The 57,671-nt window shown below is 37.1% G+C and carries 51 protein-coding genes (1 of these 51 running past the window's edge); 13 read left to right on the top strand and 38 right to left on the bottom strand.

The window, feature by feature from the left end:
* The 13 genes from IC610_RS16035 to IC610_RS15975 all read right to left on the bottom strand — a co-directional run.
* Nucleotides 1-1,425 carry the 5' portion of a M48 family metalloprotease gene (locus IC610_RS16035; protein ID WP_191737750.1) on the bottom strand. The gene continues 612 nt to the left of window position 1, outside the view, so the window shows 1,425 of its 2,037 coding nt (coding positions 1-1,425); it begins with the start codon at nt 1,423-1,425; its stop codon lies off the left edge, out of view.
* 166 nt (nt 1,426-1,591) lie between these two features.
* Nucleotides 1,592-2,068, bottom strand: coding sequence for a hypothetical protein (locus IC610_RS16030; protein WP_191737749.1), 477 nt, complete (start codon nt 2,066-2,068; stop codon nt 1,592-1,594).
* 148 nt (nt 2,069-2,216) lie between these two features.
* Nucleotides 2,217-2,483, bottom strand: coding sequence for a hypothetical protein (locus tag IC610_RS16025; protein WP_191737748.1), 267 nt, complete (start codon nt 2,481-2,483; stop codon nt 2,217-2,219).
* Between the two features lie 34 nt (nt 2,484-2,517).
* A complete protein-coding gene (locus tag IC610_RS16020; protein ID WP_191737747.1) occupies nt 2,518-3,120 on the bottom strand; it encodes a Pr6Pr family membrane protein in 603 nt (200 codons plus the stop codon).
* Between the two features lie 182 nt (nt 3,121-3,302).
* Nucleotides 3,303-3,758 carry a hypothetical protein gene (locus IC610_RS16015; protein ID WP_191737746.1) on the bottom strand — a complete coding sequence of 152 codons (456 nt, stop codon included), beginning with the start codon at nt 3,756-3,758 and terminating at the stop codon, nt 3,303-3,305.
* A gap of 173 nt (nt 3,759-3,931) precedes the next feature.
* On the bottom strand, nt 3,932-4,300 hold the full coding sequence (locus tag IC610_RS16010; protein ID WP_191737745.1) for a contact-dependent growth inhibition system immunity protein: 369 nt from the start codon (nt 4,298-4,300) through the stop codon (nt 3,932-3,934).
* 150 nt (nt 4,301-4,450) lie between these two features.
* A complete protein-coding gene (locus tag IC610_RS16005; RefSeq protein ID WP_191737744.1) occupies nt 4,451-5,380 on the bottom strand; it encodes a Kelch repeat-containing protein in 930 nt (309 codons plus the stop codon).
* A 610-nt stretch (nt 5,381-5,990) separates the two neighbouring features.
* The gene (locus IC610_RS16000) at nt 5,991-7,424 is read right to left on the bottom strand and encodes a DUF6794 domain-containing protein (protein ID WP_191737743.1); all 1,434 of its coding nucleotides are present in this window, start codon (nt 7,422-7,424) and stop codon (nt 5,991-5,993) included.
* Nucleotides 7,425-7,509: 85 nt separating this feature from the next.
* Nucleotides 7,510-9,135, bottom strand: coding sequence for a chaperonin GroEL (gene groL / locus IC610_RS15995; RefSeq protein ID WP_056084108.1), 1,626 nt, complete (start codon nt 9,133-9,135; stop codon nt 7,510-7,512).
* 73 nt (nt 9,136-9,208) lie between these two features.
* Entirely contained in the window at nt 9,209-9,565 is a 357-nt protein-coding gene (locus IC610_RS15990) for a four helix bundle protein (protein WP_191737742.1), read from the bottom strand.
* Nucleotides 9,566-9,617: 52 nt separating this feature from the next.
* Nucleotides 9,618-9,896 (bottom strand): co-chaperone GroES, encoded by a 279-nt coding sequence (locus IC610_RS15985; RefSeq protein WP_056034561.1) that lies wholly within the window; start codon nt 9,894-9,896, stop codon nt 9,618-9,620.
* 148 nt (nt 9,897-10,044) lie between these two features.
* Entirely contained in the window at nt 10,045-10,914 is an 870-nt protein-coding gene (locus IC610_RS15980) for a hypothetical protein (RefSeq protein ID WP_191737741.1), read from the bottom strand.
* Nucleotides 10,915-11,044: 130 nt separating this feature from the next.
* Nucleotides 11,045-12,100, bottom strand: coding sequence for an NAD(P)-dependent alcohol dehydrogenase (locus IC610_RS15975; RefSeq protein WP_191737740.1), 1,056 nt, complete (start codon nt 12,098-12,100; stop codon nt 11,045-11,047).
* 138 nt (nt 12,101-12,238) lie between these two features.
* On the opposite strand from IC610_RS15975, the gene IC610_RS15970 reads away from it, so the two are divergent.
* On the top strand, nt 12,239-13,561 hold the full coding sequence (locus IC610_RS15970; protein ID WP_191737739.1) for a carboxylesterase family protein: 1,323 nt from the start codon (nt 12,239-12,241) through the stop codon (nt 13,559-13,561).
* Between the two features lie 62 nt (nt 13,562-13,623).
* Here the strand turns inward: IC610_RS15970 and IC610_RS15965 are convergent, their stop codons facing one another.
* The 12 genes from IC610_RS15965 to lpxK form a co-directional block, all read right to left on the bottom strand.
* Nucleotides 13,624-15,060 (bottom strand): hypothetical protein, encoded by a 1,437-nt coding sequence (locus tag IC610_RS15965; RefSeq protein ID WP_191737738.1) that lies wholly within the window; start codon nt 15,058-15,060, stop codon nt 13,624-13,626.
* 4 nt (nt 15,061-15,064) lie between these two features.
* On the bottom strand, nt 15,065-16,249 hold the full coding sequence (locus IC610_RS15960; protein WP_191737737.1) for a hypothetical protein: 1,185 nt from the start codon (nt 16,247-16,249) through the stop codon (nt 15,065-15,067).
* A 144-nt stretch (nt 16,250-16,393) separates the two neighbouring features.
* Nucleotides 16,394-17,878, bottom strand: a complete 1,485-nt coding sequence (locus IC610_RS15955; protein WP_194698932.1) for an alpha-amylase — start codon at nt 17,876-17,878, stop codon at nt 16,394-16,396.
* A gap of 39 nt (nt 17,879-17,917) precedes the next feature.
* Nucleotides 17,918-19,012 (bottom strand): DNA polymerase IV, encoded by a 1,095-nt coding sequence (gene dinB / locus IC610_RS15950; protein WP_191737736.1) that lies wholly within the window; start codon nt 19,010-19,012, stop codon nt 17,918-17,920.
* Between the two features lie 215 nt (nt 19,013-19,227).
* Nucleotides 19,228-20,502 carry a hypothetical protein gene (locus tag IC610_RS15945; RefSeq protein WP_191737735.1) on the bottom strand — a complete coding sequence of 425 codons (1,275 nt, stop codon included), beginning with the start codon at nt 20,500-20,502 and terminating at the stop codon, nt 19,228-19,230.
* Nucleotides 20,503-20,571: 69 nt separating this feature from the next.
* Nucleotides 20,572-22,383: an OmpA family protein gene (locus tag IC610_RS15940; protein WP_191737734.1), complete on the bottom strand. Its 1,812-nt coding sequence runs from the start codon at nt 22,381-22,383 to the stop codon at nt 20,572-20,574.
* 6 nt (nt 22,384-22,389) lie between these two features.
* A complete protein-coding gene (locus IC610_RS15935; RefSeq protein ID WP_191737733.1) occupies nt 22,390-23,316 on the bottom strand; it encodes a hypothetical protein in 927 nt (308 codons plus the stop codon).
* A 365-nt stretch (nt 23,317-23,681) separates the two neighbouring features.
* Nucleotides 23,682-25,445, bottom strand: a complete 1,764-nt coding sequence (locus IC610_RS15930) for a hypothetical protein (protein ID WP_191737732.1) — start codon at nt 25,443-25,445, stop codon at nt 23,682-23,684.
* 103 nt (nt 25,446-25,548) lie between these two features.
* Nucleotides 25,549-26,169: a response regulator gene (locus IC610_RS15925; RefSeq protein WP_191737731.1), complete on the bottom strand. Its 621-nt coding sequence runs from the start codon at nt 26,167-26,169 to the stop codon at nt 25,549-25,551.
* 97 nt (nt 26,170-26,266) lie between these two features.
* Nucleotides 26,267-29,065 carry a sensor histidine kinase gene (locus IC610_RS15920; RefSeq protein ID WP_191737730.1) on the bottom strand — a complete coding sequence of 933 codons (2,799 nt, stop codon included), beginning with the start codon at nt 29,063-29,065 and terminating at the stop codon, nt 26,267-26,269.
* 103 nt (nt 29,066-29,168) lie between these two features.
* Nucleotides 29,169-29,684 (bottom strand): TlpA family protein disulfide reductase, encoded by a 516-nt coding sequence (locus IC610_RS15915; protein ID WP_191737729.1) that lies wholly within the window; start codon nt 29,682-29,684, stop codon nt 29,169-29,171.
* Nucleotides 29,685-29,817: 133 nt separating this feature from the next.
* Nucleotides 29,818-30,843, bottom strand: a complete 1,026-nt coding sequence (lpxK, locus tag IC610_RS15910) for a tetraacyldisaccharide 4'-kinase (RefSeq protein ID WP_191737728.1) — start codon at nt 30,841-30,843, stop codon at nt 29,818-29,820.
* Between the two features lie 193 nt (nt 30,844-31,036).
* Between lpxK and truA the strand changes: the two genes are divergently transcribed.
* Together truA and IC610_RS15900 are read left to right on the top strand one after the other, a co-directional pair.
* Nucleotides 31,037-31,771, top strand: coding sequence for a tRNA pseudouridine(38-40) synthase TruA (truA, locus tag IC610_RS15905; protein WP_191737727.1), 735 nt, complete (start codon nt 31,037-31,039; stop codon nt 31,769-31,771).
* 221 nt (nt 31,772-31,992) lie between these two features.
* Complete coding sequence (locus IC610_RS15900; protein WP_191737726.1) at nt 31,993-33,744, top strand: ABC transporter ATP-binding protein; 1,752 nt, start codon at nt 31,993-31,995, stop codon at nt 33,742-33,744.
* Here IC610_RS15900 and IC610_RS15895 read toward each other — a convergent pair.
* Nucleotides 33,739-34,089 carry an FEKKY domain-containing protein gene (locus IC610_RS15895; RefSeq protein ID WP_191737725.1) on the bottom strand — a complete coding sequence of 117 codons (351 nt, stop codon included), beginning with the start codon at nt 34,087-34,089 and terminating at the stop codon, nt 33,739-33,741. The two genes, IC610_RS15900 and IC610_RS15895, sit on opposite strands and share 6 nt — an antisense overlap.
* Nucleotides 34,090-34,455: 366 nt before the next feature.
* On the opposite strand from IC610_RS15895, the gene IC610_RS15890 reads away from it, so the two are divergent.
* Nucleotides 34,456-34,668: a hypothetical protein gene (locus IC610_RS15890; RefSeq protein ID WP_056084070.1), complete on the top strand. Its 213-nt coding sequence runs from the start codon at nt 34,456-34,458 to the stop codon at nt 34,666-34,668.
* Between the two features lie 55 nt (nt 34,669-34,723).
* Here IC610_RS15890 and IC610_RS15885 read toward each other — a convergent pair whose 3' ends face one another.
* Complete coding sequence (locus tag IC610_RS15885; protein WP_228462951.1) at nt 34,724-35,230, bottom strand: DUF6702 family protein; 507 nt, start codon at nt 35,228-35,230, stop codon at nt 34,724-34,726.
* Nucleotides 35,231-35,349: 119 nt separating this feature from the next.
* Here IC610_RS15885 and IC610_RS15880 point away from each other — a divergent pair, with 119 nt between their 5' ends.
* Together IC610_RS15880 and IC610_RS15875 are read left to right on the top strand one after the other, a co-directional pair.
* Entirely contained in the window at nt 35,350-35,928 is a 579-nt protein-coding gene (locus IC610_RS15880) for a HupE/UreJ family protein (RefSeq protein ID WP_191737724.1), read from the top strand.
* A gap of 61 nt (nt 35,929-35,989) precedes the next feature.
* Entirely contained in the window at nt 35,990-38,371 is a 2,382-nt protein-coding gene (locus IC610_RS15875; RefSeq protein WP_191737723.1) for a M1 family metallopeptidase, read from the top strand.
* Nucleotides 38,372-38,450: 79 nt separating this feature from the next.
* Here IC610_RS15875 and IC610_RS15870 read toward each other — a convergent pair whose 3' ends face one another.
* A complete protein-coding gene (locus tag IC610_RS15870) occupies nt 38,451-38,816 on the bottom strand; it encodes a winged helix-turn-helix transcriptional regulator (protein WP_191737722.1) in 366 nt (121 codons plus the stop codon).
* Between the two features lie 93 nt (nt 38,817-38,909).
* Between IC610_RS15870 and IC610_RS15865 the strand changes: the two genes are divergently transcribed.
* On the top strand, nt 38,910-39,794 hold the full coding sequence (locus IC610_RS15865; protein ID WP_191737721.1) for an NmrA family NAD(P)-binding protein: 885 nt from the start codon (nt 38,910-38,912) through the stop codon (nt 39,792-39,794).
* 158 nt (nt 39,795-39,952) lie between these two features.
* On the opposite strand, the gene IC610_RS15860 is transcribed toward IC610_RS15865, so the two are convergent.
* Nucleotides 39,953-41,227, bottom strand: coding sequence for an alkaline phosphatase family protein (locus IC610_RS15860; RefSeq protein ID WP_191737720.1), 1,275 nt, complete (start codon nt 41,225-41,227; stop codon nt 39,953-39,955).
* Nucleotides 41,228-41,646: 419 nt separating this feature from the next.
* On the opposite strand from IC610_RS15860, the gene IC610_RS15855 reads away from it, so the two are divergent.
* The 6 genes from IC610_RS15855 (at nt 41,647) to IC610_RS15830 (ending at nt 47,434) form a co-directional block, all read left to right on the top strand.
* Nucleotides 41,647-42,198, top strand: coding sequence for a hypothetical protein (locus tag IC610_RS15855; protein WP_191737719.1), 552 nt, complete (start codon nt 41,647-41,649; stop codon nt 42,196-42,198).
* Between the two features lie 379 nt (nt 42,199-42,577).
* The gene (locus tag IC610_RS15850; protein ID WP_191737718.1) at nt 42,578-43,702 is read left to right on the top strand and encodes a hypothetical protein; all 1,125 of its coding nucleotides are present in this window, start codon (nt 42,578-42,580) and stop codon (nt 43,700-43,702) included.
* 11 nt (nt 43,703-43,713) lie between these two features.
* Nucleotides 43,714-44,277, top strand: coding sequence for a hypothetical protein (locus IC610_RS15845; protein WP_191737717.1), 564 nt, complete (start codon nt 43,714-43,716; stop codon nt 44,275-44,277).
* A 275-nt stretch (nt 44,278-44,552) separates the two neighbouring features.
* Complete coding sequence (locus IC610_RS15840; RefSeq protein ID WP_191737716.1) at nt 44,553-45,350, top strand: hypothetical protein; 798 nt, start codon at nt 44,553-44,555, stop codon at nt 45,348-45,350.
* Nucleotides 45,351-45,634: 284 nt separating this feature from the next.
* Nucleotides 45,635-46,696, top strand: coding sequence for an EcsC family protein (locus IC610_RS15835; RefSeq protein WP_191737715.1), 1,062 nt, complete (start codon nt 45,635-45,637; stop codon nt 46,694-46,696).
* Nucleotides 46,697-46,732: 36 nt separating this feature from the next.
* A complete protein-coding gene (locus IC610_RS15830) occupies nt 46,733-47,434 on the top strand; it encodes a hypothetical protein (protein ID WP_191737714.1) in 702 nt (233 codons plus the stop codon).
* 140 nt (nt 47,435-47,574) lie between these two features.
* Here the strand turns inward: IC610_RS15830 and IC610_RS15825 are convergent, their stop codons facing one another.
* The 9 genes from IC610_RS15825 to IC610_RS15785 form a co-directional block, all read right to left on the bottom strand.
* Entirely contained in the window at nt 47,575-48,318 is a 744-nt protein-coding gene (locus tag IC610_RS15825; RefSeq protein ID WP_191737713.1) for a T9SS type A sorting domain-containing protein, read from the bottom strand.
* Nucleotides 48,319-48,322: 4 nt separating this feature from the next.
* Entirely contained in the window at nt 48,323-48,850 is a 528-nt protein-coding gene (locus tag IC610_RS15820; protein ID WP_191737712.1) for an ankyrin repeat domain-containing protein, read from the bottom strand.
* Complete coding sequence (locus IC610_RS15815; protein ID WP_191737711.1) at nt 48,847-49,392, bottom strand: YceI family protein; 546 nt, start codon at nt 49,390-49,392, stop codon at nt 48,847-48,849. The genes IC610_RS15820 and IC610_RS15815 overlap by 4 nt, the downstream gene beginning before the upstream one ends.
* 14 nt (nt 49,393-49,406) lie before the next feature.
* Nucleotides 49,407-49,748, bottom strand: a complete 342-nt coding sequence (locus IC610_RS15810; protein ID WP_228462950.1) for a hypothetical protein — start codon at nt 49,746-49,748, stop codon at nt 49,407-49,409.
* Nucleotide 49,749: 1 nt separating this feature from the next.
* Nucleotides 49,750-50,592, bottom strand: a complete 843-nt coding sequence (locus IC610_RS15805; RefSeq protein ID WP_191737710.1) for a DUF5777 family beta-barrel protein — start codon at nt 50,590-50,592, stop codon at nt 49,750-49,752.
* Between the two features lie 124 nt (nt 50,593-50,716).
* Nucleotides 50,717-51,367, bottom strand: coding sequence for a Crp/Fnr family transcriptional regulator (locus tag IC610_RS15800; RefSeq protein ID WP_191737709.1), 651 nt, complete (start codon nt 51,365-51,367; stop codon nt 50,717-50,719).
* Between the two features lie 1,082 nt (nt 51,368-52,449).
* Nucleotides 52,450-52,755: a DUF3467 domain-containing protein gene (locus IC610_RS15795; protein WP_056084768.1), complete on the bottom strand. Its 306-nt coding sequence runs from the start codon at nt 52,753-52,755 to the stop codon at nt 52,450-52,452.
* 86 nt (nt 52,756-52,841) lie between these two features.
* The gene (rpoC, locus tag IC610_RS15790) at nt 52,842-57,107 is read right to left on the bottom strand and encodes a DNA-directed RNA polymerase subunit beta' (protein ID WP_191737708.1); all 4,266 of its coding nucleotides are present in this window, start codon (nt 57,105-57,107) and stop codon (nt 52,842-52,844) included.
* Between the two features lie 126 nt (nt 57,108-57,233).
* Nucleotides 57,234-57,671 (bottom strand): DNA-directed RNA polymerase subunit beta (locus IC610_RS15785; RefSeq protein WP_449506094.1); only part of this gene is annotated, 438 nt, incomplete at its 5' end.

Below are 57,671 nucleotides of genomic sequence, written 5' to 3'. Positions count from 1 at the left end.
AGTTTTAAAATCATTTTCAAGAGTAATCAGACTGTACACCCACTCAACTTTTTCCTTGCTGAACAGCTCATCGAAAGAAATATATTGATCCACAGACGTTTCCTTAACTGTAATATCCGGGTTTTTATGATCATAGTATGAATTAAACATTCTGTCGAAAGAATCCTGCCGGTATTTTTCTTCAAATTCTGAACGGAAAATTTCAATATCCAAATTTGTCGTCTGATCCTTATAATTCACTTTAGAAAACAGTTCCAAAGTCATCTTCTCTTCGGTTTCAGTAAAATCGGTGAAAAGATCTTTTGCAGATTCTGTAAAATTTTCTTTTACAATATTAAGTTTTCTCAGCCTTTCAATACGGTCTTCATGGGATGGATGAGAAGCCCACTGATTTTCAATATTCAGTTTTGATTTACTGAATAATCCTGATTCTGAAAGTTTAATATCAGGAAGTCCATTTTTAAAAAGCACTTCGTTTTGTTCTGCAAGAAAAGCCATTACAAGAGATTGCTCCTGATAGATGTTTTTGCTGGCAACGTTTGTAGAAAATTTAGAATCATAAAAATGTAAGACGTTCTGGTAAGAGTTTTCCGCCAGTTCCAGTCTCAGAAGAGATTCTTCCAAGGGAAGTGATCCGGCAATATGAGCCGCAACCTCATCCGCATGAAATTCCATTTCTCTGGACAGCGCCATGTGACGAAGATTTACAAACGAGTACATCTTCACCAAAACCCACTGAATTTGTCCGGTAATAAATAATGCCAATGCTCCAAAAACTGAAAAATAACCACTCACATCAGAAAAACTCCTGATGGAATCACGGTAAGATTCGTCGTCGTTGACTAAATTAAAAATAATCTGATTGACGTTATAAACATAAGAGCCCACCTTCATCGAGCGTTGCGAAAAATGACCGAACTCATGGGCAAGAATAGCCTTGAGCTCCTGCTTTGTGGTGGTATTGACCAGCCCCATCCCAATGGTAAGATTCTTTTGAATCGGCAGAAACATGCTCCAAAAACTTGAATCATAAAAAACGCTGGCGTTCACCTCGTGGGAAAGATATACTTTTTTGGGTGAATTGGTTCCCGCTTCCTTTACGATTTCATCAATCATTTTGAAAAGTTCAGGTTCGCTTTCTCTTTTAATTTCTTTAAGATCACTACGGTCGTTGATGTGTCTTTTGAAAAGAAATTTAATTACAAAATAAAAAACAAAAAGCCCCAGACCAGCCATTCCGGCACCCAACATAATGGTAACCAACATTGGTTTTGCCACGATCAGCCAAATTCCTGCGGCAATACACGCCAGGGCTAATGCAATTGCTAAAACAAAAATAAAAAGGTAAACAATTACAAAAATTACAATAGCCCAAACTGCGGCGGCACTTTTCTTTTTAAAATCATCAGAAACCTCAATGTACATAGAAATAGTTTTTTTACAATAATACACACATCTGTTAAATATTGCAAGTGAAATACCTGTCTTATCTGATGAATTACGTGAAACAATGTTGCAAACTTAAACCTCATGTACTTTATCAAAGGTCTAATGTGTTGATCAGGATTTGGACATGAAGTTAGCCGTTGAATTAATCATCATTTCTAAGGACCATCTCAATCGGAGGGAAGATATCGTACGTTAAACCGATAAAAATTTGAGAACCACTGTCTACGAAACGGTAATTATAGTTGTCGTGACCAAATATTCCGCTTATGAAAACTCCTAAGTTGTTCTTAAAATAAGCGGTTGCATTGAGCTCTAATCTTGAGGGATCCACAGATTTGTGGGGTTTATCAATCAACTCGTAATGAGCTCCGACGGACCAGTGATTCAACGCTAACTTTTCGTTCAGTACTCCTTCCTCTGGAAAACGTCTCATGTAAGTCAAACCTAAATTATAACGGTTTTTACCATAGATTTTAATATCTTCCGGAGTGTAGCCGCCAAGATCGGGAATTACCCAAAGAAGATTATTATGAAATCTGTTGTATTTAAAAAGAACAGACAATCCCTGTGTAGGTTTGTAATCATCACCTAAATCGACAATCCGGTAGTTGAGTGCCAACTCTGAACGCTGAAAAAGGACTTGTCCTTTTTTGCATCGGTTGAAGGTAGTTTTAAAATACCGTAAAACTTAATATTTAAAAAAATATATTGCAAAACAGCAAAGATTTTCACGTTGACGCAAAGGACACTTTACGAAATATGTTATTTCATAGAATTCTAGCCAATCTCACAATCTGATAAACTGCATGATTTTTCGAAGAAAGTGATCTCGTAATTTCCGGAATTGCCTGAAGATGAGCTTCACACAAATACCCAAATTCAAGTTCTTTAATAACTTTACAGTGTTCTGAAATGATTTTCTTTAATTTTTTATCCCTCTTATACAATTCCACATAAACCAGATATTTGCTTTCGGAATAATCTTTCGGAGTTGTGGTGTCTCTGATGTATTTTTCTAAATCTTTTTTGGGCATTCTGATTATTTTTAATTTAAACCTATTTTTCAGTCTACTTTTTTTCAAACTTATTATTAACTGCAATCAATACAGATCCGCTTGCTAAAAAGACCAAAAGCATTATTAAACTATTCACCATCACTTTACCCAAACCGAGTTCTGTAACATTGAGGAATGGATATGGATACCAATTGGTTACTGAGCCCCGAACCAATGAATAAATCAGATATGACAAAGGAAAGATCAACCAGTACAATCCGTTTTTCCAGCTCAGCTTAGTTTTTGTAACCAGAAACAGCCAGTACAGAATATACAGAAACGGAATCGCAGCATGAAGCATATTATCTAAAAACAACTGCCATCCTGTAGGTTTCCAGACCCCTCTCAAAACCGTGTTGTAAACAATAAACACAATGAAAATATACAAAGCAACCGCAGTTTTGACAGACAGCCTTGAAAAAAATTGACCTAACTGAGTTTTCGGGAAGAAAGCAGAAAACGTAAGGCTTACTGCTATTAAAGAATTACACAAAATCGTAAAATAACTGATGACATTGCCGAAAGTATCTGTCAAAATATAAAACTGAAGAATGACGCAGAACCACATCACCAAAGCAAGCAATGCAGCGAAAATTGTATGGGTTTTTGCTTTCATATTTGATGATTATTAACTTAGTGCATTTCAAATTTAATCATTATTGGAATGGGATTTTGTCTTTTTTCCGTTTACAATTTGAATAGTATGAAATTGTTATGAATTTGAATATTAAAAGCGTAACAACGATAAAAAGTCACGGATTGCAAATCCGCGACATCGTAGTTTTTAAGATTGATAATTTATTCCACAACACCATTTCCCGTAATAATTGCTTCCTCCATACTATCTACAATTTCAGCAACTGTGATTGAAAATACACCCGCAACTCCCTGATCAAATTCTTTTTTCCAGTAATCATAGCCGTCAATTTTATTGGGAAGTTTAACTTTACTGTTTTTTAAAACAGTAACACTTTTATCTAATGCTTCCTCACTAATCGGAATGTGCGACAAATCATTTGCAAAACCATTCCCGGCATCAGGTTTTCCCACCTTTAAATTACCAATGGAGATGTGAATCACCTTCCCATATTTCGGATATTCTTCTATTTTTAAAATTTTCAGGGTAGATTTTTCTTCACCTTTGCGGGTTTTGTAATTCCACTCCTGACCGACGGTGTATTTTGTAGTTTCAGGGTTTTTGCAGTTGGTGAGGAAAAAAGATAAAATTAAGATTGAAAGAATCTGATTAGTCATAGTATATAATTTCTTTTGACAATGCTGTAAAGTCGGGGTCACGGATTGCAAATCCGCAACATCGTGGTTTTTATAACTTTATGTTCAAAATTGAGAACATTTACTTAGCTCAAATTTTGAATTAATTTAAAATCTTTAAACGAGTCGAACCACTTTTTTTTAATTTCCCAAGCTCAATCATCATCTTTCAGCAGTGCTTCATTTCTATGAAAAATCTCCAAAACAGACTTGTAATAGTCTTTAGAAACCCTCCAAAAATCAGGATTGCTGGTTAATACAGATGTTAATAAATCTCCGGAATAAAAATCACCATCTGCAAGAATATTATCAGTCAGCTTTTCCAAGGCAATCGGAATCAAATATTTTAAACCAATATTTTGTCCTATCAAAATTCTCAAATCTTCAACTGAAAAATCAATTAAAGGTTTTTTTCTCAAACTGTAACAGGTGGACATCAAATAGGATTCGTGATTATTTTTCGGCGTATTCCAACTATCTTTTTCAAGATTATCTAACGTTTGTAATTTCCAGTTTTCCTTCATGTGAAATTGATTGACTTGGTGAGCAGATATAGTTTTAGCGAATTATAATTTATAAAAAAATCGCAAAATGTAGAACGGTTTGTTATTTAAGATAAGATTGCTTCGTACCTCGCAATGACGTTACTTAATCATTCCTTCTGTTATTAATAGTTATTTAGCAGAAAGTAGTTCTTCGCTAATATCCGCAACCTGAATGCTTTTAATAGCTGATTTGGTTGAGGAGGCTGTACTTCCGCCGATGATGTATAATTTATCATTATATATTTCAGCAGCAGCATGTCGTCTGGAAATCATATTATTGGATGATAACCTTTGTAGCTTATTGGTTTCTGTATCAAAATAAGCCAAGAAATTCTGATTATTATAACCGCCGGCAATAAAAATCTTAGTACCGGATACCGCTAATGAATGACCCGATATCGCAGCAGGCATCGTATATTGATCAGTCCAAAGATTTTTTTTGAGGTCATACACATTGACCAGACGGGATGACGTGCCGTTAAAACCACCGATAACATAAAGCTTATCATTCACAATTTTGCCCCTGGCTTCTCTGGCAGTCGGCATATCCGGTAATGGATGCCAGGTATCGGAAGCGATGTCATAATATTGGAACCTGTCAGAAAATACTGTGGTGGCGGCATTGTTTAGTCCACTTCCGCCGAACGTGTATATTTTTCCGTTATAGATGGCAGAACCTGCATTTCCTGTGTAGGCACGGTTAACAGCTCCTTTCGTTTTTTGATGAGTTTCAAGGTCTATAATTTCAAGATGACTGTTTCCCCAACCGTTAAAAATATAAATTTTATTACCGTAAGTCTCCGAATTGGCGAATCTTTTAGGAACCAGACTGGAGTTGATGATACTCCAGCGGTTATCTTTTATACTGTATTTCTCAATAATGGTAGCATTGCCATCCGAATCTTTATATCCATTGCTCACATAGATATTGTCTCCTGCTATGGCACTGCATATTGCTCCTCTGCGAACAGACATATCTGAAAGATGTTTGAAAACCAGGGTTTGTGCATTGGCTAGACATAAACCGAAAAGTGAAAAGAGGAATAATCTTGTTTTCAATCGGGGATGGGATTTGGTTTTAAAGATAAGAAAAAGTTACGGATTGGAAACTTTCGAAATCATTTTTCAGATTATTAATTCGTTTTTAAAACAAAAGCCACACGAAAGGATTCGTGCGGCAGCGAGGGGGTTGAGGTTTGGTTTTAAAGATAGGGAAAAGTCACGGATTACAAATCCGCAACATCGGGTTACATTCTTGAAGATGGGTTTGTTCTAATTTGTATTTCTTTCCTACTCATAGTTTGGTAATTTATTAATAACAAAGCAAACAAATTGATAAATTGGAGATGTTTTATTTTGCTCTATATGATTAAAGATATTAAAATTAAGTCAGTGAAAATAATTTTTGCTTTAAATACAAAAACCGCCTAGAAAAAATCTGAACGGTTTAAATTTATAGAGGCTCAACTAGACTTAGCGAAGCAGGAGGTTTTGCAGTTTTTTAGAAAAATGAATAAAGGTAGGGTTGCTATAATTTGCAATTTGCTCATGTTTTGGAATTTGTTTAATTGCCTCAAATTCGTTAGACTTTTCGGAGCGGGGGGAGCGGTTTTGTTTTATCATTATTGCACAAAGTCATGAGACTTTGCGCAGCGGGGGAGATAATGTTTTACTTTTTAGGATTTTCTTTTTCCCATTCTATTGCAACTTTCTTATTTCCATTTACCCATTTTATATAATTGTTAATAATTGTTCCAGATATAAAATCATTTTGTCCTCTCTTTGTACCAATATTTCTTTCTTTAAAATATTGTAATAATCTCGAACCTCCATTAATCCCCCAATTATTTCTTATCCACATTCCTAAACCTCCCATATGTCCATTAAAGTCACTGAATTTTGATGGTTTTTTTAATTCAGATTTACTTTCATAATTTAAAATCTTGTCTAATTCAGACATACACTCTTGCATACTTCTGGGAATGTAAATACCATCAATTTCCGAAAGTGTTAATCTTTTTTTTAAGTCTTCTTCTCGTTTTTGTTTCTGTTGTAGAGTGATTCTTTCTGCTATCTTATCATCAGAATTTCTGTAACCACCAAAGAAATACTTAAAATGAAATTTATCAACTTCTTTTGGCAGAAAATCTGATTTAAACTTAGTGTTCTGAATATAATTTAGAATTTTGTCTTTACTTAAGTTTTCATCGATATCAAATTTTTCAACTTCGAAACTACCGTCTTTTTTTAAATAACCTGAAATTTGCAATCTGTAAAGATGATACTTGTGAAACTCTTGTGAATCAATAGAGACAAACTTTAAATTATGCATTTTCTCAATTGTTTCTGACAAAATTTGACCTGTAATGATGCTTTCGAAATTGTTTATATACTTGTTAGGCGATTGTATACTGGTTATAAAGCTACTTTCTCTTTTTCGAATAAATTTTAAATCTTTATAAACTTCCTTGAAATCCTGATGAACAGGATTCAGACTTAAATTATTAAAATCATAAATGCTTACTTTTTTCCTTGCGTCAATTACATAGATAGAATCATTTTTATTAAATATAAAATTATCTAATAAATACGCTTCACTATCATCAATGTCAGATTTTAAAGTAATAATATTATTGTTACTTTTTTTATTATCAATCAATTGAGATGAGGGAAAAAATAAACCACATTTTTCATTTTTAGGATCACAATTTGTAAACTCTTCGAACCCATATTTTTTGTATAGTTTCCCACTTTCATAGATCATAACAGATTTTTGATCATCTTTATCCTCATAATATTTGGAGGAGGAGAAGTATGCAACCTTTTTCCCATCATTACTGATGAATAGGAAGAAATTTTTGGAAGCATCTTCTAAGTCAAAAGATCTAGGTATTGTGTAAATAAGACTGTCGTTAAATGTAATATCATATACTTCAGAGAAACCTCTTTCAGTAGGAAATTCATCATCAAAAGAATAAGATACAATTTTACAATGTTGATTTGCTGAAAATGTTTTAGAGTTTGTAAAAGCACTAGAAGAATATTGAGCTTTTACGGAAAAATTTAGTAGGAAGATGATAAGAAGATAATAATTTAATTTCATTGAGTGGTTTTTTTCAAAAATACAAAAAACCGCTCAGAAAAATCTGAACGGTTAAATATATTTGCTTCGGTCGCTGACCGCGCTATTACATCATTCCTGGCATTCCACCTCCCATTGGCATAGCAGGTTCTGCGCTCTTGATTTCAGTGATAACACACTCTGTTGTTAACAGCATTCCTGAAACTGAGGCTGCGTTTTCAAGGGCAACTCTTGTTACTTTCGTAGGGTCGATGATTCCTGCTTCAAGCATGTTGACATACTCGTCAGTTTTTGCGTTGTAACCGAAATCTGCAGTTCCTTCTGCAACTTTAGCTACGATTACAGAACCTTCACCTCCTGCGTTGGCAACGATTTGTCTCAATGGCTCCTCGATTGCTCTTTTTACGATTTTAATACCTGTAGTTTCGTCAGCATTGATTCCTGAAAGATTAGCCAAAGCTTCAATAGCTCTTACCAAAGCAACACCACCACCTGCAACGATACCTTCTTCAACAGCTGCTCTTGTAGCGTTCAATGCATCGTCAACTCTGTCTTTTTTCTCTTTCATTTCAACTTCAGAAGCTGCACCTACGTAAAGTACGGCCACACCACCAGCTAATTTAGCCAGTCTTTCCTGCAGCTTTTCTCTGTCGTAGTCTGAAGTAGTTGTTTCCATCTGAGCTTTGATCTGGTTTACTCTTCCTTTGATCTTGCTTTCTTCACCACCACCGTTTACAACTGTTGTGTTGTCTTTATCAATAGATACTTTCTCAGCAGTTCCCAACATATCCAAAGAGATATTTTCCATTGTGAAACCTTGCTCTTCAGAAATCACCTGTCCACCAGTTAAGATAGCGATATCTTCCAACATTGCTTTTCTTCTGTCACCGAATCCCGGAGCTTTAACTGCAGCAATTTTAAGAGAACCTCTTAATTTGTTTACCACTAAAGTTGCCAAAGCTTCACCTTCAACTTCTTCAGAGATGATCAATAGAGATTTTCCGCTTTGTGCAATTGGCTCAAGAACCGGAAGCAATTCTTTCATTGAAGAGATCTTTTTCTCTACTAAAAGAATGTAAGGATTTTCAAGCTCAGTTAACATTTTCTCAGGATTTGTCACGAAATAAGGCGACTGGTATCCTCTATCGAACTGCATACCTTCTACAACATCAACTGTTGTATCAATACCTTTAGCTTCTTCTACAGTAATTACACCTTCTTTCCCAACTTTTCCGAACGCTTCAGCGATTAATGAACCGATAGTTTCGTCATTGTTTGCAGAAACTGAAGCTACCTGCTTCACCATTTCTGTAGAATCACCAACTTCTTTAGACTGCTCTTTAAGGTTCGCAACAACAGCCGTTACAGCTTTGTCGATTCCTCTTTTCAAGTCCATTGGGTTAGCTCCTGCAGCTACGTTTTTAAGACCTTCTCTTACGATAGCCTGTGCTAAAACAGTAGCGGTAGTAGTACCGTCTCCTGCGATATCATTGGTTTTGGAAGCCACTTCTTTTACCATTTGCGCTCCCATGTTTTCTACTCTGTCTTCAAGTTCGATTTCTTTTGCTACAGAAACACCATCTTTAGTAACGTGAGGTGCACCGAAAGATTTTTCGATTACAACGTTTCTACCTTTTGGTCCTAAAGTTACTTTTACTGCATTAGCCAATGCATCAACTCCTCTTTTCAGAGCGTCTCTTGACTCGATATCGAATTTTATTTCTTTTGCCATGTTATTTTGCTTTTGGCGAATGGCTGTTGGCTTTTGGCTTTAGCGATTCGCTGTATTAATTTATAATTTGATTTTAATTTCCGTTGAGCCTGTTCCAAAGGGCGACAAGCTTCTTTTTAAGTATTGTTAATTCTTCCGAAAGGTTTTGGAAATCTTTTTCTGCAAGAAATTCCAGATCTTTAGATAGTATTAGTTGGTTTTCGGCTTCGTTGGATGATCCTAGTGCGATGTTAATGAAATTTGCAAATTCTTTATCTGAATTCCTGCCACTTCCTTCAGAAATGTTGTATCCTATGGAAGCAAAAGATCTTCTGATTTGAGAAGTTACACCAAAAATTTCTTCTTTAGGAAAGCCTTGGCTTGACTTATAAACTTTTAAAGTTAATTTATGGCTCAGTTGCCAAACTTCAAATTTTTTAAAATCTCTCATTGTCTATTTTCAACGCTGGAAAGCCATCTGCCATAAGCCAATAGCTATTAGCTTAACCTATTACTCCTAATAAATCAGACTCCTTAGCGATGATGAAATCTTTTCCGTCTAATTTTAATTCAGAACCTGAGTATTTTCCATAAAGAACTTTGTCTCCTACTTTTACAGTCGTAGGCTCGTCTACTTTACCTGGACCCACTGCTACTACTGTACCTTCCTGTGGTTTTTCTTTAGCCGTATCCGGGATAATAATACCTGAAGCTGTTTTGGTTTCTGCAGCGATAGGCTCGATAAGCACTCTGTCTGCTAAGGGTTTAAAGTTTACTGACATAATATATTTGATTTTTTAATTATTTCTGTGTTGAAATTGTCTAATTGTATGCCAAGAGACAGATTTAAATATTTTGGCAGATTTTTAAGTGAGAGTGGAAATTTTGGCAGAAAAAAACCTCTGAAATTTTCAAAGGCTGTACCGCAGTTTATTTACTGCATTTCTTATTGTAATCGTCTACAAGCTGCAGGTAAGGTTTCATTCCGTATTCTGCATCAATTTTCATTTGCAGAAAATTTTCTTCTGCTTTATTTTTTACGTCTTTTCGGATCTGCTTCTTCTTTGCTTCTTTGTCATAATACATCTGCTTCAGATCTTTTTTCTGACTTTTTTCAAAAACCTTCATTGTTTCGTTGATATTCTCCTGAAACTCCGGACACTCTTTCGTTGCTTCTTCTAAAGCTTTTTTAAATTTACCTTCCAGCTTTCCTAAATTAAAAATATTCATTCTGTTGATATCGAAAGGCAAATAAGCATATTCACTGTTGGAACTTTTAAGATAAGGAATAAATAACGTTGTCAGATATTGGTTCGCCGGACCTCTGGAATAAGGACTTGCCTGACCGTAAGCTACAACTGTAATTCCGTAAAGATTTAGTTTTCCCTCCTGTTCCAGCGGGAGAATGACTGTTTTTTTGAGGTCAACAACTTCATTGTTGGAGTTGATGGTTTTCAGTTTCATTTTGTCATAAACCAGTCTTTCGGAACCGTCATTATTCAGAAGTACAATTCTTTTGACATCAGAAATATTAATCAGCTGAATTGCAGAACCTGATTCTTCTTTGAATTTAAATTCTTTTACCTCAAATTTAAAATTTTTCTCAATTCCGCTGAAGGATCCCACATCCCCATTATAGAAACGGTTGCTTTGGAAATCCTGAAGATATCCGGTTTTAATATCTCCATTTTCTAGAATGACTTCTGCAGCTACCAGTTTCTTTTTTCCAAAGTAAACGTCCTCCTGAGAGAAAACAGAGACAGAAAATAGTACAAATAATAATACAATCAGTTTTTTCATGAATGATTTAATTTTTTTACGAAAATAATGAAAAGTCGTAAGAATAAAGATATTTTTTGACATAGCCACTAAAAACAAGTTCGGCGAACCTTTTGGTCCGCCGAAATTTTTATTGTATTCAAAGTGAGTTCTAACTCAGAGACTGCATATCAATCACAAAACGGTATCTCACGTCGCTTTTCAGCATTCTTTCGTATGCTTCGTTGATGTCCTGCATTTTGATCATTTCAATTTCAGAAACGATATTGTGTTCGCCACAGAAGTCAAGCATTTCCTGAGTTTCGGCAATTCCACCGATTACTGAGCCTGCAACTGCTCTTCTTCCCATAATCATTGGCGGTGTAGCTAATGCCTCTTCCATTTTTCCGATAAATCCTACCAAAACCAAAGTTCCGTTGATATTCAAAGTCGTGATATATGGATTGACATCATGATCGTAAGGAACTGTGTCAATAATCAAATCAAATTTTCTCTGTACAGTTGCCATTTGTGAATCATCAGTAGAAATAACCACGTGGTCTGCACCTAATTTTTTCGCATCTTCCGTTTTACCCGGCGTTCTTGAGAATAAAGTCACCTTAGCACCCAAACCTTTTGCAAGTTTAATTGCCATGTGGCCTAATCCTCCCAAACCGATTACGGCAACTTTAGATCCTGCGCTAACATTCCAGTGCTTAAGTGGCGACCATGTTGTGATCCCTGCGCAAAGAAGCGGTGCAACTGCAGCCAGATCAAGATTGGCAGGTACTTTCAAAACGTGACCAGCATCTACAACTACTTTTTGTGAATAGCCACCAAAAGTGTGACCTCCCAAATGCGTATCTTTTCCGTTGTAGGTTCCGGTAAATCCGTTTTCACAATATTGCTCAAGATCCTGTTTGCAGCTGTCGCAATGTCCGCATGAATCTACGATACATCCAACTCCGGCAAGATCACCTACCTGAAATTTAGTAATGTCAGACCCTACTTTTGTAATTTTTCCTACAATCTCGTGCCCCGGAACAGACGGATATTTTGTTCCGCCCCAGTCGTTTCTTGCAGTGTGTAAATCAGAGTGGCAAACTCCGCAGTAAAGAATTTCAATTTCCACATCATTGGCGGTAATTTCTCTTCTTTCGATATTCATTTCTTTAAGATCAGCTTCTTTGGATTCTGCTCCAAAAGCTTTTACAGAAAATGTGTTCATAATGTATTGATAATTTTAAATGTAATCTTTTACCTTACAAATTTCCGACCTTTTTTCGGAAAAGCCCTTACCTTTTTTACAGATTTATTTACCCTGATTACTGTTTTATTTCTTAATTTTCAGTTTTGAAACAGGAAGATGAGCACAAACCATCCATTGCACAACCACACTTTTGAAACTTCGTTTGGGAAAATTTTAGCTTTTAAAGAAAATGGAGTCATTAAGGCTAAAAGCATTCGCTATGCTCAATCTGAAAGATTCAAAAAACCAATTCCCTTAGAATCTGCAGAAAATTTCATTTCAGATAAAACGCCGGTCTGTCCGCAAAAGATCAGTCCGCTTCTTGAAAGACTTATTGGTAAAACTGACATCGAAAAATTTCAACCGGAAGAATCAACTCAATTCTTAACCATCACAAGACCTGAAAATTTAGTTGAAGAAAACCTGCCTGTCATTGTCTGGATTCATGGCGGTTCTTATGAAATCGGCTGTGGAGATTTGCCTACTTCCGATCCATCAGTTTGGGTAAAGGAACAGAATATTATTGTTGTTTCTGTTTCTTACCGTTTAGGACTGTTTGGATTTTTGGGAGGCAATGACGAAAGACCTGCCAATCTTGGTTTGTTTGATATTATCGAAGCTTTGAAATGGATTAAAAAATACATTAATGATTTTGGAGGAAATCCTGAGAACATTACCCTTTTTGGGCAATCTTCTGGTGGCGATGCCATTGCACATCTCTTAATTTCTGAAGGTGTTGATAATTTATTCAAAAGAGTAATTATTCAAAGCGCACCGCTGGGTTTCAGACTGAAAAGAGAAAAAATGTATACCGAACTTTTTAGTCAGACCGATTTTCTTAAAGATGATACTGATGTTTTGAAAATGGTGGACTCGTATCAGAACTTTCTTCCATCCAGTTTTAAATACGGTTTAAAAGCGGCCATGCCTTTTTGTCTTAAATACGGTCACGAACCACTTCCACAGGAAAATGAGACTCTAAAAAAATGGAAAGATAACGCTTCAAAAATTGATGTACTGATTGGTTTTAATGAAGATGAAACTTCTTTTTATGTAAAAACCGCTCAGGAAGGCCTGTACACTTACCTTCACAATTCTGTTTTAAACCGGATTGTAAAGATTACCACAAAATCAATCTACGGTAAACCTGCCGAAATTTTCGCTGAAAATTATGCTTCCGGCGGAGGAAATATCCATTTATATAAAATCAAATTGACTTTAAAAAAACACTTCATCGGTGCTTCACACTGTTTTGATCTTCCTTTAATTTTTGCCAATAAAGATGCATGGAAAGATGCCAAACTTCTGAAAGACGTTCCGTGGGAATATATTTTTGAAAACGGAAAAAAACTTCGTGCTGTCTGGGCAGAATTTGCCAGAAACGGAAAAATTCTGCAGGCTGATGAAAGACCAGATATTCTTGAAATACGAAAAATTTAGTTTAAAAAAACGGCTCTGCTTTCACAGAACCGTTTTTTTTTATTTATTTAAATTTTAAAAATCTACTTACCGTCGAAATTTTCTATCGCAACAATTGCCGCGCTTTTGCTACCGTCATAAGTTCTTGGATAATAAATTCCTTTCACATCGGGTCTGTACAGCAATGCCTGACTGTAAGCATCGCCTGATCCCTGAAACTGAGCGGCCTGAGTTTCTTTGTAAGGAGGCATATTTTTAAGTTCGACCACCGATTTGCTGTCCAGATTAACTGCCGATAAATCGTAGTTTTCACCTTTCTTCATGATGTAATTCCCTTTTACATTGACGATTCCCAAAGCGTGCAGATCAAGTTCTGCATTTTTTCTTCCTTTTCCATTCAGGGCAACCACATTGTCTATTTTCCCTGTAGTAGAATTGATGATTACCATTCTCGGATCTGCTGTTACGTAATAAGTTTCATTGATCATCATTGTTCTCATCGGTGATTTTGCCTGTCTTGTTCCTGCATTGATTCTGCTTTCTGTAAAAAGGTAAATATTATTACCGCTCACAGTGGAATAAGGAGTATAAATTTCAACAATCTTGCTTCCGTCATTGTATTGCGAAACCACTTCGTTGGAAACAATTTTTCCTTCTTCAATATCGTACAACATCAGATTTTCGAAGTTGGCGGCATTCATTTTTATCGTTTTGGGCGTACTGTTGAACGCGAGAAGATATTCTTTAGATCCTATGGAAACTGCATGTTCACTTACAATTTTCATTTTTTCTGTGAAGAATTTCTCTTCCTGACCAGAAGGTGTAACATACAAAAGTGATGCATTCTGCTGTGCAGATCTCAAAAGTCCTACATTACCCGAGTTGGCAACAAAAAAATGTGTATCTGAACTTCCTGCTTCACCAGTAATCTGTTTTTCCCAAACCGTCTTCAGACTGGATGTTTCAAAAACATTAATGTTGATTTTTACAGGTTCTTTTCTTGGCGAATGCTCATAGAAAACGACCGCACCATATCTTCCGTTTTCAGATTTCTCAAAATAGGAAGTTCCGGATTTCATGACAGATTCGATAGGAAAAGTCGCCATCAGATCTTCTCTGAAAGTTCCTGCAGTTTTATCAAAAATAATTTTGTAAATATTTTTTTTCTTCAGTTTCCCGGCGTAGGTTTCTGTAATAAAAACAATGTTGTTTCCGGCATCAAAGCTTCCAAGATAATTGATGTAGGCGAACTTTTCCATCTGAGGAATGTTGTGTGTAAAAGTCTGCTTCAGATTATTGGTATTGTCAAACTTCCTTACGAAAATCTGGCTTTTGCTTTCAAACGTATTTTCGTTGGTGATGCTGCTCATGTAGAAACTGTTGGCATCTCCGGCAACCATTTTCACATCCTTTTCGATGGTTTTATCAAAATCAAATTTGTTTCCATGGTTGTATTTTGACTGCGACAAAGCGTTGATGGCAAGGCACAACGTAAGTGCTGTAAATATTTTGAATTTCATGCTTTTAAGATTTGTAGATTTGATTTTCCAAAGTTTTCAACTCTGCTTTTTCGTTGTATGATAAATCTAATTCTACCATTTTTTCCTGCATTTGGTTCAGGTATTTTTCAGCTGCTTTTTTGTTTTCCAACGCCACATTCAGTCTGATTAAATTTAAAAATAAATATTTCCCGATTTTAGCATTGTACACTGCTTTTTTATCGGTATAATTTACTTTAGCCAAAACCTGCTCCCAAATGTCAGTTCCTTTTTTCATATTTTCAAAAGCCACATTATTTGTGGTAGGATCTGAGTTTGCCTGAAGTTTTCTGAGGTTTGTAGTCACATAAATCTGGGCTTTTTCAAGATCGTTGTATTCACCTTTATTTTTCACAAATTCCAGTTTGACCTGCTTGTTTAATGTTTTGTAACCGTAAGTTTCATTCAGGAAAGTGTTGATCGATTTAATGGTATTTCCCAGATACTTTTTCTCTTCAGCCGGCTTATTGATATTGTTGGAAGGCTGTGAAGAAACAAAAACAAAATCCTGTCCGATACTTGTATTGATTTTCTCGGTTCCGTTTTCTTTTACCGTGATTTTTGTCGGCTGATTTGCAAATGTCTGCCCGGCGTTATCCTGAAAATTGACGGTTGACATATCTATATAAACATCAACATTCGGATTGCCTTTTTTGTATCCGTCGATAGAAATCTGGGATGCCAGAACATTGTTGTCTACAATAAAATAATCGTTAAGATCCGGATCTCTGTAAATTGGCGGCGAAGGTTTTACATAAACAGGTTTAGAAGGAAGTCTGAGTGTAGGTTTCATTCCTTTTTCCTGCATATTCAAACGTTCCAGAAGACTCATTTTTTTAAATTCTGCAGATTCCAGTGCGAAAGTTTCCTTTGCTTTGATCACCTCATCATTATAATCTCTTAGTGACTGCTGATAATTATCCTGACTTTCCTTAATCGTGTTGCTGAAATTGGCAACAGCATCCTGGTGATCTTTTTTTGCCTGTTTCAAAACATCTTCTTTGCTCAGATTGTAAGGCGAATTCACCTTTATGCTGTAGGTTCTTTCAGTTTCCTTAATGGAAGTCTGTGGCGCTTTTAATACACGGAAATCAACATTTTCTGAATTGATGCTCTGCGCCTGCATACCCATTGCTGAAACAATTGCTATAGACAGTAAAATTTTTCTCATAAAATTGATAAATTATAGGCCGTAAAGATAATTATTTAAATGAATTGTAAATATATTTTTGTAAAAGTAAAAAAAAACCAATCCCCGTCTCGGTTGAGACAGGGATGAGTATAACATTTCTGTAATAATTTTTTTCTGATAACCTTACTGGCCATCTTCCACGAGCCAGACGCTGACGTTACCGGCCGGCGCAGGAAAATTCCCCCATCCGTTGTCGTCGATCGTCACTTTATCTTCAAATCTTCCCAAGACATCATAGAATGTTTTGCCAATGTATTTTTCGCCCATTTCCATAGGTTTTTCATACTGATCTTTGTTGCTTAAAACTACAGCGCAGCCATCGTGATCATCGTCACCAGCGCGCACCCAGCCGACACAGTTTGCATCTTCAAAATAATCTCTCTGCTCACCGAACGCATGATTTTTTCTGGCCTTTAAAAGTTCTTCAATTCCATCTACTTTATTCAGGAAAATCTCATATTCATTTCCGTCATTACCCATGTCCTTATAGCTCGCTCCAAACAGATCCGGATAAAAAATACACGGATAACCATCAACACGGAGCAGAATCAATGCATAAGCCAAAGGTTTGAACCACTCTTCAACCGGTGCTTCCAGATCCTGAAGCGGCTGTGTATCGTGATTATCAACCAGACTCACTGAGTGTAAAGGATCAGCCTGCGTAAGTGTATGCTCAAAAATCTGCCTCAAATCATAGGAATCACCTTCCTGAGAAGCTGTATGAAAATTGTTGTGAAGCGAACTGTCGAAAAGACTCATGCAGCCTTCAGTAGCATCAATGTATTTTTGTAAAAGATTGAGTTGCCCCGGTGCCCAATATTCACCGACAGCAAAGATATTTTTTCCGGAATTGGAGCGGAGCATTGTCAGCCATTCTTTATAAAAGTCAAAAGAAATATGCTTTAAGGCATCCAGTCTTACGCCGTCAAAATCGGTCTGTTCAAAATACCAGTTTGCCCACTTGTTGAGTTCCTCACGTACGTGAGGATTTCGGTGTTCCACGTCGTTGTACATCAGATAATCGTAATTTCCTTTCTCATCGTCGATCATCTCTTCCCAGTCGTCGCCGTATTCTGATTTGATTTTGTAGATATGAGAATCCTTACCTTCTGCATAATCTACACCGCTGAAACAGGTGAAGTTCCATTCAAAATCTGAGTATTTTTTTCCACGTCCGGGAAAGGTAAATTTGGTGTAGGATTCAATATCGATTTCAGACGAAATTACTTTTTCGCGGTTATTTTCATCCACTTTTACCACTTTGAATTTTTCCAGCTCATCACCGCCGGCTTTATGTCCCAAAACAATATCAACAATTACCTCAATGTTTTTTTTCTTCAAAGCTTTAATGGCTTTAATATATTCATCTTTGGTTCCGTATTTTGTAGGGATGGAATTTTTCTGGTCAAATTCTCCTAAATCAAAAAGATCGTAAGCGTCGTAACCGACGGAATTTCCACCGTTAGTACTTTTATAGGCCGGAGGAAACCAGACTGAAGTAATTCCTAATTCTGAAAGATATTCTGCGTTTTTATGGGCTTCATTCCACAGCGTTCCGTTACCTTCGGAATACCAATGGAAATACTGAATCATTGTTGGGTTTATCATCTAAAGTAGTATTTGATCAATATAATAGTTTGTAAGTGATTACAACTCTCCGCGAAATTCCTCAAACGGGATTTTAAGCTGAACAGAAATCTGCTTTTTTTCTTCAGTGTTAAGTTGTGACACAGACAAACCCAATAATCGTACCGCTTTATCGTACGGACGCAGTTCCCAAAGCTTTTTTCCGGTGCTGAAATATTCTTCAGGAGATGAATAATATTCTTCCTTCGTAAAACTTCTTGTAAATAATGAGAAATCTTTGTACTTGATTTTTAAAGTCAGAGATCTTCCCATTATATTGTTTTTCTGCAGTCTGCTGTGCAGTTCTTCGCTCAGATTCTGCAGTTTTTCGTCAATCTGCTGCTGATCGAAAAGATCTTCAAGGAATGTGCGCTCAACTGCAACACTCTTCTGAATTCTGTGCGGCTTCACTTCGGAATGATGAATTCCCCGAACGACGTCATAATAGTACTTTCCGGATTTACCGAAAAGTCTCGTTAGATCTTCAAGCGATCTTTTCTTCAAATCTTTCCCTTTATAAATCGCCAGACTGTACATTTTGTTGGCAGTAACTTTTCCTACGCCGTAAAATTTTTCTACAGGCAATTCTTCCAGAAATTTTTCTACTTTATCGGGATGTATGGTTTTTTGCCCGTTGGGTTTATTGATATCTGAAGCGACTTTGGCTAAAAATTTATTGATAGAAATTCCTGCGGAAGCAGTTAAACCTGTCTGTTCAAATATTTTCTGACGGATCTCTTTTGCAATCTGATTGGCAGATTCTATTTCTTTTTTGTTTTCGGTTACATCCAGATAGGCTTCATCCAGAGAAAGCGGTTCTACCAAATCGGTGTACTCATAAAAGATCTCGCGGATTTTTTTCGAAATTTCTTTGTAGCGTGCAAATCGTGGCGGTACAAAGATTAAATGCGGACATTTTTCTTTCGCAGTTTTGCTTGGCATGGCAGAACGAACGCCATATTTTCTGGCTTCATAACTCGCTGCTGAAACTACACCGCGATGACCGCCTCCCACAGCAACAGGCTGACCTCTCAGTGCAGGATTGTCATGCTGCTCCACGGAAGCATAAAATGCATCCATATCTACATGAATAATTTTGCGGTTGGGAAAGCTCATCACTGCAAAATTACTGACAATTATTTGAATTCTGATTTCATTTTTATAACAGCGAATTGCACGCGCCCCGACCTGAGTGGAGCTCTTTTTGTAAGCGAGGGGAAAGCAGAGGCACAAAAAAGCGGGAACGGAGGGCGGAAAAAGGCGCCCAAATAAAAACCTCAACCCTGAAGGCTGAGATTTTAGTTTTACAAAATGGTTATCAGTTTTATTGATTATTTTGAAATACAGGTGCACTGGTCGGCATCTATAACATCTACATCGCCGATATCTCCTTTCATTGCAAAGTTGTAAACCGGTGGATTGTAGTCTATAAATAAATCTGTAGAAGGTGCTGTTGCTACCGTATTTCCGGGATATTTTATTCCCTGTATGCCGTAAACTCTTCCTGGACTTATTGCTGCGGCTTCTAAATAATTCCCGCTTACCCAGACAAACTCTTCACATTGTACGAGGTTTTTATCATCTCCAATATATTGGAAATCCACTCCACCAGCCGCATTCTTACCGGTAAAACCACCTACAGCATATTGCGTATTGAAATTCCAGCCACTTCCGGTGTTGTTGTAGCTGAATGCAATAACATCGTGAGGATCTCCCCTTTCTGACAAAATTATTTTTTTGGTATCTGCTGAAAACTCAAGATCTGTAATGGCTTCTGCATGACCGGGAAGATTGGTAATTTCTAATGCCGGGGCTGAAGTTGGCATTGCACCAGTTGAATTTAGGGTTATAGAATAGAGATTTCTATTTGCAAGAAGTGTAGAAGGAACTGTGACTCTCGGAAAATATACTTTTACGTTTCCGTTTTCGTAATTGACGCCGATTCCCCAGATTCTTTCGTCCTGAATTGTGATATCCGGAGTTCCGGAATCAGCTGCAAAAGGATCATAGGTTTGAAGTATAGAACCCGTCATTGAGATTCTGTAGATTTTTCCGTCATCAAGATTTGTGGCGAACAACTGATTGTTGATTTTGTCGTAGGCAACATTACCAACCCCGTTTAAACTGCCTGCAGAACTGGCGTAGGATATGGGTAAATCTACAAATGGGGTTGTAGAATAAGTTCCAGCCGTGGCTTTGTAAATTCTACCGGGAACTGCATTTTGATAAGGAGTGTTCAAAAAGTTCTGACCATAAACTCCTGACGTGGCAAGATAAACATTTGCGTTTTTATCTGTTGCAATTCCGAAGATTCTTCCCAGTTTACCCAAGGTCCAGTCTGCGGGTTTTGTAATTTTGCCTCCCGTTCCAAGAGCGGGTGCCCAATCTGTTCCTGCGGGTACTGAAGCATTGTTTCTTGTATCATAAATTGCGGCTACAAAATCGGTGGGATTGTCTGCGTTATAGGTAACAATGGAAATTCCGGATTGCCCGGTATTGCTTCCTAAAGGTTCGCATACTGTTACGTATTCGCAGGTTTCTTTGTCGCAACTGATAAGAAAAAATGCACTTATCGCTGCTAAGGTTGTTATATTTAGAAATTTCATGTGTTTAAATTTTTAAATGAAACACTCAGGAAGTTTTCACCCAATTCTGAGCATTTCATTTTTGTTAGGTTAATAGTTTTCTACACAAAGGATTTTGAATTCTGTTCTGCGGTTGATGCGGTTTTCTTCTTCGGTACATTCTACATTATCCGCACAACGATTGAGCAATTCTGTTTCGCCGGCACCACGAGAAACCAGTCTGCTTCGGTCGATTCCTTTGTTGACAATATAATTCACGCTGGAATCTGCTCTTCTCTGAGATAATTTTTGATTATAGGCGTGACTTCCTCTCCAATCTGTGTGTGAAGAAAGTTCAACCTTGATTTTTGGATTTTTCTTCATTAAAGTCACGACATAATTTAAGTCTGGTTCTGATGCCGGCAGAATATCTGATTTATCTAAATTAAAATTGATATTATTCAGCCTGATTGCCTTACCACAAGGGTCTACACATACTTCAAACCTGATGAAAAGTGATTTTGATCTGTCGTAGGTTGCGGTATTGATTTCCATTTCGTTGGAAAAGTAGCCGTCTTTGTTTCCTTTAATTGAATAGACTGTATTTTTATTCACATTAAAAATATATTCTCCTGTTGAAGACGAAATTGTATTTTTCTTTGTATTGGAAGCCGCATGCAAGAGTTCAATATTGGCTCCTTCGATGGTTTTTGTTGTATTACACTCGAAAATCTGGCCTTTCAGAACAAAATTATCATCTGTGTAAAGAATCTGTTTTTGAATAACGCCTCCGTTGGCTTTGCACTGATCAAAATCTGCCTGAGAAATTTTTGCTTCCTGTAGATTAACATTGTGGAGTTTACCTTTCACAGAATAATCTCCAGCCTGTACATTATCAAAAACTACTACCCCGAAACTATTTGTTTTACCGGATTCTACAATGGTTCCGTCTGATCTCTGCAGAACAACATCGGTTTCATTTAAAAGTTCTCCGCTAATTTTATCTTTAGCCGTGATTGAAATTTTGCAACCACAAACCGTACACGCAGCGACACACATTGGAGGCTCGTGTACTTTTTTGCAGACAGGACACATTTGGCAGGTTGTACATTTTTCTTTTTGAGGAAATCTGAAAGTAAGGCCCGCATAAACACCTGTAGAATTGATGTTGCAGTTGCAGGCTTTATTTCTATAAGTTGGGTCTAAATTTAAATCATTGCCACCGTCCTGATTGGTTTTAAAATCATAGTAACTCGAAGCATAACCCGTTGCCGGATCTACCAATTCTTCGACTTTGAAATGATTAATGTGGTAAATTCCTAAATGCAATCCCAAAGATTTACTGATAAAATAATTGTACTGAAAAGATGCTTTTCCTGAAAAAACATTTTTAGCATCGTACCCTGCATGATGGTTGAGTGCAATATTCATCGGGGTTGGAACGATTGGAACGGTTCCTTCGAGCATGGTGTAACCTCCTTTGATATTGGAAATTCCGCCGCGAAGTTTTAATTCAAGATTCCAGCGGTCATTTTTTTTGTATCTGAAATCGGGACCGATTCCCAGGAAAGTTCTTGAAATATAATTTTCCTTTAAATGAAACTGATTCACCGGAAAACCGCTGTAGTAAAGACTGCTGGTAGGATAAATACTTTTCGGATTATTCACCAGATAATCAAAATCTACCCCAATTCCCCACCAGCGGTTGAAATAGTAATCTGCACTTCCGCCTGCCATCCAGTTTCCGTCGTAATCGATGTAAGGTGTATTGTTGTTATAAACAGGAATGGCGTCAAAGCCTCCTCTGAGAGAAATCTGAAATCCTTTGTTGATATTGTTTTCAGAATTCACGCTTGCAGTTTGTCCGAAAAAATAACTGAAACAAAACTGAAGCATTATTATAAGTAAAATTCTCTTTTTCATCATTTATTAGTTTAATTGTGAAATATTGCTTACGAAATCTGCACTTTTACCCATTTTGGCATCTTTCAGATCGAAATAGATGGTATGACTAGCTGCAAGGGTCTGTTCTTTGATAATCCACATAAAGTTTCCGTTACTTTCTGAGACGAAAATCAGATAACACTGCATTCCTACAGGAAATTTTCCTGCTGTAGTTCCTAATGCGTTCGGAATATTTTTAGCCAGAATAAAAACCTGTGAAGCACTGCCATATCCCGCCGGAACGTTTGCCGTAATGGTAGTTTTTGGCTCAGGATAATTTGAAAATTTATCGCAGTTGAACCATCCGAATCCTGGAAGAGCCATCACATACTTGTTGGGATTCGTTTGCACATTTGTAACTACATCCCAGCTTGTGGTTGGTTCCCATGTGAGCGCACTGTTGGCAATAACTCCGTTGAAAGCCTGCATACCTGCAACTGTTCCGCCTGAATTCGCAGTTGAAGTTTCTACGACAATCGGGCAGGTTGTGGTGAGTGTATTTCCATCTTTTTTGATGTTAATGTAAAATTCTCCGCCGGACAAAAGCATTTCCTGTTCGCCGGAAACTTTTTTCCCCATTGTAGGCTTGTTGGATGCCATCATTTTTGCTCTGTCGTAAATTTCTACAAATTCCAGAATTACGGTTCCCGTAATTGGTGCACCATTTAACCTGAGGCAGGTTCCGTTTACTTTTACGGTCGTGCCGCGAGCGGTTGTATAAATATAATTGGTAAGTGACGAATCAAAATGGGCAAAAGCTTTCTCGTTGGTTACGCCCTGATCAAACAGTGCATTCAATCGTTCTGCTGATGGTGGCGCAAAACTTTCATCTATAGTCATCTCTTTGTTGGTACATTGCAGAGACATGACGGAAAATATAATTCCTGTAAAAAATAAGCTATACTTTTTCATTGTATTCAGTTTAAATGTTTCCACAAATTTTAAGATTTTTTTAACACAAAAAAATCCCTAATTGTAGGGAGTGAAGTTTTGAAAGGGTTTCAAGAATGATTTGGATAAAAGAAGGCTTTATATTTCTGAAATTATGCTTGTTTAAAACTTAATTTTTCCACAGAGAATTGCGCGCTCCCCGACCTGAATGGAGCTCGTCGTTGCGAGGGCCAAAATAGCCCTACCGAAAAGATTGCTTTGTTCCTCGCAATGACAGCGGGAATGGAGGGCGGAAAAGGCGCCCAAACTATTTACACACAGCATAAAAAATCCAACTGAAAATATCAGCTGGATTGTAAAGATTTGTAAATAAGCTCAATGGTGAATTAATCAGTTTTTAGCAACATAACGTGTCCAGAATAATTGTGATCATCTTTTTTCAATTTCGAAAATTCTGATAAAAGATTATTGCTTTTTGTGTTTAATGGAAGGTTTGCGTTATAATATCCGATCCAGCCTGAAGTGGTTTTTTCTCCAATAATTTTATTGAGTAAAACCATTTGTTTTTTACCGTCAGAAACTATGACAGATAAATACTTGTTACTGTTTTCTGTAATTACTCCCAAATCGGTTATTTTATAATTCATAGGGAAAAGGCTTTTTATAAAATCATTCAGTTTGGGGTTTTTAGTATTTCCATAAGGAGTTTCAGTATCTACAGCAAAAGAATCAATCCAAATTGCAGGATATTCTAAATAGAAACTATAATCACCCTGTTTCACCACATTACAATACGAACCTAATAAATTGTTGCATGGCACACAATGTCCATTGTTTATTCCGCAGCCAGTTTTGCAATTTCCACGGCATGAATATTTATAACCTAAAAGAATTCCGACTGGTGAATCATCAACTATTGGTGAAAAGACTGTCTGGCTTTCTTTTCCATCCCATTTTACTATCTTCAGATATTTTTCACCTTTATCCTCAACAATTGAGGTATTTAAATCTGTGTTTTTGTTTAATTTTTTAACAAAACCTTCAACAGAAGGAATCACCTGATAATCTTTGGGTGTTGCGAAAAGATTTTCTAAAAACCCGTTCCAGTTTTTTGTAGGAGAATTAGTTACCACATGTAAATCACCTTCTACTCCGGCAATTGGCCAAGTATTCATATCACAAAGTTCACTGGAAAGAACAATGTGCATAAGATCACCTTTGAAATCATAATAATTTACCTGTTTTTTACCATCATAACAGAAAATTCTGGAATGTTGTCGTTGTGGGATCAGTCCTGTTCGTGGGTTATGCCACTTATCAATAATGGGTTGTTTGATGCGGGATGTACTTCTACCTCCCAATTCAATCCCAAAACCAATACTTGCTCCAAAAGCATTGAATTTTGTGTTTTTAGTCTGTACTGTTCTTGTAGCAGAATTGATCTGATTCAGATTATAATTCCCCTGTGCATTTGCTACGCCTGACGGTAATATTGCTGAAGATTCTGTAGTTATCGACGGACCGAAGTGGTAATGGGTTTCTGCATAAATACTGAATCGCCAATCTCTTCCAAACCGGTAACGGTGACTGATTCCCGCAACTGCGCCTATTCCCGAAGTTTTATTCTCTGCCTGTCGGTACAAATCATAATCATAATTTTGCCCATTCACAGCGCTACTCTGAACCACAGAAAATTCTTTTTGTTTTAAGTTGATGTATGCCAAATTTAAAACGGGTGACAAGGTATAACGACCAAAATTAAGATTAGCCTGTGCACCGGCTTCAGTCTTAAAACCTGCCTGCCTTGGGCTTCCTGAACCTTTTGCTGCAATATTCGGTAAACCAGTTTGTCCTGTGATATTGTAAGGTTGGTAAGCACCAAGGCCGTAGTCTCTATTTCCTGTAAAATAAGTAACACCTGCATTTAAACCGAATGTGTTTCTGCTCCCAAAATCAAATAGCGGGACAAAGCCGCCGACTTTAAACGTGGTAAGGTTTCCCATATTATTATTGGTTTTCATATCAGAACCTGTTATTAATGTTCCTGCTCCGAAATAGATTCCATAACCGTCCCGCAAAACTGGTTTCTGCTCTTGAGAATAGATGCTGGCAGTCAACAAGCAAATAAACAGTGTAAATAATTTTTTCATTGTAATTGATTTTTAATAAAACATTTCAGCAAATTTTGAAATTATTTTTACACAAAAAAATCCCTAATTAAAGGGATCCAGGTACATTTAAAGCATTGAAAACTTAGCTCAGATTATTTTTATAATACCAGGAAATCGCTTCACCAAGCGACGAAATATGTAATTTTTCGTAAATATGTTTAGTATGCGTGTTGATGGTAGAATAACTTACGCCAAGCCTATCTGCGACCATTTTGTAGCTTAAGCCCTCGGACAGAAATTTCAACACTTCTCTTTCTTTTGGAGTGAGATTTTCTTCGGTTTTTTTCGGGAGAAAATATTCCATTACTTTTTTGGCAATTGCCGGATTCATCGATGCTCCGCCTTCGTAAACTTCTTCTATTGCCTGTAAAATTCTCGTTGGATGGTCTGATTTTAAAATATAACCACTTGCGCCGTTTGAGATGGCTTTAAAAACTTTATCACTGTCATCAAAAGCCGTCTGAATCAATACTTTAATTTGAGGGAATTTAGATTTTATTCTTTTTAAACCTTCAATTCCGTCAACTTTGGGCATATTGATGTCCATTAAAACGACGTCGGGAGAATACATCGTCATTTCAGCCAAAACGTTTTCGCAACATTCTGCATCGCCGATATACAACAGATTATCGCTTAGGGAAATCAGTGCTTTCAAACTCTGCAACCGCTCCGGGCTGTCGTCGTATGCGAATATTCTAATCATGGTTTTGGTGTGAAAATACTTATTAATAAACCTTCACGATTTAAAAAAAATGGTTATTAGTTTTCTTGTACAAAGTTATCCGTAAAAACACGATTTCTCAATCCCTAATTGTAGGGATGGTAATTTTGATGCAGGTTCCAGTGTCACTGCAAATTTCAAATTGCCCATTCATTTCGTGTGTCCGTTTTTTCATATTATGTAATCCGTTTCCTTTCTTTTCCTCAGGATTAAAACCCGTTCCATTATCTGAAATTTCTAAAATGTAATGGGTTTCAGATTTATTTAAATTTAAAGATACCTCTGTTGCCTGGCTGTATTTTGCGATATTATTCAACGCTTCTTTGCAAATAAGAACCAGATTTTTCCGCATCGTAAAGTCGGTAATTTCAGTGTCGATTTCGGGATTTATTTTAATTTCAAAAGGAATTTCGGTATGGCCTAAAATTTCATTGGCTGAATTGATAATTCTTGTGCTCAAAGACATAAATTCATTTTTACCCGGTTTTAAACTCCAGATGATATCGCCTATGTTTTCTGAAATGTGTTTTGCCTGAGATTCAATTTTCTGAAGAATTTTCTGTGTCTGTGGAATATCTTTTTCCAGTAATTTTTGGGCAATGGCACTGTTGATCTGCAAACTGCTGAGCGTCGCACCCAAATCGTCATGCAAATCGGCCGTAATTTTACTTCGCTGATTATCTAAGTCAGATTGATGATGGTAAAATTCTTTTTGCTTCAGAAAACGCCATCTTCCATAAAGTGCAAAAATTCCTCCGAAGAAAAGCCCGCTGACAATAATCCAGAACCAAACCTTCTCATAGAAAGGAATTGCAACATGAAAAGTGATTTTTTTGATCGTCTTTCCGGCGTTGTTATTGGTGTCCACGGCACGAATCGACAGTTCAGTTGTACCTCCTTTTAGTTGTAAATTGATTGAGTTACCGGAGACGGGAATCCATTTTTTTTGGTTGTTTTCCAAATACTGTATCGCTTTGGTATGACCTGACAGTTCAATTCCCGAAAGAAGAATGCTGATGTTATTTTCATTTTTCTTCAGTAAATATTCGTCCAGTATTGTCGTGTTTTTGTTGTTGATTTTCACTGAAATCACTTCTGACTTAATATCAAAAATTTCAGGAATGTAATTTTCGGGAATAATTGAAATTCCATTTTCTGTAGCTACGCAAATGCTGTTGTCATTTTCTGTGATATCAAAAATACTGTTCGAAGCAAGGCCGTCACTTTTGGTAATTCTGAAAATTCTGTAATTGAAAACACCATTTTTCTCCTTAAATATCATTTGGTACAACCCGTCTTTTCCTGCCATCCACAGTTTATTTTTACGGGTGAAAATTTTGGAGATTGTTGTGGGTAAATTTTCAGAATTCTTAATGGTTTTAATTAATTTCCTATTCTTAAAAACAGAAATTTCACCCGATAAATTGCTCACAAAAAACAGATTTCCATTCACAATTCCTTCTGCCAAATTCAGTTTTTGCCACAAATCTTTTCTCGTGTTTTTTTCTACATTATAAACCGACAGTCTTTTGGAGGACGTTATGAGCAGTTCGTTTTCAGAAATTTTATCAATACTGCCGATTCTCTCTTCGGGGAAATTGAGAAACCTGTATTTTTTCGTCAATACATTTAAGCGGATTAAGCTGTTGATAGAACCCAAAACTGCAATGCTGTCATTCAGTTTCATTCCGTTTTTTAAAGACTGTGAAACGTCCCCGACCAATATTTTTTCCAACTTTTTAGATTTGTAGGCATATCCGTAATCTGAAATGAGAAGCGGAGCATTTTTGAAAAACAATATCTTGCGAATTCTCTCTTTCACATTTTCCAGTTCAAACAATTCTTTTTGTCCGCTTTTGCTCACCGATATGATTTGTCCCGAATAATTTCCAGCAAAGAGATTTCCATTTGAACCACTTGCTACGCTTAGGAAATTTTCATTCATCTTTATATTATCCAAATGTATTTTTCGAATTGCTGAAGAAGTATAAAGCTGTAATCCTCCATTGGGAACCGAAATCCAGATGTTGCCCGAATGATCAATAAAAGCGTTGGAAAAAGCTTCTTTAAATTTAATTTTCTTAACGATTGAAAATGTTTTCAAATCTATAACAGTCAATTGATTATCAATTGTATTAATCAAAAGGTGATTTTCATAAAACCGCTTCCACTGAATTTTCGCCGGAAAAATAATTTTCTTTTTCGGACTTGTAAGGGGATCATTTTTTAATGCTGAAATTTCAGTTATCGTTTTTCCCTCAAGATTATCGAAGACATAAATTTTTTGCTTTGCAAAACGGAATAAAATATTTCTGTCGGCATGAAAAAGCTTATTAAGACTTTCCACATTTACAGCAGAATTATCTCTATTTTCTACTGAAATGGGAAAGAAATCCTTGTGAATGCTTTGCAGTTTCCCATTGAGATAAAAGAAATGAAAATGCTGACCATAAAAAACAATTCCGCCCCGCAAAGGAAAATAATGCAACATTACCGTGTTGCTTTTAGCTTCTATCTCAGGACTTTTTTCCGTTACAAAACGGTTATTTTTTTCATCAAAGTAAGAAGGAGGCTGCTTGAAACAGTTAGCCCAGATCCGGCCGTTTTTTTCTTTAATTACCGACAGAACTTCGTTTGACGGAAGACCGTTTTTCACTGTATAATTGAAGAAATTTTTACCGTCAAAACGACTCAGTCCATTCTCTGTTGCCAGCCATAGAAAGCCTTTTGTATCTTCTTCGATATCATAAATAATGTTATCAGCAAGATTAGAATTTTCTGTATTAAAATTCCGGATGAAGTGATGATTTTGAGCAAAAAAAGAACCACTCAAAAAGAGAAGAGTTACAACTCCCAATGTTTTTAAGAGATTCATCATGATTAGTTTTAAGTAAATTTAGAGAAAATTTCATCATTAGAAACAAAAAAAAATCATCCCTAAAAGAGATGACTTTATATCATTATTAACCTTTGTCTCAACTTTATTTTGAAAGCGAATCAATTGTTTTCTGAATTTCCGGATCCTCGGGAGAGATCGCGTAGTATTTTGCAATGTCAGATTTCTGATCAATGACCATATATCTCGGAATCCAATTCAGCTCGATGTAATTGTTGAAATCATTTTTCCAGCCTGTGGAAAACCAGTAGTTTTCTTTGTCTTTCATTGCATGTTTTTCGAGACTTTTGTCGAAACCTTCTTTTGATTTTTCCAGAGAAAGGAAAACAAAATCAATATCCTTATTACTTTCTTCAAGTTCCTTTGCTTTTGGCATTGCTTTCAGGCAATCTCTGCACCATCCTGCCCAAAAATCTATCACCAAAACTTTTCCTTTATGCTGATTTAAAATTTCCCGAATTGTGGTGCTTCTACCATCTTCATCTTCCAGTTTCTGATTTAAAGCCTCTTTAGAAAATTTTGTTTTAGAAATGTCCGGCGCTTTTTGAGAACATCCCAAAGTGAAAATACTCAACATCATAAAAGTCAGTAACTGCTTCATCTTAATTTTTTTTACAAATCTAAACATTGAAAAATAATTTGAATAATGAAAATGGATGATTTAACATAATTTGAAAGATTGAAGATTTCTATTTCAGCAAAATAAAATCCGCAACGGTTGCTGCGGATCAGTTTTATTTTTTATTGACAAAATTCATTATTTCCTGATTGAACTCTTCTTTTTTATCGATGACAACATTAATTGGCCAGTAATAAACCAAATCTCTCAAATAATCGAAAGTTTTTAGGCGGACGAAATCTTTCTCTGTTGTTAAAATCAATTTGTACTCGCCCAGTTTTTTGTATTCAGCGACAATATTTTTAATGTCGGCATCTGTGAAATTGTGATGATCTCTGAATTTCAAATGCTTTACACGTTGGGAAAATTTAGCCAGGTGATTCAGCAATGGTTTCGGATTGGCAATTCCTGTGATCAGAAGAATATCATAGTAATTCAAATTGTTGTCGGGAAGCATTTTTTCACGTCCGTAAACATTTTCATCGTAACCGATTGAGGAGAAAAACACTTTCTGTCCGCGCTCAGGCCTTATTCTTGAGATGTAATACTGCTTGGTTTCCTCGGTAAGTTCATCCGGACATTTGCTTACCATGATGATATCTGCACGTTTTGCTCCGGCTCTCGATTCTCTCAAATCCCCTGCAGGAAGCAGATGATCTTTAAAGTAAGGATCATTAAAATCAGTCATCAGAATATTAAATCCGGCCTTGATTGCTCTGTGCTGAAGTGCATCATCAAGAATCAAAACATCAAGATCCATATCTTCAATCACTTTCTGTGCGCCGGGAACCCGTTCTTCCGAAACAGCAATAACGAATCTGTTTTTGAACCTTTCGAAAAGCTGCATCGCCTCATCGCCTACTGTTTTGTAGTTGCTCTCGTAATTTGTAATACCGTATCCTTTAGTCATTCTCCCGTAACCTCTTGACAGCACACCTGTTCGGTACTGTTTGGAAAGACTTTTGGCAAGATACATCACCATCGGAGATTTTCCGCTTCCGCCCACAGCAAGATTGCCGACGTTGATCACCGGCGTACGGAATTTCGTGGATTTTAAAATCCCCAGATCATAGAAGGTGTTCCGCAAACCGGTTACCGCCTTATAACCCAAAGAAAAAGGATAGAGATACCATCTTTTCATACGTTGGCAAAAATAAGAATTTAAAACCTTTTCAAAGGATGTTTTTAGTCAGTTTTCAAAATATTCTGTAAAATTTTATCATCAAATTAGAGTATTTTTGCAGGAACGATTCAGCAGGAAGATACACGCAGATTATTTAGACTAAATCTTCACTTTAGTTTGAATTGGTTTTAAAATTAAATTTAAAATTGCCTTGAGATATTTTATAGAATTTTCATACAACGGTAAAAATTATTTTGGCTACCAGATTCAGCCCAATGAAATTTCCGTGCAGGAAGAACTGGAAAAAGCACTTTCCACTATTTTGAGGGAAGAAATTAAAACAACCGGAGCCGGCCGCACCGACACAGGTGTTCACGCAAAAAAGATGTTTGCTCATTTTGAAACTGAACAGATTTTATGCGATCAGCTTTCACACAAACTCAACAGTTTTTTGCCTGCAGATATTTCAGTTAAGAGAATTTTTAAAGTTAAAGATGATTTTCATGCCCGTTTTGATGCAACTTTCAGAACCTATGAATATTATATTTCTCTGGAGAAAAATCCTTTTACGCAGGATTCTGCGTGGCAACTGTGGAGAAGAAATATTGATGTAGATAAAATGAATGAAGCCTGTAAAATTCTTTTTGAATACGAAGATTTTACAAGTTTTGCGAAACTCCACACCGACAACAAAACCAATCTCTGCAAAATGTACAAAGCGGAATGGGAACAGAACGGAACGGAACTGAAATTCACTGTTTCCGCCAACCGTTTTCTGAGAAATATGGTCAGAGCCATTGTAGGAACAATGATTGAAGTCGGTGCAGGAAAAATACAGCCTGAAGATGTACGGAAAGTTATAGAAAACAAAAACCGAAATTCTGCAGGAACTTCTGCACCAGCTCATGGATTGTATTTGGTGGATGTGGGATATGAGTTTGAGTGATTGAGTGGTTTAGAATTTGCTGGACTTCTAGATATTGCGGTGAGGTTTTTTAAAAATTTGCTGCCTTTTTTAAATAAGTTAAAGTTTCGAACTGTTTTTTCTCCTACTTTACAATTAGAAATATTCTATTGAATAATTATGATTCAATAAAGACTGTAAAATTTTAAAGCCGTAAATTTGCAGAGAATTTTTCAAAACAATTCTTTACGTCAATTCTATAAATGAAAAAACAAGATACCTGGGCAATTGTAAAAAGGCTTTTCTTCATTGGTATGAAGTTTCGCACCTGGTTTATTTTTACCCTGATTATTTCCATCATACTTTCCATTGTTTCTACTTACAGACCTTATCTTACGATGCAGATCGTGGATAATGACATCACGAAACTGAAAGATAAAGCTTTGATGATGAAACACATCTATGGATTGGTGGGATTGGTTTTTGCCGAAACAATTTTAAATTTCTTTCTCGTTTATTTTTCCAATTATATTTCGCAAAATGTCATCAGAGATATCCGTGAAAGGCTTTACAATAAACTGATTTATTTCAGAACAGCTTTCTTTGATAAAACTCCGATTGGTCAGCTGGTAACACGTGCCGTTGGTGATGTTGAAACGATTGCCACAGTGTATACTGATGGTTTTCTGATGGTTTTCGGTGATGTTCTGAGAATTATTTTCGTCCTCTTTATGATGTTTCAGGTGGATGTGCATCTGAGTTATATTTCTCTTGCGATTTTACCTTTGATGGTGGTGATCACGAGATTTTTCCAGAAAAAACTGAAAAAGGCTTTTGGGGATGAAAGATCTTGGACATCAACTCAAAACTCATTTGTTCAGGAAAGGCTGGCTGGAATGCCTATCATCCAGGTTTTCAACAGACAGCAGGCTGAATTTAAAAAGTTTGATGACATTAATATTACCCTGAAAAGTGCTTTACTGAGAACAGTTTTCATATTCTCCCTCTTCTTCCCTGTGGTGGAATTGATTTCTTCACTTTTTATTGGCTTCGTGCTTTTTTACGGAGGCTACATCACCATCAGTGCGGGTGTAGTAATCGCATTCATCCAGTTTATTTCAATGTTGATCCGTCCTTTGAGACAGATTGCAGACCGTTTCAACAATATACAGCGGGGAATTGTAGGTGCTGAAAGGGTTTTGGGGATTATGGATGAAGATTATGCGATGCCGAATGACGGTAAAGTTTCCAAAGATCATTTTGAAGGAAAAATTGAATTTAAAGATGTACGTTTTGCATACGATGACAAACAGGAAGTTTTAAAAGGAATTGATTTTAAGGTAAATCCAGGAGAAACTGTAGCGATTGTCGGAGCAACAGGCGCGGGCAAATCCACTATTATCAGTCTGATTACAAGATTATATGACATTAATTCAGGTGAAATTTTCATTGATGATGTCGAACTGAAAGACTACGAGCTCTACAATCTGAGGAGTCACATCGGTGTCGTTCTCCAGGATGTTTTTCTTTTCCACGGAAGTATTTTCGAGAATCTTGCTTTTGGAGATGAAACCGTCACTTTGGAAAAAATAAAAGCCGGAGCAAAAGAGATTGAAGTGGATGACTTCATAGAAAGTCTTCCTGGCGGCTACGAATATGTGGTGAGCGAAAGAGGTTCGTCAATTTCATTAGGACAACGTCAGCTCTTATCTTTCTTACGAGCGTATTTATCAGATCCGAAAATTTTAATTTTAGATGAAGCCACATCATCCATCGATCACGAAAGTGAAAAACTGATTCAGAGAGCAACGGAAAAAATTACCAAAAACAGAACGTCCATCATCATCGCACATCGGCTTTCAACCATAGAAAAGGCCGACAAAATTATTGTGATGGATCAGGGTAAAATCGTTGAAGAGGGAAAACATCTTGAACTCCTCGAAAAAAACGGCTATTACTCTACTTTGTACAAAGCTCAGCTCAGACATGAGCTGGAAGTTGACGAAAAATTATAATCCGTAAGGCAAAAATCCTAAATCTTCCTTCCAGATTTCACCATATTTTTGCGTAAGATATTGCGCAACCTCAAGATTGTGCTTCTTTGCTCTGTCAGAAAGCAGCGGAGTAGCGACGCAGTTTTCGTAAAAAATTGTCACTCCGTATTTCGCTTTAAAATCATCGTGATTGCGTGACATCAGACCGAACTGGTGAAAATATTTTACGTTTTCTTTTTTATCTGATCCAGCCTCACGGTCTGTCTTTTTTTTGACTTCAAGGATGACCGGCTCTCTTTCCTGTGCGAAAACCGATTTTGATAATGCAGAAAACGTGATTAAAATGACTGTTTTAGATAAATTCATGTTATTAATTTCCAGCTTTGATGCATTAAATCTACAGAAGTTAAAATAAAAGTCACAAAAAAATGAACATTTTTCTGCTTTGCCATCATCAATTTCTACTAATTGATTCACTTAGAATCATTTATGTAAAATACGATTAAACCGGCATTTGTTAACATTCCGTTCACATTAAATTCACTTTTCATTAATACCTATTCACTTAGGTATAGTTTTTGTAATTCTGTTAAAACTAAAATTTTGAGGCAAACCCTATGGTTAAACGAAAATAAATTGCTATATTTATTAAAAATTTAACAATCTGTTGAATTTAACAGGGGCACAAGCCAAAATAACTGACAAATTTTTAACTTAATACAAAATATAAAGATGAACAATATCCAAGACGAATTTCAAGTCTTAAAAGAAGAGCTAAAGAAATTAAACATTGATGTAGAAAAAATTGTAAAAGTAGGAAACGGCAGCATGGATTTCCATGAAGTTTTTTACAGATCTCCAAGATATGAGGAGGTAAAAACGGTGTACGTACAGCGTCACAATCTTGATCATCTGATAGAGAAATTCAAAGAGGTTTATCCTTAAAAATAAACGGCGCAACTTGTAAGGTTGCGCCGCTTTTTTTATGTTGTACAATACGTCAGAAATTTCCGTACGTGTACCGGTTCGGATAACTCAGTTTTTCGCTCTTTCTGTTTCCATTGACGATGAGATGCACGATGTTGAGCTGATCATCAAAGTAATTGTATAAGAAGCTTACAGCAGCTTCCACTTTTTTTGGCTGACTGACAGATTCTGTTTCCAGATAAACATTAACAGATTCGTGATCTTCTTCGTAGCCAACAAAATTTACTTTTAAAAATTTTCCGTCAGATTTCAGTTTAAAGTATTCAGCACTGTAGTTTTTCAGAGCTTCGTTCAGTTGAGCTTTATATTGAGGATCATTAAAATGAAAAGGCTTTCCATATTTTTTGCCTAAAGCATTTTCCAGATCATCCATAAAAAACCTTCCTGTAATTTCGAATGTCTTTGAAGTTTTATTGTGATTTATTTCTACAGAACCTACGTGATAAGGGTGTTTTTCTGTAAAAGAGGTTGTAAAAAAAATTAGGGTTAGAAAAATCAGTATGTAAGAAGATTTCATCATTAAATTATCTAATAATTAGGACAGATTAAAACATTCACAGATAACTGTTAAAAGGAATAGAATCTGGACAAAGTTAAAATAATTTCCGTATAATCGCTTTTCTAAAAAACGAAACTGAAATGCAGGATTTTTTATTCTATCTCAATCTGGGCTGGGAACATATTATTTCTCTGGATGCTCTTGATCATCAACTGTTTGTCCTGGCTTTAATCGCTATTTATTCTTATTCCGACTGGAAAAAAATTCTTGTACTTATCACCGCCTTTACCATCGGACATTCCGTTACTTTGGCACTCAGCATTTTGGATATTGTGCGTTTACCATCTGATTGGGTGGAATTTCTTATTCCATTAACCATCGTTCTGACGGCTTTGGGGAATATTTTAATGAAAAACAAAAAGCAGTCAGGCAACAAAACCAATTATTATTTAGCCTTATTTTTTGGTCTGATACACGGTTTGGGATTTGCCAATACCGCCCGTGTGATGATTGCGAAGAGCCAGAGCATCGCAGTACCGCTTTTTGGTTTCAATGTTGGACTGGAATTAGGTCAGATCGTGATCGTCGCTGCAATTCTGGTGATCATGTTTGTTCTTTTAAACTTATTTAAAGTCAACAAAAAAGACTGGATTCTCTTTATTTCATCAGGCGTTTTTGCGCTTTCGCTGAAAATGACTTTGGAAAGACTTCCTTTCTGACCTATTTTATTTAATTTACAATTACTTATCATTATATTTACAAATTCTTAAACTGTTGATAATGAAATTCAAAATAACCGCATTTGTCCTTCTCAGCTTTTCTGTTGCTCAGGGGCAGAATATCCTTAATAATCCGGGAAGCAATCATGGAAATAAATTTGAACAGCTGGGCGGAATTCTGGCGACTCCCAATATGTACAGAGCTGCTTCCGGAGCTCCGGGACACGGATACTGGCAAAACAGAGCAGATTACGACATCACTGCGTATCTGGATGAAGATAAAAGAAATCTGAAAGGTTCTGAAACAGTAACCTATTATAATAATTCACCGGATGATCTTGATTACATCTGGCTTCAGCTCGATGAAAACCAGCAGTCGACGGTTAAAAAAGCGGATTACCAGTCTTCCTCAACTTTACCTAAAGCAACTACCGACCAGCAACTGAAAGCAACTGAGCTTCCAGCAAAAGATAACGGCTATGGAGTGAATTTGGAGAAAGTAACAGACGCATCAGGAAATCCCTTAAAATACACGGTTAACAGAACCATGATGCGTATTGATTTGCCAAAAATTTTAAAAAAGGGTGAAAAATTCATATTTAAAATAGACTGGAATTACAATATTCCGAACCGTATGCAAATGGGCGGCAGAGGCGGTTACGAAAACTTTGCTGAAGACGGAAATGATCTGTACACCATCACACAATGGTATCCGAGAATGTGTGTTTACAGTGACTTTCAGGGATGGCAGAATCATCAGTTCACAGGACGTGGAGAATTTGCATTGGTTTTCGGAGATTTTAAAGTGAAAATGAATGTTCCTGCTGATCACCTGATTGGTGGAACAGGAGAATGTAAAAACTACAGCGAAGTACTTACTGCAGCACAGTATTCAAGATATCAAAAAGCGGAAACAGCAACTGAACCTGTAGAAATTGCAACTTTGGATGAAGCTAAAAAAGCAGAGAAAAACCATTCTAAACAAAGAAAAACATGGGTTTTTGAAGCTAAGGATGTGAGAGATTTCGCATGGACCTCATCCAGAAAATTTGTCTGGGACGGAATGCGTGTGACGATTCCCGAAAACAACAACAAAGTAATGGCGATGAGCTTTTATCCTAAGGAAGCTTACGGATTATACAGAAAATTTTCTACCAAAGCCGTTGCACATACAATCAAAACCTATTCAGAATTTACCATTCCCTACCCTTATCCTGTAGCACAGTCTATCGAAGCGTCCAACGGAATGGAATACCCGATGATCTGCTTCAATTACGGAAGAACAGAAAAAGACGGAACTTACTCTGAAGCGATTAAAAACGGAATGATTGGCGTAATTATTCACGAAGTCGGGCACAATTTTTTCCCGATGATCATCAATTCAGACGAAAGACAGTGGAGCTGGATGGATGAAGGTTTAAATACTTTCACAGAATATCTTACCGAAGAAAAATGGGACAACAAATTCCCGTCGAGAAGAGGTCCGGCATGGACGATTGTTGATTATATGAAACTTCCGAAAGACCAGCTGGAACCTATCATGAGCAACTCTGAAAACATCATTCAGTTTGGCCCGAATGCTTATGCAAAACCGGCTACAGGACTGAATATTCTCCGTGAAACCATTATGGGAAGAGATCTTTTTGACAAAGCTTTTAAAACGTATGCAAAAAGATGGGCTTTCAAACATCCTGAGCCTGCAGATTTCTTCAGAACAATGGAAGATGCGAGCGGCGAAGATCTCGACTGGTTCTGGAGAGGATGGTTCTACGGAACAGATCCTGTAGACATTTCTATCGAAAAAGTGACTGTTGCCACACCTGATTTTGACACTCCGCCAAGAACTTCTTCGGAAACAAAATACAAAACAGATGCACCGGTGCAGAATAAATATGATGACATCTCAAAAATCCGCAACCGCGAAGATAAATCTATCACTTTTGAAGTTGAAAAAGATAAAGACCTTCAGGATTTCTATTACAGATACGACCGTGGACAGGAAAAAGTAAATACTGACAAAGAATATACATTTAAATCTGAAGGTACTTCAGCATTAGACAAATCTGATAAAGAAAGACTGAAGAATATCACCGCCTACCAAATCGATTTCGCCAACAAGGGTGGACTGGTAATGCCATTGATTTTAGAATTCACTTTTGAAGACGGTTCCAAATTAAAAGACAAAGCTTCGGCTCAAATCTGGAGACAGAATGAGCAGGAGGTATCCAGAACCTATTATTTCAGTAAAAAATTGAAATCGATTCAACTGGATCCTTTGAGAGAAACTGCAGATATTGATACAGAAAATAATTTCTGGAGCAGTGATAACAGTTCAGCCGAAGCTTCAAAATTCCAGCTCTTCAAACAAAATCAGCAGGGAGCAACAAGAGGTGCAAGCAACGGAAAAGTAAATCCGATGCAGGCTGCAGGGAAGAAAAACTAAAAATTTATCTTATTGAAAACAGTTTCGGCGGGCCTTTAGCCCGCCGAAACTGTTTTCAATATTTTTAGTTTAAATAAAGTCAAATTCCCTTCTCTCTTTCCATTTCTCTGAAAGCCCACTCTGCCATTGCATGAATGACAGGAATTAAATCTTTTCCTGATTCGCTCAGGTTATACGTCACATGAGGTGGAACGACAGGCTTAGCCGTCCTTATGATTAAACCGTCATTTTCCAGCTGTTTCAGGTGCTGAATCAACATCTTTTCTGTAACTGCAGGAATTGACCGTTTGAGTTCGCTGTATCTTTTATCGCCCGTTGAAAGGTGATATAAAATGATCGGTTTCCAATAGCCTCCGATTTTTTCCATCACATACGTGACCGGACAGAGGCCGAGTGCATATTTTTTATTCTGCTGAATGGTAGAACTTTCTTTAATGGCTGTCATAATACATACTTTAGGGTAAGTACTTGTATAAAAGTAAGTACAAATATACCTTTGTTCTCAGAAATAACAACATTAAAATTAAATATTTCAATTATGAAAATTATAATCACGGGTTCATTAGGAAATGTAGCAAAACCACTTGCACAACAACTGATCAAAGGAGGTCACGAAATCACCGTTATCAGCAGTGATGAAAGCAAAAGAAATGATATCACAGCTTTAGGCGCTGACGCAGCGATTGGGTCGATAACTGATCTGGAATTTTTGATCACGACTTTTCAGGGAGCAGATGCTGCCTTCCTGATGACACCACCCAATATGGGAGGCATCAACATTATTGAAAATACCATCAGCGCAGGAAAAAATTACGCAGAAGCAATTAAGAAAACGGGAGTAAAGAAAATCGTAATGCTGAGCAGTATTGGCGTTGAATCTCCAGTAGATAACGGCCCGATAAAAAGTTTGTATTCAATAGAAAAGTTTTACAGTACTATTGAAAATACCTCTGTAACCTTTTTGAGAGCGGGATATTTTTACTTAAACTTTTTCAATGACATTCCACTGATTAAAAATGCAGGGATTATTGGTGCTAATTTCCCGGAAAGTGCTTCCATTCCATTAGTTCACCCCACTGATATTGCCAAAGCTGCCGCCGGAGAGTTGGTGAAATTTTCTGAAGGCAAAAATGTAAAATATATCGTGGGTGATGTTCGCCCAGCCTCTGATTTTGCTAAAGTTTTCGGAAATGCTGTCGGCAAGCCTGATCTTCCATGGGTTGAATTCACAGATCAGGATACTCTGAGCGGAATGCTTAACGCAGGAGTTCCGCAGGAGATGGCTGAACTTTATACAGAAATGGGATCAGGAATCCGAACCGGAGTTGTACAGAAAGATTTTATTGAACATGGTTCTGTTATTGAAGGAGACATAAAGTTGGAAGAATTTGGAAAAGAGTTTGCAGAAAGGTTTAATTCTTAAGGAATTTTTAATTTTAATTAAAAACTAAAATTTTAATCAAGCTTTTGGAATTTTAAAAAAATAATCGGCGAGTGATGAGCTTGCCGATTGTTTTATTTGTGAATATTTTTGATAGGATATTCTATCCTTTATTATTTCGTACCGTTGGGACTTTTATCTTATTTCTTTAAAATTGGTTTTAAAACTTTCAGTTTTCCATCAATTTTTTCGTCGATTTTTAAACCTAAAATTTTCGCGACTAAGGGATAAACATTTACATTTTCAAATTCATTTATTTTATGATTATTTTGAAATGCCGAACCCCACGCAAAGAATGTTGCTTTCATTTCAGGAACCAGCTTCGGATCGTAGCCATGTTTTCCGAGAGAGGTTTTCTGATTTTTTTCTAAAAAGACTTTCGGAGCTTTTGGGATCAGAAGGATTTGACCAATTCTGCTGTAGCTGTCGTCTCTTGTGGCGAAATGCAGATATTTCGGAAGTTTTTTATCGAGGTAAACTTCAAAGTCATCGCTTTTACCGGCCTTTAATTCTCTGAAAACACTTTTAACTTCATTTGGATTTTTAACATAAACTCTCAGCAAAGTCTGGGAATTATAAAAGTCAAATCTGTTTTTATCTAAAAGTACTGCAGGAATTTCCAGAGGATTTCCACCATCCACCTGAATCATCCCGTGGTCTGAAACAAAAATGAAACTGACGTTTTTTAAACCTAAATCATTGACTTTCTCAACCAAATTTCCAATCGCAGCGTCTACCAACTGAACTGCAATTTCAGTTTCTCTTGCTTCAGGTCCGAAATGATGTCCTGCCCCATCCACTTCAGGGAAATACATGGAAATAAAATGTGGTCTTTTCTCTTCAGGCAATTTCAGCCAGTTCATCACTTTATCAACTTTTTCTGAAGGTGTAAATTTCTCGTGATACGGATAATAATACGTTGGCCTTTTGCCGCCAGCATCACTTCCTGAGCCCACCCACTGCATGGACGCACTTATCATTCCCTGCTTTTCAGCCAGTGCCCAAAGCGGAATACCGCCGTACCAACTTCCATCTTCCACGATGTCTTTTTTGTTCATGGCGTAGTTCTTCTGCAGTTTATAATCGTAGAAAAAATTATCAATCAAGCCGTGATGCGATGGATACAATCCTGTCATCAAGCTCCAGTGATTCGGAAAAGTGATACTTGGATAAGACGGAATCATGGCCTTTGCCTGAACACCTTCAGCAGAAAGTTTCAAAAGATTCTGAGCACTGTATTTTTCAGCATAATCGTATCTGAAACCGTCTGCGGAAATCATAATGACATACGGTTTCGACTTCGCTTCTTCACTGTTGATTCTGCCTGAAACTACGACCTGAGCCGTATCAATTTTATTCTGCGAAAATGAAACTGTAAATAATAACAGAAATAAAACTGTGAAATATATTCTCATAAGACCAAAAAAAATTTCTGCAAAAATAAAGGTTTCATTTTAAGTGAAAGTAAAGTGAATATCAAAAGCATATTAAACCAAAAAAATTGTCTCTATAAAAAAAACTGAATATTTCTCTGAGGAAACTATTTATGTTTGATTTAAAAAATAATTTCTTCGAAAAAAACTTTTTAAAATTAGTAGTCAACAAAAAAGAAACTGGACTAAAAAAAATACTCAACATTCCATTTTAAATTTAAAAAACATCTGTATTATTCATCGCATAATTGATAAATATCTGCTTTATAGAATTTTAAGTTAATTTTAATTTAATTTTAATTTCTTATCTCTATCTTTGCCTGCTGAAAAACAATATACAAGCGTTGAGAAAAAACACACAGATAAATACTAAAAAAATTCAACATCTTATTTCGCTTTTGATGAAAAGTAAAATAATGATTGTTGTGTTTTTGCTGTGTGCACAGGGCTTTTTTGCGCAAATAACCGTTACCGGAGGCGCATCTCTATATGTTGACGGAAAAAATCTTTCATCCACTTCCGAAAAATCAGAAAAAGAATTTCATTCTGAAATAATTCTTGTCGGAAAGATAAAAGTGGTCAGCGAAAATCATTATGCTTCCAACGAAATTGTAATTCAAAAGAAAGTTAAAAAGACTGCAGTAAAGAAGTTTGCTAATTTGTCCGGTGAAAAAAAGACGATTGTCAAAAAGATCAGAACCCGGAAAAAAGGAATTCCTGCCTTTACACCTTTTCCCAATGATGATACTTTTTTATCCTCCCATTCAAAGATAAGCTGTCCTGCACTTCCGACCACAACACACGATCTGAAGCTTACAGCAATTCTTATTGATTTAAAAAGCAACATAACTCTTTTTCCGGATCGAAAAAAAACACTTTTCCGGGACGGAGATTTATTATTTTTTAACCATTACCGCAGTTCTTTAAACGTAAGACCTCCCCCATTTATCTAAGGTACTCCTTACTCCATTTAACCTGGTGCAATGACTCAGGAAAATAATCTGTTCTGCGTTATTTCATCAACTCAGGATACAGTACTCTGTGTTATTCGATAAATAAATTTTCCGCGATTTTTTGAAACTTTGTCGTGGGGAATCATTATCGAACCGACATCAGGAAGACCATTACTGCTTTACAAAATGAGAATGTTCTGTACGAGTAGTCTATTAAGAAAATATCTAAATTCTAGTGATTTCTACCATCATAAAACTGAATTTCATTTTCCTTACATCAACATTCTCTCTGTAACCGACTGTTTTTTTGATTTAAAAATCAGAAACACAAATGTCTGATATACAACAATATCAATTAAAAAAAAAAAAAAAAAAAAAAATGACTATCAAGAAAATCTTAGTCTCACTCTGTGCCGTATTTTCTACTGTGGCTTTTTCACAGACCGGCAGTGTAGGGATTAATACAAGCACACCTGATAACAGTGCTTTACTGCACATAGAAAATTTTGAAGGTGTACCCGCAACAGCAGTTGCCACAATTTCCGGAGGTGCTGTGACAAGCGTAACGGTTACCAACGGTGGAAGTGGTTACAAAACTATACCTACAATTAACTTCTTGGGCGGTGGAGCCATCCTCAACGGTGGTACCAAGGCAACAGCAACAGCCACTGTGACCGCCGGTGTAATCACTGCAATAACAGTGAATAATGGTGGAAGCCGATATACAGGTGTTCCGACAGTGACTGTTTCAGGAGGAAATAAAGGCTTGTTGCTTCCCAGATTAAATCTTACAAACTTAAACAGCCTTACAACACCCGTAAGTGCACCTGCTGACGGACTTTTAGCTTACAACGGCGGAGTTAACAGCAACAGACAGACGCTTCATTATTTTGATTCCAGTCCTTCTGTAAACAGATGGCAGGCTGCCATCGATGCGGATGACACCCCGAAAATTGCCTTTGTAGGATTTACAGGAAATCATTCAGGTCTTAACAATGCGACACAGGGAATTAGCTTTGAACTGCTCGTAAACAATCCTACTATTTCTCCTTTCTCGAATATTGCAGGTTTTAAAATCATTAATAACACTTCAGGATCTTACTCTCTTGTACTTCCTCAGGGAAATTATCTGGTAGAACTGAAATTAAATCTTAACTCTCCGCCTGCTGACAATCCGGTTCCCAACAATCCTCCAACAGCACCGCTATCAGGAAGCGATTTTTATCTGATGGGATACTTCGTAGATTTTTATCCCGAGACTTACAACAATACTACCGGAACCATCACTGCCGTGCCCAGAAACAGAAAGGAAATACCTGTGCTTTCTAAAGTAAATGTAAACCATTATGCATCGTGGAGCTATGTGTGCAATGTTCCTGCTAATGCCAATGTTAACATCATGTCAGCATTAAGACTCCGATTGGGAAGAATGCAGGGAAGCACTTTTTATGATTTGGTAAATGTTATCCCGAGCGGATCTTTTATCAGAATAACTAAACTTTAATAGAATTAAATATGAAAAATTATATTTCAGTTATTTTACTGATCTTTTTTAATACAGTATACAGTCAGGTAGTTATCAGCGATGTGCCCGTCAGTACCGCTTCGGCAGCACTTGAAGTTACGAATTACAACAATAAAGGAGTTCTCCTGCCAAGAGTAGATATTGTTGATGTATTTGACAATACCAAACCGGTAAGTAATCCTGGGAATGGACTGATTGTTTTCAATAAGGGAAATACCATCATCTCCGGAATCTATATCTGGAGAAACAGCAGGTGGAATCTCTTATCAGATTCCCATAATCTGGTAGATTACATGATTCTGCAGCGAACTACAGATTACACTATTTTAGGTGGTTTAAGCAATGGAACCTTTAAAAATTTCAACGATATTGGCTTTACCACGGTTTCAAACAGTTCAGGAACCAGCTACAATCCTACTACCGGAATTATTACACTTCAGGGCAACAGCGGATATATTGTGAATCTATCCCTAAACGTCAGAACAGCTTTGGAAGGCGCCACTGCCGGAATAGGAGCCACTCCTATTCACCTTCACCAATATCTGGTAAACTGATCGACCCGGCTACAGGTTCCCAATATGGAGACACAGTAAGCATCAATGCAACATCAATAGCGGCCACGGGCGCGAGATCGCATTTTCTGAATTTAAGTTTTTCTTTTGCAACAGATTCCGCGACTCCTATCAATCTTTTACCGAGCATCGCCCACGACAATGGTGGAACTTATCAAAATGGCTTGGGTGGCACTACTCCAAACAACGGAGCGATCATCATTAGCAATGCAAAATTAGATATCCAAAGAGCTATTCTGAACCAATAATACAAAAAAATGATAAAAAATATCTTAAAAATAGTAACGGTAATATTCCTATTTTCGGGCGAAAATTTCTTTTCGCAGTCGATAGGGATCAATACCACAAATCCCGATCCCAGCAGCTCATTAGATGTGACATCCACCAACAAAGGTGTATTGTTTCCGCAATATGACCTGCTTACACTGAACAGTGTTTCGAGCCCAGTTGCAAATCCCGCTGACGGACTCATTATCTACAATAAAGGTGGCGCATCAATCCATCCAAAAGGATATTATGTCTGGATAAAAAACCAGTGGCAGAGATTTATCGTTGCCGGATCAGAACCGCAGTCAATGTCTCTGATTATCAACAGTCCTTCAGAACAAACTCCCCTGATACCCGTAAACAGCACCAATAATGTTGCAAAACCATTAAGCGTTATCAGCAACAAAATCACGGGAGCATCGCTTGCCTCAGATACCGAAACCATCACTTTACCGGCAGGAAAATACATCATCAGATACGGAGTGGATGCTGTAGACAACAGTTCTAACAGTACAGGTCCTGCAAATACGACTTATCTGGGTCACGTTCTTACAGCTACACGCAGCTATCTGGTTAACGCAACCACCAACGCTGTACTCACAGAACAAAACAGAGAAGTGCAGTTATCAAGTACTTTCAGATTTTTTCAGGGTACCTTTTACCTCACCTTAACCAGTCCAACTCCTATCAAAACAAAGTTTGAGTTTGACACAGGCAATGGTTTCACAAGAAGTAATCTTTTGATCCGTACATCCTATTCGATGGTGATCACAAAAATGATTGATTAACACCAGTGAATTTATATTTTTCTTCCTCCTGAACAGTTCTTTCTGATTGGGAGGAAGATTTTTTTTGATGATACATTACGAGTTTTCTGAGATCTTTTTAAGTTTTATATTAAATTTTTTGAAACAATTTATAATAACACGTCAAAGTACGGCATCACGTAAAATTTTATAAAAACTAATTCTTAGTTTAGCGACAAAATTAAAATGCTTTTTTTACTCGGACGCGGTTTGTCTGGGTTGGGGAGTAGATTTGTGAAATTATTTAAATTTAAAAACCTATTACTATGGAAACAACTAGTGAAAATGAGAAATCTACAAAAATGTTACAAGTTCTTGATTGGGCCTATGAAAAATCTTTAAACGGAATACCTGGCGTTTCTGATCCAATAGAAGTCTTTGCTTCAAGCTATACGAAAGGAACGGGCACTATGTTACAAAATGTAAACTCATTAATCCGTTGGCAAATTAGCAAAACAACAACTTCAGGATTTTTAACAGGACTTGGTGGACTCATAACTTTACCAGTAGCAATACCTGCAGATATTTCCACCGGAATATACGTTCATATGAGAATGATTGCCGCAATTGCATTTATTGGTGGTTATGATATTAAAGATGATAAAGTAAAATCATTAATATATTTATGTCTAGTAGGTGAATCCGTTAAAGACATACTGAAAGATGGGGGAATAGCTATAGGCAGTAAACTCGCTTTGAGTTCGTTAAAATCTGTTTCTGGTAAAACATTGACTAAGATAAATCGCATGGTAGGATTCAGGCTAATTACAAAGTTTGGCGAGAAAGGAGCCGTCAATCTTGTTAAATTAGTACCTGTTGCCGGAGGAATTATTGGAGGAACTGTTAATGCAATCGGAACCAATGCTATAGGAAATTTGGCACGAAAAACTTTCATTGAAAACAATGATTTAAAAGATGAATCAAATGGCTACACTTTTTATGAAGACGCAGAATTTACTGAAGCTTTTGATATAAACCTGTTGAAATTCAATTCTTATGTTAATCTTATAAAAGTTGACGGAAAAATCGCTGAAGAAGAATTAGAAGTATTTGAAAAAGAATTAAATCAATCTTTGTTATCTGAAGAATTAAAATTAGAATTAATTAGTAGATTGTATTCGAAAGAAAATTTGGTGGTCGATTATTCTATTTTTAAAAATATGATAAATGACTCTTTAGAGCTAATTACAAATTTGATAAAGCTAGCAAAAATTGATAATGAATTTCACATTTTAGAAAAAATGTTTATTAAGAATGTTGGTACGCAGGTAGGATTTTCAAATGAAGAAATTGAAGAACTAATGACAACAATAAATGCCACAGATTAAAATTTAATAAATTTATACACAAAAAAATTCCATCTTTTGCTCTTCCATCAAAAAGACCACGCCCTCGCCAAAATCTCCACCCTCTCCCGCCTCCCGTGGGTAGGTTCGGAGTTTTTCGATGCAGAAAGAAGATTACTCATCGTTGGCGAATCTCATTACGCAATGGGAAAGACAAAAGCAGAATATGAGGAAGATTTGCTAAGACATCAAGGCCCATTTTTCACCAGAAAACTGATTGATGAAACGCAGATTCAGAATTTATATAAGTATCAGTTATTAGATAATTTTTGGCAGGCACTGTTACAGAAAAAGCCGACTAAATCTGAGCTATGGAGGCATATATCTTTTTATAATTTCATTCAGAGATCCATGGATTACAGCAGTTTTAATGGTGAAAAAAGAGAGCAGCCGAATCGTGTTGACTTTAAAAACGGATGGGCAGTCTTTGCGGAAGTGGTGAAGATTGTAAAACCAACAGACTGTATTTTTCTGGGACTGAAAGCTTCTGAAGGTTTTGGTAATTTGAAAGCTGATAAAACTGTGACGCATTTTGATTATGCGTATTCACCAAAAATTGGAAATATGACTCCCTTAGAAGGTTCTTTTACGATAGATGGACAGAAGACCAATGTAAGCTTTATTCAGCATTGTTCATCTTTCTTTTCTCCTCAAAGCTGGAATCCTTTTCTGCAAAATAGACATCCTGATTTAATTAATTTTCTGTCAGCAAAAAATTAGAAGAGATAAACTATAAACCTCATAGGTTTCAGAAACCTATGAGGTTTAAAAAGCAGAAATAGCCATTGCTACAATATCTTCTCAGAAAAGACTACATGCAAAGATATTAAGCAAAAAAGCCACTTCTCAGTGGCTTTTCTCTATAGTTTAATTAATTTCTCATAGGTCACGCTTCCATCTTTCAAAGCAATTTCAATGTAGTAACTGCCTGCATTTAAATCGGAAATAATTAAAGTTTCTCCTTCCAGTGTTGTGGATTTTACTTTTCTACCTGTAGAATCAAAAATTTCAATTGATCTTATCTGGTCTGCGTTTTTAAAACTGACTGATTCCTTTGCAGGGTTTGGGTAAAAAGAAACTTTTTTACTTTCAGCCGACAAATCTTTGGTGCTCAAGGTAGCTCCCATCGTTAAAGAAGCGTAGCCACGGCTTCCGCCATGATAAGCGATTCCTGTTCCTCCACCAGTTCTTGCGTAAAAGATATTGATTGTTCCCACCGAATTTGGGATGGCAAAATCGCCCGCTCCGCCTGTAAGACTTCGCGTTGCTACGACGGTTCTGGTGCTGCCTGAAACGGTATTGGAAACTTCAGTCCAGTCTTGAACAGTATCTGCCGAAGGAGTAGTAAAACCTCCAAAAGTATAGTCCCGGTTAGGTGATGAGTTGTAAATAAAACCGTCTGAACCACTCGCCATACCTGAAGATCCGAAACCAATTCCCATCATAGAATTGCTGTCGCCAGTCAAGGTGATCGTCGCTGTCGTTGTGTTGGTATCCAATTTTACGGTCATGGCCGCTGCAGTTAAATTTACTGTTCCGGACGAAAACTGAGCCTGTGCAATGCTTGCCAAAGCTAAACCTGAAATGAGTAGAAGTTTTTTCATATTTTTAATTTTTTAAGAGGTTGATAATTTCTTTATTGTCTGCCTTTAAAGCATATTCAAAAGGAGTCATTCCCATTGAATCTTTCATTGATTTATCGGCTTTATATTGGAGTAAAAGCTCAACAAGTTCTTTATTTCCTGATTTTACTGCCCAAAATAAGGGTGTCGTTCCGGTACCGTCTGCGATATTGGGGTTTGCATTTTTCTTTAATAAATGTTCTGCCAAAGATCTGTTGTGACGTACTGAAATTCCAGCCAATGCCGTACCATCCTGACTTTTATAATCCACATCTTTTACGTTATCAATTAAAAAATCTGCGACTTCAGTATTTCCCCTGTAGCAAGCCAAAATTAAGGGTGAATATCCGTTTTCATTGGCTTGATTGATGACATCAAGATTATTTTTCATCAGATCTTTCAGCTCTGCAACCGTTCCGCTTCTGGCAATATCAAATACTGATTTTGCTTTTTCCTGAGCTGCAATAAGTGATAAATTCAGAAAAAAAACTGTGAATAAAATTAATTTTTTCATTGTTTCACGAGTGTATAGTTATACTCTACGTTCACATTTTCAGCGACTTTTTTCATCACCATTTTCGGGATGGTTACTTTAAAATCGACTGATTTGGCAACAAAATTTCCTTTCAGGTAAATCTTTCCGTCTTTGGCAGAAATGGTTGCGGCAGAAGAAACATTTCTGTCAACACCGTGAAAGTTTAATATGCCCTGAACAGTAATTTTCTGAGGGTTTGCAGTCAGTTTTGTTTTATCAAACCCTACAACTTTTCCTTTGAATGTTGCCTTCGGATATTTTGCGGTTTCGGCATAGCTCTCATTAAAGTGCTCCTCCATCAGTTTCACTTTAAATTTAAAGTTTTTGACTACCGAAACTGAAGCCATTTCTCCGTTATCAGCGTTGAGAACCACAACGTTACTGTCATCCTGCGCAAAAACATCTTCAAACATCGGAACAGATGCTTCGATGGTGACTTTTCCTGTCTTAGAGCTGTATTTTTGAGCCAAAAGAAGATTGCTGAACAGCAATGAAGTCAATATTAAAAGTAGATTTTTCATTTTAAATAATTTTTTTAGTTTTCAATCAGACCATCCGCTTTCCATTTCACGAAAAGATTAATTTGATTTGGCGATAAAGATCCGCCCTGAGGCATTTTCAAAGGATCTCCCGCCGGTCGTTGAATCCGGTTAATAATGATGTCGATGTTTTCTTTTACCAAATTGTAATTATTGAGAGGTTTAAAACCTGACGCAGAATGGCAACTGGTACAGTTACTGTCCATAATCGGTTTTAAATCTGACTCGTATTTTACCACACTGGTAATCGGCGTGTTGTCTGAAATCTCTTCATAGGTTCTGCTTTCACAGGATGTTATGAAAAAAATCAGCGATCCTGTGTAGATTACTTTTTTCATTTTAAAATACTCTGTAAAGATTAAACCCAAAGAAAATCTGTCCTTTGTCCCACTTTCCGGTTGCGTTGGTGAGATAACCAATGTCAGAATTCAACTGTGAATTGCTGAATAAAAGCTGGAAAACATGGCCTCCTGTTTCAATATCCATTCCCAGAGACAAAGGATTTTTGTAGAAACTGTGCTTATCAAAATTCACAAAATATTCTGCGTTGATGGAGATTCTTTTGGAAATTTTATAACGTCCGCCCAATCCGGTCAGGAATTGATTATCGTTTTCAACTGCCGGTTCATAGAGATTTTTGTGAACATAAGACGGCAACAGCTGCAGCGAAAAGTTTTCATTAAATCTTCGTGAAATCAAAGCCTGAGTAAGGTACGAAAGCCTGTCGCCAAACTTCAGATGCGGATATGTATCTTTATCCAGATCGGTGTTCATTGCCATCACGTTGTAGCCTACGAGATCTACCGGAATGTTTTCGCTCTGCTTCAGAAGCCTGTATTTTGCTCCGAATTCAAAGGTTTTCATATTCGTTTCTCTGGAGAGGCTTAAAGAAATTCCGTCTGTTAAACCATAAATTGCTCCGAGTTTGGTGGAAGCATCGTCTAGTCCGAAAAAGTTTTTAAAACCTTCACTCACATCTCCAAAACGGTGTGCTACTACAAAATACCATTCATTTTTTGCAGTGAGTTTGGTAGATTGTCCGGTGACGATCTGAAGTGCTTTGAAAGCCGGTGGCGAAGTTGTACTGTTGGTTGAAATGGTGTCGATATCTTTGAGCAGATCTTCCTGTGAAAAGGCAAGAACTGAAGAAAATAGCGACAAAAATAAGAGAGTTTTTGTCATACACGTTTTTGTTTAAAATTCGTACGACAAACTTAGAGACTTCTCTTTCTAAAACTTGGTGATAAAAGTCACCGATGATATTGTTTTTATCAATCGGAGTAATAAAAGTGCTAAAACAAATTTATTAGACAACACTAACATCGACAGATTCAGGTATTCTAATGCCTTCTCTGCTTTGAGAAATCTCACCTTCGTTCTCAATTTTTTTCATTACTCTGCTCACGACTTCTCTTGATGTGCCGAGATTGGTAGCGATTTCACGGTGGGTAAGTTTAATGGGATGATTTCCTGTAATGGCAATCTGCTGTTTGATGTAGCTTAAGATTCTTTTGTCGAGTTTGTGGAAAACGGCTTCGTTGACCATGTTCATCACATCGGAAAATCGTTTGTCGTATTCCTGAAAAAAAAGTTTGTTGATGGCAGGAAAACGGAGCAGCCAGTCATGCATTATGGACACCGGAATGAGTAAAACTTCGGAATCTTCCTCTGCCACAGCATAAATCCGGCTGATGTAATCTGTGAAAATAGAGGAAAACGTCATCATACAACTGTCGTTTTCCCGAACGTAATAATAGATAAGTTCGCGGCCATCGTTAAGTGTAAAAACTCTGACGGAACCTTTGATGAGAAACGGAACAAATTTATTTTTCTGCCCTTCTCTTACGATTTCAGTTTTAGCTTTTACTGCAGTGATGACAGCATGTTTACTGATTTCTTTTAAAAATTCTGAGCCTAAAAACTCAAATTTATCAACAATAAACTGATTATCTAACATATTTTTTAAATAATTACGAAATCAAAGGTATAAAATTGAAATTGTCGTTTGATATTTATTTTCGCAGGATTGTAATTTTGAACGATTCTTAATAGTTTTTGTTGGATGAGAGGCAGGAGACTGTTGAACCCTTCGGGTTCTTTTTTAGTGCGATTTATTTTATTACCATAGGTTTCACCTACGGCTATTTGAATTTAACCCTGCGGGTTCTTGTGATGTGAATGATTTTACGCCCATAGGTTCACCTAAAGCTGGAATTTAATCTTTCAGGAGCTCTGTGATGGAATAATTTTTCATCTATAGATAAACCTAAAGCTATTCGAATTTAACCCTGTGGATTCTTAATGATGTGAATGATTTTGCTTCCATTGTTCACCTAAAGCTATACGAATTAAACCCTTCGGGTTCTTTTTTAGTGCGAATATTTTATTACCATAGGTTTCACCTACGGCTATTTGAATTTAACCCTGCGGGTTCTTGGTGATGTAAATGATTTTGCTTCCATAGTTCACCTAAAGCTAAACTAATCTAACCCTTCGGGTTCTTTTTTATTGCGAATTATTTTATTACCATAGGTTTCACCTACGTCTATTTGAAGTTAACCCTGCGGGTTCTTGGTGATGCGAATGATTTTACGCCCATGGGTTGACCTAAATCTGGAATTTAATCTTTCAGGAGCTCTGTGATGGAATAATTTTTCGTCTATAGATATACCTAAAGCTATTCGAATTTAACCCTGTGGGTTCTTTGTGATGTAAATGATTTCGCATCCATAAGTTCACCCTAAATCTATTCGAATTTAACCCTGCAGGTTTTCTTGTGATGTGAATTTGCTTCCATAAGTTCACCCTAAAGCTATTCGAATTTAACTCTTCGGACTTTATGAGATGTGGGAAAAAAAGCAAATTCCCGCGCCCCGGCCTGAGTGGAGCTCTTTTTGTAAGCGATGGAAAATGCGGTGGCACAAAAAAGCGGGAACGGAGGACGGAAATTGGCGCCCAAATAAAAAATACCTGAGTTGTAAGTAAAAAAAATACCCCAACTTCCGCCGGGGTATTCTTTTATATCTGATAAGAAAAATCTTATGCCTGTACGTTGTTTCCTCCTAATACGAAAGGCTCAACTTCTTTGATTTCTCCGAACTGCTGCTCGTAGTTGGTGATGTTTTGCTGAAGTGCAGCCAAAACTCTCTTCGCGTGAAGAGGAGCCAGGATTACTCTTGATCTTACGTTTGCCTGCTGTACACCTGGCATCATCTGGATGAAGTCTACTACAAACTCAGATGGAGAGTGGTTTACTAAAGCAAGGTTACAGTAAACTCCTGAAGCTACCATTTCGTTTAACTGGATGTTGATGTTTCCGTCTTGTGGATTTTGATTGTTGTCCATTTTATAAATTATATTTTTTAAAATTGAAATTTGAGAGTGTGAAAGTATAAAAATAATTTCAAACCTCAAATTTCAAATTATTAATTTTAGTTAAGATCTTCGAATTCTTTTCTAGAACCCACGATTACATTCTGATACTCTTTAAGACCTGTACCTGCAGGAATTCTGTGTCCTACAATTACATTTTCTTTAAGACCGTTCAGGCTGTCTACTTTACCTGCAACTGCTGCTTCGTTCAGAACCTTTGTAGTTTCCTGGAACGATGCTGCAGACATGAACGACTTGGTCTGTAGAGCTGCTCTTGTAATCCCTTGCAATACCGGCGTTGCCGTAGCAGGAAGTGCTTCTCTAACTTCAACCAAAGCCTGATCTTCACGCTTCAGTTTAGAGTTTTCGTCTCTCAATTCTCTTGCAGTAATCATCTGTCCTGGCTGGAAAGTTTTAGAATCTCCGGCTTCAGTTACTACTTTAAGACCAAATACTCTGTTGTTCTCCTCAAGGAAGTCGTATTTGTGCTCAAGTGCACCTTCAAGAAACTGAGTATCACCTCCGTCAACGATAGATACCTTTGTCATCATCTGTCTTACGATGATTTCGAAGTGTTTGTCGTCGATTTTTACCCCCTGAAGACGGTAAACTTCCTGGATTTCGTTTACTAAATATTCCTGAACCGCAGTTGGCCCTTTGATCTTCAGAATGTCGTCCGGCGTAACTGAACCGTCAGAAAGTGGCGAACCAGCTCTAACGAAGTCATTCTCCTGTACCAAGATCTGGTTTGATAATTTAACTAAATAAATTTTTCTCTCACCAGTTTTAGCTTCAACGATCAATTCACGGTTACCTCTTTTTATCTTTCCGTAAGAAACTACCCCATCGATTTCTGTTACTACAGCTGGATTTGATGGATTTCTTGCTTCGAATAATTCCGTAACTCTCGGAAGACCTCCGGTGATATCCCCTGTCTTTGCAGCTTTTCTCGGGATTTTGATTAAGACTTTACCAGCCTTAATTTTTTCACCGTCATTTACCATTAAGTGGGCTCCTACCGGTAAGTTGTAACCTTTCTGCTCAACACCTTTAGAATCTACCACCTTCAATGTAGGTACAGCTTTCTTATTTCTTGATTCAGAGATTACTTTCTCTTCAAATCCTGTCTGTTCGTCAATCTCCAGCTGGAATGAAATACCCTGGATGATGTCTTCATATTCTACCTTACCGGCAGTTTCAGCAATGATTACCGCGTTATACGGATCCCACTTACAGATTACATCACCTTTGCTTACTTTATCACCTGGTTTTACAGCTAATATAGCACCGTAAGGTACGTTGGCAACCATAAGAGGAGTTCTCGCCTCGTTGTCAGTTACCAATCTGAATTCTGTAGTACGCGATACCACTACTTCAGCAGTGTTACCGTTTTCGTCTTCAGAAGTAATTGTTCTTACCTCATCCAATTCTACGATACCGTCTCTTCTTGCGATAATTGCAGGATTTTCTGATACGTTGGTAGATACACCACCTTGGTGGAAGGTTCTCAACGTAAGCTGAGTTCCCGGTTCCCCGATGGACTGTGCAGCGATAACCCCTACAGCTTCACCCATGTGGATGGTTTTACCTGTAGCAAGGTTTCTACCGTAACATTTAGCACAGATACCTTTTTTAGCCTCACAGGTTAAAGGTGAACGTACTTCAACAGCTTCAAGACCAATCTCTTCGATTTTCTTAGCTAATGCTTCGTTGATTACTTCGTCTGCATTAACGATGATTTCGTCTGTCTCAGGATCGTATACATTGTGTAATGAAACTCTACCTAAGATTCTTTCAGAGATTTTTTCAACGATTTCGTCATTTTTCTTCAGTGCAGTAACTTCTGTACCTCTCAATGTTCCACAGTCAGTTTCCGTTACGATAACATCCTGTGCAACGTCTACCAGTCTTCTCGTTAAGTAACCTGCATCGGCAGTCTTAAGAGCGGTATCCGCAAGACCTTTACGGGCACCGTGGGTAGAGATAAAGTATTCTAAGATCGAAAGACCTTCCTTAAAGTTTGCAAGAATCGGGTTTTCGATAATTTCCGCACCGGTAGAACCAGCTTTCTGCGGTTTTGCCATCAAACCTCTCATCCCTGATAACTGACGGATCTGTTCTTTAGAACCCCTCGCACCAGAATCAAGCATCATGTATACAGAATTGAACCCACCCTGGTCAACTTTCATTCTGCTCATGATCATTTCAGTTAATCCAGCGTTGGTGTTTGTCCAAACGTCGATTACCTGGTTATATCTTTCTGTATCTGTGATAAGACCCATGTTGTAGTTGGCTCTGATCTCGTCTACAGTTTCAATAGATGTTGCGATCATTTTCTTTTTCTCAACAGGAACTACGATGTCACCTAATGAGAAAGAAAGACCTCCTTTGAATGCATTTGAATATCCTAAGTCTTTCATTGCATCCAGGAACTTCACAGTTGTGGGGAAATCTGTATCGGCAAGTACTTTACCAATTACATTTCTTAATGATTTCTTTGTAAGAAGTTCATTAATATATCCTGACTGTTTAGGAACGATCTGGTTAAATAAGATTCTACCGACAGAAGTTTCAGTTAATTTCACAGTGATTTCACCGTTTTCTTTAATTGGAAGTCTACATCTTACTTTAGCGTTCAATGAAACTCTACCTTCAGCATAAGCGATTTCCGCTTCTTCCGGAGAATAGAATGCAAGACCTTCACCCAATACTTTCATATCTTCAGTAGAGCTTAATTCTTTGGTCATGAAATACAGACCAAGAACCATGTCCTGAGATGGTACCGTAATTGGAGAACCGTTTGCAGGGTTCAAGATATTCTGAGAACCTAACATTAATAACTGAGCTTCCAAAATTGCCTCAGGGCCTAACGGTAAGTGTACCGCCATCTGGTCACCATCAAAATCGGCGTTGAATGCTGTTGTTACTAATGGGTGTAGCTGGATTGCCTTACCTTCGATCATCTTAGGCTGGAAAGCCTGAATACCCAGTCTGTGCAAAGTAGGTGCTCTGTTCAGTAAAACAGGGTGACCTTTCATTACACCTTCTAAGATATCATAAACTACAGGTTCTTTTCTGTCGATAATTCTTTTGGCAGATTTTACTGTTTTTACAATTCCTCTTTCGATCAGTTTTCTGATGATAAACGGTTTGTAAAGCTCAGCTGCCATATCTTTAGGAATACCACATTCGTGAAGCTGTAAGTTTGGACCGACAACAATTACCGAACGCGCAGAGTAATCTACCCTTTTCCCCAATAAGTTCTGACGGAAACGACCCTGCTTACCTTTCAATGAATCTGAAAGTGACTTCAATGGTCTGTTTGATTCAGATTTTACTGCAGAAGATTTTCTTGTATTATCAAATAATGAATCTACAGATTCCTGAAGCATACGCTTCTCGTTTCTCAGGATTACTTCAGGAGCTTTGATCTCCAATAATCTTTTCAAACGGTTGTTTCTGATAATTACTCTTCTGTAAAGGTCGTTTAAGTCAGAAGTTGCGAAACGTCCCCCATCCAACGGAACCAATGGTCTTAGTTCTGGTGGTATAACCGGAAGCACACGCATAATCATCCACTCCGGTCTGTTGATCATTCTAGTGTTAGCACCTCTCAATGCTTCTACAACGTTCAATCTTTTGAGAGCTTCAGTTCTTCTTTGTTTTGAACCTTCGTTATGAGCTTTGTGTCTCAAATCGAAAGATAACGCATCAAGATCGATTCTTTTTAATAATTCCTCAACAGCTTCAGCACCCATTTTGGCGATGAATTTGTTAGGATCTGAATCATCAAGATACTGGTTTTCTACAGGAAGAGTTTCCATGATATCAAGGTATTCTTCTTCTGTAAGGAACTCCTTATCGTCAAAATCAGAACCATCTAATTTCTTAGCGATACCCTGCTGAATAACAACATATCTCTCGTAATAGATGATCATATCTAATTTCTTGGAAGGAATACCCAAAAGGTAACCGATTTTGTTTGGTAAAGAACGGAAATACCAAATGTGCGCGATAGGAACAACCAGACCGATATGTCCGATTCTTTCTCTACGTACTTTTTTCTCCGTAACCTCTACACCACAACGGTCACAAACGATCCCCTTGTAACGGATTCTCTTGTATTTACCACAAGCACATTCGTAATCTTTGATTGGACCGAAGATTTTTTCACAGAACAAACCGTCTCTTTCAGGTTTGTGCGTTCTGTAGTTAATGGTTTCCGGCTTTAAAACCTCCCCTCTTGAGTCCTGTAAAATGGACTCAGGAGAAGCTAAACCGATGGTTATTTTATTAAATCTACTTGATTTATTTTTATTTGACATTTTTTTTGAATTTGAGATTTGAGATTTGAGATTTGAGATTAATGAATCTCTACAATTTATTTTGAACTTTATTTAAACCCTGCGGACAGAATTTCAAATTTCAAATAAATTAATTTCAAATCGAATTTATTCCTCAAGTCTTACGTCTAATCCAAGACCCTGTAACTCGTGAAGTAATACGTTGAAAGATTCCGGAATACCTGGTTCAGGCATTGCTTCTCCTTTTGCTATTGCTTCATAAGTTTTTGCTCTACCAATCACGTCATCCGACTTCACAGTAAGGATTTCTCTCAGGATATTTGATGCACCAAATGCTTCAAGAGCCCAAACCTCCATCTCTCCGAAACGCTGTCCACCAAACTGAGCTTTACCTCCTAAAGGCTGCTGAGTAATCAGTGAATAAGGTCCGATAGAACGTGCGTGCATTTTGTCATCTACCACGTGTCCTAATTTCAGCATGTAGATGATACCAACTGTCGCAGCCTGAGTAAATCTTTCTCCTGTACCACCATCATAAAGGTAAGTGTGACCGAATTTAGGAACTCCTGCTTTCTCAGTGTACTC

Source organism: Chryseobacterium caseinilyticum (assembly GCF_014837145.1).
Lineage (GTDB): Bacteria > Bacteroidota > Bacteroidia > Flavobacteriales > Weeksellaceae > Chryseobacterium > Chryseobacterium caseinilyticum.
Note: the sequence above shows the minus strand (reverse complement) of the source record. Positions and strands in the feature narration are given on the sequence as shown.

Bases quoted from the DNA above. Each gene is read 5' to 3' on its own strand.
- IC610_RS16025 (WP_191737748.1), bottom strand. From the start codon at position 2,483: ATGCCCAAAAAAGATTTAGAAAAATACATCAGAGACACCACAACTCCG.
- IC610_RS16020 (WP_191737747.1), bottom strand. From the start codon at position 3,120: ATGAAAGCAAAAACCCATACAATTTTCGCTGCATTGCTTGCTTTGGTG.
- IC610_RS16015 (WP_191737746.1), bottom strand. From the start codon at position 3,758: ATGACTAATCAGATTCTTTCAATCTTAATTTTATCTTTTTTCCTCACC.
- IC610_RS16010 (WP_191737745.1), bottom strand. From the start codon at position 4,300: ATGAAGGAAAACTGGAAATTACAAACGTTAGATAATCTTGAAAAAGAT.
- IC610_RS16000 (WP_191737743.1), bottom strand. From the start codon at position 7,424: ATGAAATTAAATTATTATCTTCTTATCATCTTCCTACTAAATTTTTCC.
- groL (WP_056084108.1), bottom strand. From the start codon at position 9,135: ATGGCAAAAGAAATAAAATTCGATATCGAGTCAAGAGACGCTCTGAAA.
- IC610_RS15990 (WP_191737742.1), bottom strand. From the start codon at position 9,565: ATGAGAGATTTTAAAAAATTTGAAGTTTGGCAACTGAGCCATAAATTA.
- IC610_RS15985 (WP_056034561.1), bottom strand. From the start codon at position 9,896: ATGTCAGTAAACTTTAAACCCTTAGCAGACAGAGTGCTTATCGAGCCT.
- IC610_RS15980 (WP_191737741.1), bottom strand. From the start codon at position 10,914: ATGAAAAAACTGATTGTATTATTATTTGTACTATTTTCTGTCTCTGTT.
- IC610_RS15975 (WP_191737740.1), bottom strand. From the start codon at position 12,100: ATGAACACATTTTCTGTAAAAGCTTTTGGAGCAGAATCCAAAGAAGCT.
- IC610_RS15970 (WP_191737739.1), top strand. From the start codon at position 12,239: ATGAGCACAAACCATCCATTGCACAACCACACTTTTGAAACTTCGTTT.
- IC610_RS15965 (WP_191737738.1), bottom strand. From the start codon at position 15,060: ATGAAATTCAAAATATTTACAGCACTTACGTTGTGCCTTGCCATCAAC.
- IC610_RS15960 (WP_191737737.1), bottom strand. From the start codon at position 16,249: ATGAGAAAAATTTTACTGTCTATAGCAATTGTTTCAGCAATGGGTATG.
- IC610_RS15955 (WP_194698932.1), bottom strand. From the start codon at position 17,878: ATGATAAACCCAACAATGATTCAGTATTTCCATTGGTATTCCGAAGGT.
- dinB (WP_191737736.1), bottom strand. From the start codon at position 19,012: ATGAGCTTTCCCAACCGCAAAATTATTCATGTAGATATGGATGCATTT.
- IC610_RS15945 (WP_191737735.1), bottom strand. From the start codon at position 20,502: ATGAAATTTCTAAATATAACAACCTTAGCAGCGATAAGTGCATTTTTT.
- IC610_RS15940 (WP_191737734.1), bottom strand. From the start codon at position 22,383: ATGAAAAAGAGAATTTTACTTATAATAATGCTTCAGTTTTGTTTCAGT.
- IC610_RS15935 (WP_191737733.1), bottom strand. From the start codon at position 23,316: ATGAAAAAGTATAGCTTATTTTTTACAGGAATTATATTTTCCGTCATG.
- IC610_RS15930 (WP_191737732.1), bottom strand. From the start codon at position 25,445: ATGAAAAAATTATTTACACTGTTTATTTGCTTGTTGACTGCCAGCATC.
- IC610_RS15925 (WP_191737731.1), bottom strand. From the start codon at position 26,169: ATGATTAGAATATTCGCATACGACGACAGCCCGGAGCGGTTGCAGAGT.
- IC610_RS15920 (WP_191737730.1), bottom strand. From the start codon at position 29,065: ATGATGAATCTCTTAAAAACATTGGGAGTTGTAACTCTTCTCTTTTTG.
- IC610_RS15915 (WP_191737729.1), bottom strand. From the start codon at position 29,684: ATGAAGCAGTTACTGACTTTTATGATGTTGAGTATTTTCACTTTGGGA.
- lpxK (WP_191737728.1), bottom strand. From the start codon at position 30,843: ATGAAAAGATGGTATCTCTATCCTTTTTCTTTGGGTTATAAGGCGGTA.
- IC610_RS15900 (WP_191737726.1), top strand. From the start codon at position 31,993: ATGAAAAAACAAGATACCTGGGCAATTGTAAAAAGGCTTTTCTTCATT.
- IC610_RS15895 (WP_191737725.1), bottom strand. From the start codon at position 34,089: ATGAATTTATCTAAAACAGTCATTTTAATCACGTTTTCTGCATTATCA.
- IC610_RS15890 (WP_056084070.1), top strand. From the start codon at position 34,456: ATGAACAATATCCAAGACGAATTTCAAGTCTTAAAAGAAGAGCTAAAG.
- IC610_RS15885 (WP_228462951.1), bottom strand. From the start codon at position 35,230: ATGATGAAATCTTCTTACATACTGATTTTTCTAACCCTAATTTTTTTT.
- IC610_RS15880 (WP_191737724.1), top strand. From the start codon at position 35,350: ATGCAGGATTTTTTATTCTATCTCAATCTGGGCTGGGAACATATTATT.
- IC610_RS15875 (WP_191737723.1), top strand. From the start codon at position 35,990: ATGAAATTCAAAATAACCGCATTTGTCCTTCTCAGCTTTTCTGTTGCT.
- IC610_RS15870 (WP_191737722.1), bottom strand. From the start codon at position 38,816: ATGACAGCCATTAAAGAAAGTTCTACCATTCAGCAGAATAAAAAATAT.
- IC610_RS15865 (WP_191737721.1), top strand. From the start codon at position 38,910: ATGAAAATTATAATCACGGGTTCATTAGGAAATGTAGCAAAACCACTT.
- IC610_RS15860 (WP_191737720.1), bottom strand. From the start codon at position 41,227: ATGAGAATATATTTCACAGTTTTATTTCTGTTATTATTTACAGTTTCA.
- IC610_RS15855 (WP_191737719.1), top strand. From the start codon at position 41,647: ATGAAAAGTAAAATAATGATTGTTGTGTTTTTGCTGTGTGCACAGGGC.
- IC610_RS15850 (WP_191737718.1), top strand. From the start codon at position 42,578: ATGACTATCAAGAAAATCTTAGTCTCACTCTGTGCCGTATTTTCTACT.
- IC610_RS15845 (WP_191737717.1), top strand. From the start codon at position 43,714: ATGAAAAATTATATTTCAGTTATTTTACTGATCTTTTTTAATACAGTA.
- IC610_RS15840 (WP_191737716.1), top strand. From the start codon at position 44,553: ATGATAAAAAATATCTTAAAAATAGTAACGGTAATATTCCTATTTTCG.
- IC610_RS15835 (WP_191737715.1), top strand. From the start codon at position 45,635: ATGGAAACAACTAGTGAAAATGAGAAATCTACAAAAATGTTACAAGTT.
- IC610_RS15825 (WP_191737713.1), bottom strand. From the start codon at position 48,318: ATGAAAAAACTTCTACTCATTTCAGGTTTAGCTTTGGCAAGCATTGCA.
- IC610_RS15820 (WP_191737712.1), bottom strand. From the start codon at position 48,850: ATGAAAAAATTAATTTTATTCACAGTTTTTTTTCTGAATTTATCACTT.
- IC610_RS15815 (WP_191737711.1), bottom strand. From the start codon at position 49,392: ATGAAAAATCTACTTTTAATATTGACTTCATTGCTGTTCAGCAATCTT.
- IC610_RS15810 (WP_228462950.1), bottom strand. From the start codon at position 49,748: ATGAAAAAAGTAATCTACACAGGATCGCTGATTTTTTTCATAACATCC.
- IC610_RS15805 (WP_191737710.1), bottom strand. From the start codon at position 50,592: ATGACAAAAACTCTCTTATTTTTGTCGCTATTTTCTTCAGTTCTTGCC.
- IC610_RS15800 (WP_191737709.1), bottom strand. From the start codon at position 51,367: ATGTTAGATAATCAGTTTATTGTTGATAAATTTGAGTTTTTAGGCTCA.
- IC610_RS15795 (WP_056084768.1), bottom strand. From the start codon at position 52,755: ATGGACAACAATCAAAATCCACAAGACGGAAACATCAACATCCAGTTA.
- rpoC (WP_191737708.1), bottom strand. From the start codon at position 57,107: ATGTCAAATAAAAATAAATCAAGTAGATTTAATAAAATAACCATCGGT.